This window comes from Streptomyces flavusporus (assembly GCF_046267975.1).
GTDB classification, from domain to species: domain Bacteria; phylum Actinomycetota; class Actinomycetes; order Streptomycetales; family Streptomycetaceae; genus Streptomyces; species Streptomyces flavusporus.
The window spans coordinates 2,380,675-2,438,345 of record NZ_CP176503.1 but is presented as its reverse complement, the minus strand read 5'-3'; the positions used below and the strand labels follow the sequence as shown (position 1 = coordinate 2,438,345).

Genomic DNA, 57,671 nt, shown 5'->3' with positions numbered 1-57,671 from the left:
ATGTCGGACTGCTGGCTGACCGCAAGGCCCCGTGTGTCGTAGAGCGTCAGCGAGATGAGCCGGCCGCCCTGCGGGGTGGGTGACTGTGTCTGCCTGGTGCGCAGCAGTGAGTCGTAGAAGGTGTAGCTGGTGTTGTAGCCCGAGCCGTCGCCCTTGATGGTGGCGGTGGACACCCAGGACATGGCGGCGCTGGTGACGTTGTAGTTGTAGACGTAGTTCGGTGTCTTGTTCAGGACTTTGAGTCGGTCGGGCAGCCACACCTTGGTGACGCGGCCGAGGCTGTCGTACTCCGACTCGGTGACCTTGCTGTTCGGGTCGGTGACCTTGCGGGTGGCGCCGGTGGCGAAGTCGATTGCGGTGGTCGTCTTGTGCAGCTTGGCGTTCTCGACGACGGTCGACGTCAGCGGGCCGGTCGCTGCGGGTGTGTAGGTCGTCTGCGCGATCTGCAGGTCGTCGGTGTTCTTGACGAGGAGGGGACGGCCGAGCGTGTCGTACGTCGTCGTCGCCACCTTCTGCCAGAGGGGGGCATCGTCGCCGCCGTAGCCCTTGGCGCGTGCGGTCCATACCGGCTCGCCCGTGGTCGGTTTCTGGCTGGCCGACCAGGCTGTGGCGGTCGTGTCGTCGTACACGGTCGCCGTGTCGGAGACGACGTCGCCGGGACGCGTCGAGTCTGCGGGCAGGTCCAGGGACGAGTCGGCGGTGGTGCAGGGCTTGGCCACCGTACGGCTCCGGGAGACCAGGGAGTTGATGCCCTTGTCGTCGTTGCGGGCGTACCAGGTGCGGGTGCACTTCTCGTCGCCGGTGACTTCGGCGTCGCCCTGGTCCTCGACGGTGGCGGCCATGCCGTAGTCGTCGTAGGTGGCTTTCACCGTGTGCACGCGGTCGCGCGGCGTGATACCGCTGGTGATGTTGGTGCGGGTGTGGGTGGCGCCGGTGCGGACGTAGTACGCCTCGGTGTCCGCGTACGACTTGTGCTGGGTGGCGGTCCGCTTGGACCACGGATCGTTGATCGTGCCGCCGACCTCGGCCGTGCCGTTGTAGGTGACGCTCTCGCGGGTGAAGCCGGCGTACTGGTCGGCGTCGGTGACCGCACCGGCCTTGATGCCGGAGACCTCCACCGTCTTGCGGGCATCCGGGTCCGGCGTCTTGCCGTCCGGGCCGAGGACCCGGTCGCCGTGCATGCCGCGCAGGTAGACGCTGACCGTCTTGCTCTGGGTACCGGTCGAGATGCCGACCAGGTGGGTGACCCTCTGGAAGCCGCGCCAGACGGACCAGGTGCGCTCCTTGGCGGGCGTCAGCGGGTCCTCGTTGTAGTGCCAGGCACCGCCGGCGGAGGAGTACTGGTAGGCGTGCTGCACCGCCTCCGAGCCGCCGCGCGGGTCGGTCGTCGACACCGAGCTGACCGGGTACTTCTGGAACCAGTCCAGGATGGGGACAGTCTCCCCGTTGGGTGACCAGTACACCGGGTAGCAGCGCTTGGTGTTCTCGTCGACCTTGGGCATGGTCTGGCCGGCGACGCAGTCGGCGTCCAGGTAGGTCACGATCGTCTGCGCGCCGGTCTCCGAAGTGACCTTCTTCAGGCGCGGCTTGTAGAACGGCAAAACGTTGTCGGTGCCGTCCACGCGGTTGGCCCGCATCTCGTGCGTGAATGTGACCGGGTCCAGCGAGAGATCTGTCCCGCGTTTGCCCGTGTGCCGGATCTCGTCGAGCCAGAGCGACTCGTCGGTCGAGTCGCCGGTGTCGCCCGGGTCAAGGTAGTGCTGCTTGAGTGCCCAGGTGTCCACCGGCTCGAAGGCTGGGGTGGAGGCTGCTGCGTTCCACGCGAAAGTGGTGATGTCCGTCAGCCGCTTGCGTGTGAAGAAGGTCGGGCCAATGTTGCCGGTGCACGTGTCGCCGTCCTTGCAGATCGCGTCGAACGGTACGTCCGGCCAGCTGTCGCGGGTGTCTTCGGTCAACGAGTCGCAGTTGCTGATCGAGGGGTCGCAACGCTCGGCGTGGGAGAAGACGACCTTGTTGGATGCGGCAGGCGACGCGGAGAACAACGCGCCTGCGCGCTGGCCGTAGCGGATCTCCTTGAGGTAACCGCCTCGGGTGTATGCGGTGCCGGTGTTGCCGTCGCCGAGCTTGTCGTAGTTGTTCTGTTCGGCCGTGTACCAGTACGACATGGCATTGCCGTGGGTGTCTGCCACGTAGTCGAGGTTCCAGCGCCATGCCTGGGTCTTGGCCCGGCCGGAGAACGACGACCCGCTGCTGTAGCCGGGCTCGGTGTCGTCGTCACCGAAGACGGGGACGGTCCAGACCGAGTTGGTACGGTCGTCGGCCCCGGCGCCGTCGAGCTTGTTCAGGCCGAAGACGTACTGGGTGCCGTGACCCGTGGTGACGGTCCAGTATTCGCCCTTGCCGTCGCCCTTGCCATCGACGATCGGATCACCGTCGTCACCGTTGTCGGCGCCCGTGGAGTGCGTCACGGTGGAGGCATCGTCGTTCTTCAGACGCCACTTGCCACTTGTGTCGTCCTTGACCAGCTCGGTGGCCTTGCCGTTGAGGACCAGCGAGGCATTGTCGTACTTCCAGCACAGGTCGTATTTGTCTGTCTGGCCGTCGTCGTCACAGGAACCGTACTTTCGCTCGATGTACGACGAGGTCAGGTCGAAGCCCTCACCGATCTGGCTTCCCTGGTTGTTGGTGTTGCCTGTGCGGCCATCGACGCTGCCGGAGTCGTACGAGATCGACAGTCCGGGCTGCGGACCGGCCGCGGCCGGCGGCATGCGCAGTGGATAGGACCAGGTGAAGGAGCCTGATGAGCCGCCGGCCTCCCAGGTGGACGAAGCGGAGAGCGGGGTGGCTTTGTAGTCACCGGCCTGCGAACTGGTGCCTGCCGCCAGTGCCAGCATGGTCGGCTGACTGCTGTCCGACAGGGTCAGCGACGCCGAAATGCTGTTTTGCGCACGCTGGTTGTCGGAGTCGATCTCGGTGCGCTTCCGGCATGTGGCCTGGGCGGGGTGATCCACGGCGCAGCCGGGCAGGCGGAACAGCCGCAAACGTCCCGCCCAGTCGCCGCCATACGCGGAGGCGAAGGCGGAGTAGTCGATGCCCAGGCGGGTCGTGCCGCCGTCCCGAGAACCGGTGACCTTCAGGACCACGCCTTTGACGCCCAGCTTTGCGGCGGTCTTCTGGTCCAGAACCTGAACGGTGACGGACCTTGCCGCCTCGCCCTTGCCGGGTGCGGTCAGCGTAATCGGCAAAGACCCTGGATCTGCCTTGGCTGTGCCCGTCGCCGGGACCGTCAGCGAGGCTGTGCCGGCTGTCGGCCACGTTGCCTTCTGCTGCTGGTCATGACGAGCCCGGGCGATCGCTGCCTGCTCCGCCTCGTCCAACTTCTTCGCCACTGCTGCAGCCTTCTTGTTCACCTTGGCCGTGAACGGGGTGACCTTCGCCGAGCGGGCGGCTGCTAGCTCAGGCTTGCCCAGCGGGTCGACGTCCGCTGCGAACGCGACGGGCGTGAGCAGGCCAGGAACCAGGGCCAGACCAGTCGCCGCGGCGAGACGCCGGACCCACCGTTGTCTGATTCCGCCCCTGCGGCCGGGTTCGGGCCAGGGTATGCCGAAAGGATTCATGTGGCTTCTTCCTGCCGACGCCCGGCCGCGTCGCGGCCGGGCACGTGCCGTTGATACGGGTGAAAGGAAGGAAAGGAAGGGTGCGGTGCCCCCGTTGCCGCCGGGCCGGTGTGCTCATTGCACATCCCGCCCCGCGGCTACGGGCTCAGACGCTGTCCGGGGTGTTCAGGACCTGGGAGCGGACTTGGTCGGCGGTCATGGCCCCAGTCCAGATCCGCAGATCCTGCAGGCCACCGGGCAGGTAATTGCCTGTGCTGCCAGATGTGGTGCCGCGCCCCAGGCTCAGCTCGCCGCTGCCCTGCTGCGGGCTGGAAAACCCTGCCGTCTCGCCGGCCTGCTGGTCGTATTCACCGACGAACAGGTGCAGCTTGCCGTAGCGGGTTTCGGTCTTGGTGCCGTCAGCGGGGTCGATCCACTCCCAGGTCTCCTGGGCGTTGAATGCGCCAGTGATCTGCACCCATGTATTGACTTCGGCCAAATCACCGGCGGAGACTTCGGCGCTCTGCGTGACCTTGCCGTCGGTCCCCACCGCAGTGCGGGTGAACTTCCACTGGTAGACGTCGTCCGCAGGCTTGACCACCCACAGGGCCCACGAGGACTCCCCCGCCATGCGCTGAGCAGCCACCTGCGCCTGAGAAGCCGTCTCTCAACCGATCTTGGAACGTGCAGATCGAACGGAGTTCCTGGTCGGGTGATCTTCCGGCCGTACGCGCATGAAGGCAGGGCCTCCTGGTAGCTCGGGGGTGCGACCCCAATCCGAGCGGTTCCCGGAGGCCCTGTTGTCGTTGTTGTACGCGCCCGAGCCCGCCCACTTCAACTCGCCCGCCGTGTCGTGCGATTGCCTCGCGCACGTGTACGGCAACGCGGCCGATCATCCCGATCGGGTGCGCCGGTATCCGTCGGACATGACGGACGCGGAGTGGGCAGAGGTCCGGCCGTTGCTGCCGGTGCCGGCCTGGCTCCAGGGCAGAGGCGGGCAGCCCGAGGGGTATTGCCACCGCCAGATGCTGGACGCGATCCGCTATTTGGTCGCGGGCGGGATCTCCTGGCGGGCGATGCCCGCGGACTTCCCCGCATGGGGCCGGGTTTACGCCTTCTTCCGCCGCTGGCGCGAGCACGGGCTGATCGCCGAGTTCCACGACCGGCTGCGCGGGAGGGTCCGTGAACGCGAGGGCCGCCAGGCCGAGCCCACGGCGGGGATCATCGACGCGCAGTCGGTGCGGGCCGCCGCGACGGTGCCGGCCTCCTCACGCGGCTACGACGGCGGGAAGAAGGTGCCGGGCCGCAAACGGCACATCGTGACCGACTGCCTCGGCCTGCTCCTGGTCGTTTGCGTCACCGCCGCGAACATCGGCGACCGCGACGCCGCGGCCGGCCTGCTGCAGCGGCTGCGCCGCCTGCACCGCGACATCACCCTGGTCTGGGCCGACGGAGGCTACACCGGCGGCCTCGTCGACTGGTGCCGGGACAAACTCGCCCTGACCTTGGAGATCGTCAAGCGCACCGACGACATGACAGGGTTCGTGGTGCTCCCCAGACGCTGGGTGGCGGAGCGCACGTTCGCCTGGCTGATGAACTCCCGCCGTCTGGCGAGAGATTACGAGACGCTGCCCGCTTCCAGCGAGGCGATGATCCGGTGGTCGATGGTCACGCGGATGAGCCGGCGCCTGGCGCGGCCACGGGCCGCCGGCCGGCGCTGAACATCCCCGACGCCTCCTGCAGCAGCCACCCGCGCTCCGCCAGGCGCCTGGCCTTCGAGCGCACCCCCTCGACCTTCGCCGGTGTCGTCCCCAGGCCCAGCTGAACCGCGACCTCCTTGGCCTTCGCCGGTCCCTCGCCCGCTGAGCGCCGCTCCTCCAGCACGCCCAGAATCCGCTGGTAGTCCGGCGCCAGCACCGTCACCGGCAGCCCGTCCCGCCACGGCGGCACCGTCGAGCCCGGCACCGGCACGGTCGATGGCGCCCTTTCCTGCTCCGCCCCGCTCTCCGTCACCGCAGTGGACTCGGCCGCAGACACAGCCAGGGCCTCGAGCAGCTCCTCCCGCGCGATCACCCGCCGGTCCAGCTCGATCTCCGCGGCCTCCAACACCTCAGCCAGCCGAGCGGCTTCCTCCCGCAGACCCTCCACCCGCACCCGGGCAGCCGCCTCCCGCTCCTCCAGCATTCCCAGCACCGACGCCACCGCGCACCCCTCGGTCATGAAGCGGACACAAGACGCCGCATCCCTCCCTCACCCCGAGCGAAACCATTCCTGACCAGCAAGGATCAACCGATCACGTTCGGTTGAGAGACGGCTTCTCAGAGTGCAAGGGAATGTCCTCCTCTGGCTGCCCTCAGGCCACCGCACACACGCACATCCCACCCAACTGACCGGCCTTCCGCTCTCGTGTCGTAGCACGGGCCACAGGTCCTCGGAGGCTGGGGGCAGCTCGAACTTCGAGTCGCCCTCAGCCCACCATGGCTCCCGGTACTCGTCGACGAACGTAACCGTGTGGATCCGAGACGGACCGTAGGCCGCTTGGGGCGCGGCGCGGCTGACCCGCGTCGGTCAGCGTGCGTGTGTCACAGAATTTGAGCCCGAGAAGCTGACGCAGGCAGTCCGTAGAGCAGAACAACTGACGCCTCGTCAGCTGGCCGGATCACGGGATCTGCCTTTTCCGCTCCATCGACTTTGAGCCGTACTCGCAAATGATCGGGTGGACTTGAACATCGGCGCAGGCGGTCACGTGAACATGGGCATGGAACCCTCTACCCCCGCCCTTCCTCGAGCCGAGCGATCACCCTCCGTGACGGCGCAATTACCTGTACCCGCCGCGGCAGCTCATGCATCGCGGTTGGCCTGGCTGGACGCGCTGCGCGGCATCGCGGCACTCGTTGTGGTGTTCGATCACTCGTCGTACTCGTTCATGGCAGAGTTCCGGCGGGAACTGATGCCGGATTTCAACACCAGCCGGTACGGCATCATGGTGTTCTTCCTGGTCAGCGGCTACATCATCCCAGCATCGCTGGAGCGCCGGGGATGCGTCCGCACTTTCTGGGTTGGACGGTTGTTCCGCATCTACCCGCTGTGGGCCGCGGTCGTCACCGCGGTCCTCGCTGCCAACCTGGTGGGTATCGCGCAGGTCCGCGACTTCGGCGGCCAGAGTGCCGCGTCCGTGGCAGTCGCCCATGTCACCTTGCTCCAAGAGCTGCTGGCGACACCCAACCTGCTTCTTGTCCTGTGGACGCTGTCGTATGAGATGGCGTTCTATCTGCTGGTCGTTGCTCTTTTCACGGTCCGCCTGCACCGGCGATCGGCGGAAGTATCCGTCACCCTGGCCGTACTCGCCGCCGTCAGCGTGCTGGCGGGTGTCACGCTGCCGGCCTCCGCCCTGTCGGGTGCCCTGGGCGCCGGCCCGCTCATCGCGCTCGCCTCGATCGCCATGGTGGTCGCCATCTGCTGTGCCAGCGCCAAGGCGCCTGTCCTTCGCGTGTTCGGGGGCGTGCTGGGCGGCGTGCTGGCGCTCGTCCTGGTCCCCTTCAACGGCGGGGTCCCCATGTGGGAAGGGCTGGTGATTCTCGCGGTGATGTTCCTCGGCACCGCCATCTACCGGGCCCAGCACGGTGAGAGCACGTGGCGGTATGCGGCCTGCGCCGCCATCGTTGTGGTCGCCTGTGCTGTGGGGAGCGCGTACAGGTACGGCGACGGGAGCAATTTCACCCGCCGTGGTTGGACAGTGGCATTCCTGCTGGCCGTGCTGACCTTCGGCGCCGGGCTGGCGTTGAGGCGCCGGCGGCTACCGCGCTGGCTGATCGGGCTAGGGACGATCAGCTATTCGGTCTACCTGGTGCATCCGGTGCTCCTGGCGGTGAACGACGGCACCATCGGCAGGTGGCAGCGGGACAACCCCCTGCTGGAAGTCGCGTTCTATGCCGTGCTCCTGCCCCTGTGTGTGCTGACCTACCGCTATATCGAAGCGCCGGGCCAGTCATGCGGCCGGAAACTGGCAGGTCGCATGCAACGGCCGTGATGACGGACCGTGCCGCGAGCGCGCCGCATGCTTGCCTGGAGCACGCGGCGCCCCGTGACCGACAAGGTCCGGGGCGCCGTGACGGCAGATCCTGCCAGGGGAACTGCTCAGTTTCGCCCAGAGCCCCGACCGCACGCGAGAACGGGTGCGCGATGGAGCCCTCGAAGGTGGGGGGGGGCGGTCAGTGCGACAGTATCCAGCCCTGGTTCGCCGATCCATCGCAGCGGAACTGGGCGGCCTGTGCTGAAGTTCCCCCCGCTGCCCGGACAGCCTGATACTGGGACGGACGGTCCCGGAGGAAGCAGTTCCAGGTAGTGAGCAAGAAGAGCAATACGAGCAAGCGGTACACGGCCGAGTTCAAGCGCGACGCGGTGGCCCTGGTGTACTCGTCGGGCAAGACGGTCACCGAGGTCGCCCGGGACATCGGCGTCAGCGCCGAGGGACTGCGGAACTGGGTCAACCAGGACAAGACCGACCGTGGGCAGGGGCCGGCGGGAGCGTTGACCACGGCGGAGCGCGAGGAACTGGTGCGACTGCGCCGCAAGGTCCGCGAGATGGAACAGACCATCGAGGTGCTGGGAAAAGCGACCGCCTTCTTCGCGAACCACAAGACGAAGTAGACGTAGCCGCGCGCTACGCGTTCGTCGACGTGGAGAAGGCCGGCCCCGACCGTCCGGACGGCTACAGCGTCTCGTTGCTGTGCCGGGCTCTGAAGATCTCACGCTCCGGCTACTACGCCTACCTCGCCGCCCGTCCGGCCGCTGCCGCCACAGCGCGCGAGGAGGACGAACTGGTGGCCGAGATCCGGCAGATCCACGAGGAGTCCCGCCGCGCCTACGGCTCCCCGAGGATCACCGCGGCCCTGCGCCGCCGGGGACGCCGGATCAACCGGAAGAGGGTCGAGCGGCTGATGCGCGAGCACGACATCCGCGGGATCACCCGCCGCAAGCGGCGCAGCCTCACCAAGGCAGACCGTAAGGCGGCACCCTCCCCGGACCTGGTCGGACGCGACTTCACCGCTGTCGAGCCGGGCACGAAGCTGGTCTCCGACATCACCTATCTGCCGACGTTGGCCGGCTGGTGGTATCTGGCGACGGTCATCGACCTGGCTACTCGCGAGGTGGTCGGGTACGCGATGGCCGACCACCACCGCGCCGAGCTGGTCGTCGACGCCCTGAAGATGGCCGCCGGCCGTGGCGCCCTCAAGCCGGGCTGCATCGCGCACTCGGACCGGGGCTCGGAGTACACGTCGCGCGAATACCGCATGCTGATACGGGAGTTGAACCTGAGGCAGAGTATGGGAAGAACGGGCTCGTGTTACGATAACGCCGCGGCCGAAAGCTTTTTCGGACTGCTGAAAGCGGAGATCGGAACCACCGTCTGGGAGTCCCACGAAGCGGCCCGCGCTGACGTCTTCCGCTTCATAGAGGTCGAGTACAACCGCACCCGGCTGCGCAAGCACCCCGTGTACGGCTACGTCACGCCGCTCGAGACTAGAACCCTGACGGCCCACGACCTCACCCCCGCAGCGTAACCATCCGCTGTCCAGGTCCAGGGGGGAACTTCAGTGCACCGTTGGCTGTACTTGCACCTGAAATACCCAGGCACAAGCCGCTCTTGCGATTCTTCAGTGCGAAGTATTCCCCGCTGTAAGCGTCGTCGTCCTTCACCCAGTCCTGGTTGGTGTCGCTGGATCCCCTCGCCGTGATGGCCGCCGCGCCTACAGCGGTGCTGGCACCGTCGCTACCGAGATTCAGCCCCGACTCGAAGTTCTCGAAGCTGCGGTAGGGCTCGTCCAGGACAAGGAACCAGTCCTGCAGGTTGACGCCAACCTCTCTTGGCTGCTGGACAACCCTGGCGCCGTTAGCAGAGCTCACGGCCTGCAGGACCTTTCCGGACTTGAGGTTCTTGATCGTATTGGCTTCCTGGCGGGGCTGCCTCAAGTCTGAAGTTCCACCTCGGACACGGTCCCCTCGCCGTCCAGGACCAGACGGTACTTCTCGTACGGACCCGGTGACCCCACGGAGAACGCGCGGGTCTGTCTGTCCCAGGTGAAGGACTCCCCGGATCGCTTGTCCAGAGTCCGCCATGTGGTCCCGTCGGACGAGCCCTGGAGGGTCCAGCCGGTCGGGGCCTTCGTGTGGTCGGCCGACGACGTCAGCGTGTACTGCACGGCCCACTCGCACCCGGGCATCGGCAGCTCCACGGACGTCACGCTCGCGTCCGTCGCGGACGTGTTGTCGAACAGGGGACCCGCGCCCCGGAGCACGTCCGTGCGGGGCGTCGGCACCTTGTCGCCCTGGGTGATCGACACGGGCGCGGCGTCCCTGCCCGTGCCCCACTTCGAGGGCTTCGGGCCCATGTCGAAGTCCAGGACTGCGCCTTTCGCGAGCCGTGAGTGGGGGAGTGAAGTCGACGACCAGGTACGGCCGTTGACCTTCAGGCCCTGGACGTAGACGTTCTTCGCGCTGTTCTTCGGGGCCCGGACCACCAGGTCACGGCCGTTCTCCAGATGGACGGTGGCCTTGGTGAACAGCGGGGAGCCGACCGCGTACTCGCCGCTGCCCATCACCAGGGGGTAGAAGCCGAGGGCGGAGAAGAGGTACCAGGCCGACTGTTCGCCGTTGTCCTCGTCGCCGTGGTAGCCCTGGCCGATCTCGCTGCCGGTGTAGAGCCGGGACAGCACCTCACGGACGTATCTCTGCGCCTTCCAGGGCTGTCCGGCCGCGTCGTACATGTAGATGGCGTGGTGGGCGACCTGGTTGGAGTGCCCGTACATGCCCATCCGGACGTCCCGCGCCTCCGTCATCTCATGGATCACGCCGTTGTACGAGCCGACGAACTCCGGCGACGCCGTCTCGGGCGTGCTGAAGTACTCGTCCAGCTTCTCCGCGAGCCCGGACCGGCCGCCGTACAGGTTGGCCAGGCCCCGGCTGTCCTGCGGGGCGGTGAAGGCGTAGCCCCAGCCGTTGGTCTCGGTGTAGTCGTAGCCCCACACGCGCGGGTCGTACCTCGAGGACTCCACACGCCAGTTGCCCTGGGCGTCCCTGCCCTGGAAGAAACCGGCCTCGGAGTCGAAGAGGTTCACGTACTTCTGGGCGCGGTCGAGGAAGTAGGCGGATTCTTCCTTGTAGCGCTTGTCGCCCGTCTTCCGGTACAGGGCCCGCCCCATCTGTGCGATGCCGTAGTCGTTGAGGTAGCCCTCCAGCGCCCACGACAGGCCCTCGTGCGTGTCGGTGCTGGTGTAGCCGAGGAAGGGTGAGGTCACCATGCCCTTGCGGCCCACGCCCGACGACGGCGGCACCACCGTCGCGTTCTTCACCGCCGCGTCGTACGCCGCCTTCGCGTCGAAGTCGACACCCTTGACGTACGCGTCCGCGAAGGCGACGTCCGAGGACGTGCCGGTCATCAAGTCGGCGTACCCCGGCGAGGACCAGCGGGAGGTCCAGCCGCCGTCCTTGTACTGCTGCACGAACCCGTCGACCATCTCGCCCGCCTGAGAGGGTGTCAGCAGCGAGTACGCCGGCCAGGTCGTCCGGTACGTGTCCCAGAAACCGTTGTTGACGTACACCTTGCCGTCCACGATCTTCGCGCCGGTGTGCGTCGGCGTGTCCGGGCCGGGCATGGGCGAGAACGGGGAGGCGTACTGGTACTTCGAACCGACCTTCTCGAAGCCGGAGTTGGGGTAGAGGTACAGCCGGTACAGGCTGGAGTACAGCGTCGTCAGCTGGTCCGGCGTCGCGCCCTCGACCTCGACCTTGCCGAGCAGCCGGTCCCACTGCCGCTGGGCGCGGTCCTTGACCTCCTCGAAGGACATGCCGTCCGGGATCTCCTGGCGCAGGTTGTCCCTGGCCTGGTCGACGCTGATGAGGGAGGTCGCGAGCCGCAGCGTGACGGTTCGGTCGTCGGCCTTGAACCGCAGGTACCCCTTGACCCCGCTCGACGCCCCGTCCGTCACCTGCTTGTCGAACACGCCGTAGACGAAGAGGCGGGTCGCTCCCGTCGACAGCCCGGACTTCACGTCGGAGTAGCCGGTGACGATCCCCTTCTCCTTGTCGAGCGTGAGGCCCGCCTGGTCCGTCACGTTGTCGAAGAGGACGCTCGCGTCGTCGCCGGGGTAGGTGAAGCGGAGGACCGCCGCGTGGTCGGTCGGCGCCATCTCGGTCTTCAGCCCGTTCTCGAACCGTACGCCGTAGTAGTACGGCCGCGCGGTCTCGTTCTCGTGCCGGAAGGCCAGCTCCCGTGCCTCACGGCCGTTGTCCGGGGTTCCGGCGGCGGCGGACGGCATCACCTGGAAGGTCTGCCGGTCACCCATCCAGGGGCTGGGCTCATGGCTGGCGCTGAACGCCTGGATCGTCGGCAGGTTGTCCGCGTTGTTCGCACGTGCATAGTCGTACAGCCAGCTCAGCGAGCCCGCGTTGGTCACCGGCGTCCAGAAGTTGAAGCCGTGCGGCACGGCGGTCGCCGGGAAGTTGTTGCCGCGCGAGAAACCGTTGCTGGAGTGGGTGCCGCGGGTGGTGACGGCGTAGTCCGACAGGTGCGCCTTCGGCTTCTCAGGGGCCCTGACCTTCAGGGACACGTCGTCCACCCAGCCACGGAACTTCGCCGGGCCCGCGGGGGAGTCGTACGCCACCAGGATCCGGTCGACGGTCTTGCCCGCCGCGACCGAACCGATCCGCGAGACGACGTTGTTCCACTGGTTGACGTACAGCACCTTGGCGGCGCCCTGCCCTCGCGGCGACAGTGCGAAGCCGTGCTGGTCGGTGGCGCCCAGGTCGCTCAGGTGAGTGCCGTCGGTGAACGCCAGGTCCACCGAGACGTTGGTGGCGTCGTAGTCGCGGTCGCCGTCCGTCATCGACGGGAAGATGCGGTACGAGAGTTCGGTGTCGCGGCCGACGGCCACGTCGACGTCGAAGACCTTGTTGTACGAGTACGCCCGCCCGTCCGCGGTGTGCCGGCCGGCGTAGCGCAGCGCCCGCTTGCCGGTGAAGCCCGCGCCCGCCTTCGCGGTGGGCGAGCCGCTCGGGCCGCGGTCGACCAGCGAGAGCATGTCCTGCGGTACGGGGCCGTCATCGCCGCCTGTGGAGAACTGCACGTCCGCGAGCTGGAGGATGTCGCCGCCGTGGTTCCTGGTGACGTCGAGCCGGTAGTGCCGGTACTCGGCGGCGGCGGTCTCGGCGATGTCGTACGTCTTGGTCTGGAAGCGTTCCGGGAAGGACTCGCCGGTGCGGGTGTCGAGGGTCTTCCAGTCCTTGCCGTCGGTGGAGCCCTGCAGGGTCCAGTCCGCGGGGTCGCGTTCGTCGTGGTCGTTGGCCGAAGTGAGGGCGTACCTGGTGATTTTGGCCGGCTTGTCCAGGTCGAACTCGACCCAGCCGGTGGGCTCGAACGTCAGCCACTTGGTGCTCGGCTCCGTGTCGACGAGGTTCTCCTTCACCTCGCCGGCGCCGGTGTTCTCGCCGCTCGCCCGTACGTCGGTGACATGGTCGGTCACATTGCCCGGAATGCCGCTGCTGTACCCGCCGTCGACGCCCGCGGCGCGCTTGCTGCCGTCCGGTGCGGTGTCGACGGTGTTGAGCCAGTCCGGGGCCGGCTCCCCGGCCTCGAACGAGGACGCGAACTCCCGGTCGGCGGTGGGTGCTTCCGGCACCGCGACTGCCACCCCCTGTGAGCCCACGGCCAAAGCAAAGGCGGTCGCCGTCACGACCGCCGGACCCCATCTGTGCCGAACTCTGTGCTGCATGAGCGAGCACCCTCCCTGCACCACGCTGGACAACGTTGTCAACTTTCGTGCGCAAGATCCAGTAGTGGCTCAAGTAGTCAGTGCTGTCAAGGTGGCTGCGGCGTTCGGGCTCAATCTCGCGGATTTTTCCGGCAAGGCGCCCACAGGCAGCTCATATTTCCGCGAGGTCTCAACTCGGAAAAGCCGACGGCCAACCTTGCATTCGATCTTGCTCTGTTGGCGGGAAGTGGACTATACCTGTCGGCGTCCGTAGCCGTTCGACGGTGGCCGGGCACAGGTGGTTGCCGTGCCTGAACGCACTAACCACCGAGTACCCCCAGCCCTGGCCCATCAAGTACGAAGCACTTCCCGCACGACTTGTACGTCCTAGCTTGGCCCGACTGCGGTGCCGGGGAGGTTCCGGTTCACCGCCTGAGTCCTGAAGGCGAGGACTTGAGCGTGACTCCGCCCACCGCTGAAGCAGCGAGCTTCCTGCGTCGCCGACTAATCGGCGCAGAGGGCCAGCCCGGCCCTGTTGAGGATGCTCAATGCGCCGACGTGGTCCGCGTTGGCGGCGAATCCGCACGCTGCGCACTCGAACTTCGCTTGGCTGGTGCGGTTCTCCTTGGCAACGTGCCCACACTCCGGGCAGGTGCGGGAGGTGTTGTGGGCGTCCACGGGGATCACGCGGCGACCAGCGCTCTCAGCCTTGTTCGCCAGGATTCCGAGGAACAATCCCCAACCCGCATCGAGGATGCTGCGGTTCAGCCCGGCTTTGGCGGCGGCCTTGTTCGGAAGGAACACACCGTCGCGCCTGGGGTCGGGCTTGGGCGCGGGCCTCTTGGTCATGCCCGCCGTGTTCAGTCTCTCGTGGGCAATCACGTCATGCTTTCGCACGAGTGCGCTCGCTGTCTTGTGGTGATGGTCGAGCCGCTGACGTCGCACCTTCCTATGCAGCTTGGCGACCTTCCGAGCCGCGGCGCGGTGCTTCTTGGTCCGGCGCTTCGTGCGCTTGGGGAAGGTGTCCAGAAGCCGCTGTGCCTCCGCCAGCTCCTTGGCGGACTTCTCCATAAGGCGTGGGTTGGTGACGTGATTGCCGCTCGAGTCGGTGAAGAAATACACCGTGCGCATGTCGATGCCGACGATCGATCCTGTGGCCGGAAGCGGCTTGGCAGGTACGTCGTCACAGGCGAGAATCACGTACCAACGGCGGCCTTCCCGCTTGACACTCACCGTTTTCACCCGACCGGGTACGGGTCGGTGCTGGTGGACCCGGACATGTCCGACGCCTTGCAGGCGTACTCGGGTCTGCGTGTCGTGCGGGGTGGAATCCCAGCGGCAGCCGTCGCCGTTCTTCGGGAACTCAACGGTATCGAAGTGTCCTACGCCTTTGAACCTGGGGTATCCGGCCTTCTCGCCTTTCTTGATACGACTGAAGAAGGCGGCGAACGCTTTGTTCAGCCGACGAAGGGTTGCCTGCTGGGAGGAGAACGACCAGCGTGCCTGGCCCGGGCCGAAGTTGCGGATCTCCGAAAGCTGGGCGGATTGCTGTCCGTAGCTGATGTTCGTCTTCGACGCGTGCTGATAAGCGTCGCGCCGCTCCTGAAGCGCGGCGTTGTAGAGGGCGCAGTGATCCCGGAGCATGTCCCGGAGCGCCTGCTCCTGGCGCACGGTGGGTCGAAGAAGGAATTTGCAGGCGCGTCTCAAGCGATCGTCTCCTGGCTTTCCTTCAGGGGACGTTCCCACTGCGTCTCGATGTACTGCTGCACTGTCTTCACAGAGACGGCGCCGACCGAGGCGGCGAAGTACGACGACGACCACAGTGTGGGCAGGCGGCTCTTCAGGTGCGGGAATTCTTCCCGTAGTACGCGGGAGGTGAGGCCCTTGAACTGGTTGGCCACATGTGAGGCCGACGCCTTCGGATCGTGCTTGAGGAACAGACGGACATGGTCGGGCAACACATCGAGTGCCACGATATGCCACCCCCGTTCGTCAGCCTTCTGCTCGATCAGTTCACGAAGACGTTCCGCGACCTGGCCGTCGAGGACTGGTCTGCGGTACTTCGAGCACCACACCACATGCAGCCCGAGGTCGTATACGCCACCAGAGAACCGGCGAGCCTTATTGGTCGCAGACACGTGATCAATATACACATGCCGCAGGTCTATTGCGGGTGCCCTCCGGGAACATGGCCGGAGTGATATTGCGGCGCTTCGCACCGCACGGACAAGGATTCGATTAACCGTTGGCCAAAGCCGGCGGTCTCCTTGAAGGTAGGTCTGATGGGATCCACTTCCGATGTCAGCAGCGCAGAGGGTGTAAAGCGCCGCGATGTGATCAAGCGTTCTGCCGCGCTCGGTCTGATCTCCGTACCGACGATGAGCTTCCTGTCCGCGTGTGCCAGCAGCGGGGGAGATGACGAGGACAAGGCCGAAGCGGGCAAGAAGACCGAGAAGAACCCGCTCGGCGTCAACGACAGCGCGCAGATGGAATTCGTACTGTTCGACGGTGGCTTCGGCAAGGAATATGCTGAGGACGCCGTGAAGATCTACGAGCAGAACTTCCCCAAGGTGGACGTGAAGTTCTCCGCCACCCAGAAGATCCAGTCCACGCTCCAGCCCCGCTTCAACCAGGGCACCCCGCCGGACCTCATCGACAACTCCGGTGCCGAGCAGATGGACATGGGCGTCCTCTCCAGCAAGAACCAGCTCGCTGACCTCACGCCGCTGCTGGACGCCCCGTCGTACGACGACCCGAACAAGAAGGTCCGTGACACGCTGCGCCCGGGCATCGTGGAGATGGGCCAGTTGGACGGCGATCCGGTCTGGATCATGTACTACGCCTACACGGTGTACGGCGTCTGGTACTCGCAGAAGGCCCTGGACTCGCTCGACGAGCAGTACCCGGAGACCTGGGACCAGATGCTCGCGGTCTGCGAGAAGGCCAAGAAGAAGGGCATGGCGGGCTGGACGTACGCGGGCAAGTACCCGTATTACATTCCCTTCTCGCTCTACCCGATGATCGGCAAGGTGGGCGGGGTGGAGGTGCTCGACGCCATCGACAACCTGGAGCCGAACGCCTGGAAGCACCCGGCGGTCAAGGCGTGCTTCGACGCCTACTATGAGCTCTACCAGAAGGGCTACATCCTCAAGGGCACCCCCGGCCTGGACCACATCCAGTCGCAGACCGCCTGGGCCCAGGGCAAGGCCCTGTTCATCCCGAACGGCTCCTGGGTGGAGAACGAGTCGGCGAACGTCATCCCCAAGGACTTCGACCTCGCCGTCTCCGCGCCCACCGGCATCGACTCCTCCGACAAGCTGCCCTTCGGCACCATCTGGGCCTCCGGCGGTGAGCCGTTCATCGTCCCGGCCAAGGCGAAGAACACCGCGGGCGGCATGGAGCAACTGCGCGTCATGCTGAGCGAGGCGAGCTCCAAGAACTTCACCAGCAAGGTCAAGTCGCTGACCGCGTACAACGGCGGTACCGACGGCATCACCCTCACCCCGGGTCTCACGTCCGGCGTCGCGGCGCTGGACAAGGCCGGCGAGAACGTGGTGAATCCGCGGATGCAGGACTGGTACGTGCAGCTGCAGAAGGAGAAGATCGGTGTGGCCGGTCTCGGCGAGATGATGGCCGGTCGCCTCACCCCGGCCGAGGCCATCAAGAAGATCCAGGGCTTCGCCGACGAGACCGCGAAGGACACGTCGATCAAGCACTACAAGCACCAGTAGGTCCCGTGAGGATCAGTCACCAGCGGCTGCACCCGCGCGCAGATCGGGGTCGATAGCAATGCGGCACGGCAAGTACCGGTTCATCGTGGGGTTCCTCGCGGTGCCCCTGGGGCTGTACGGGCTCTTCGTCGTCTGGCCGTTCATCCAGTCCATTTACTACTCGTTCACGGACTGGACCGGTCTGAGCCCTGAGTTCAAGATGGTCGGCTTCGACAACTACGAAAGGATGCTCGACGACGACATCTTCTGGAAGTCGTTGCAGCACAGCCTGTTGTTCGCGTTGTTGTTGCCGCTGGTGACGATCGGTTTCGCGCTGTTCCTCGCCTTCATGATCAATGTGGGCGGACGGCGCAGAAAAGGTGGCCCGGCGATCACCGGTGTCCGCGGTTCCTCGTTCTACAAGATCGTCTACTTCTTCCCGCAGGTGCTGTCGATCGCCATCGTCGCGCTGCTGTTCGCCTTCGCGTACAACCCGGACAGCGGAGCGATCAATTCGATCCTGCGCGGGATCGGGCTCGACAGCGTCCAGCCGCTCTGGCTGGGCGACCCGAACCTCGCCCTGTGGGCCGTGATGGCGGTGATCGTCTGGTCCACGGTCGGCTTCTTCGTGGTCCTGTTCTCCGCGGGCATGGCCTCCATTCCGGCCGATCTGTACGAGGCCGCGCTGCTCGACGGCGCCGGCCGCGCCAACACGTTCTTCCGGATCACCCTGCCGCTGCTGTGGGACACCGTGCAGTCCGGCTGGGTCTACATGGGCATCCTCGCCCTCGGCGCCGAGTCCTTCGCGGTCGTACACATCATGACGACCGGGCCCGGCGGCCCCGACTATTCGACCACGGTCATGGTTCTGTACGTGTACCAGAAAGCGTTCCGTGACGGGCAGGCCGCCTACGCCACCACCATCGGCGTCGCCCTGCTCATCGTCACGCTGGCCTTCGCCGCGGTCGTGATGCGGCTGGGGCGGCGCGAGCGGCTGGAGTTCTGACAGATGAAGACAACCGAGACCTCCGCCCCCGTACCGGCCGAGTCCGGTGTGCCTGTGAGTAAGACCCGTGTACCGGCCGAAGTGCCGTCCAGGGAGAAGAAAGAGGGCACCGTCCTCAACGCCTTCTCGCACGGCATTCTCATCATTTGGGCGTTCATGGTCGTCATGCCGCTGCTGTGGGCGGTGATGACGTCCTTCAAGGACGACAGCTCCATCTTCGGCTCGCCGTGGTCACTGCCGGACAAACTGCACTTCTCGAACTGGTCGCGGGCGTGGACCGAGGCCAACATGAGCGACTACTTCCTCAACACGATCCTGGTGGTGGGAGGTTCGCTCGTTGGCACGCTGGTGCTCGGCTCGATGGCGGCATACGTTCTCGCCCGCTTCGACTTCCCGGGCAACCGCTTCATCTACTACCTGTTCATCGGCGGCATGAGCTTCCCGATCATGCTCGCGCTGGTCCCGCTGTTCTACGTCGTCAACAACATGGGCCTGCTGAACACGATCCACGGCCTGATCCTGGTCTACATCGCGTATTCGCTGCCGTTCACGGTGTTCTTCCTGACGGCGTTCTTCCGCACGCTGCCGACATCGGTGGCCGAGGCGGCCTTCGTCGACGGCGCTTCCCATACCCGCACGTTCTTCCAGATCATGCTCCCGATGGCCAAGCCCGGCTTGGTCAGCGTCGGCATCTTCAACTTCCTGGGCCAGTGGAACCAGTACATGCTGCCCACGGTTCTCAACACCGACCCCGACAAGCGGGTCCTCACCCAGGGCCTGGTGCAGCTGGCCGTCAGCCAGGGTTACAAGGGCGACTGGTCCGGCCTCTTCGCCGGTCTGGTCATGGCGATGCTGCCGGTGCTCGCGGCCTACATCGTTTTCCAGCGCCAGGTGGTACAGGGGCTTACGGCGGGGGCGTTGAAGTGACGCGTGGTGGGGTTGTGACCGCGAATTCGGCGCCACGCCCTCGGTCCTATCTGCCGTGCTGTTCGCAGGCGTGACGATTGCGATGATCCCGATGCTGGTGGTCTGTCTGTCCTTCCAGCGCCAGGTGCAGGCGGGTCTGACCTCGGCAACCCTGAAGTAGCGTTCCGTAGCCGATTGCACGCACACCGCTTCCGTGCCGGGGGGTGGTGTGCGTGCTGTGTGCACGATCCCGGAAACTGTTCAACCTCTTGACGGGAGGCACCCCGTGCGGCTCAGCTTAGAGTTCACTAGTTGGACATAGACGGGGCCTCATCGAGGCGGTCCCGTGCGCAGGAGGTCGTCGTGGAGACTCCGGGGTCGCAGTCGTCGCTGCACCGAGCCAACCTGGAGCGGGTCGTACGAGCCGTGCGGCTGGCGGGATCCCTCACCCAGGCGGAGATCGCAAGGACGACCGGACTGTCCGCGGCGACGGTCTCCAACATCGTCCGGGAGCTCAAGGACGGCGGAACGGTCGAGGTCACGCCCACCTCGGCGGGTGGCCGGCGGGCCCGCAGCGTCTCGCTCAGCGGTGACGCCGGGATTGTCATCGGGGTGGACTTCGGGCACACGCATTTGCGCGTCGCGGTCGGGAACCTCGCCCACCAGGTGCTGGCCGAGGAGTCCGAGCCGCTGGACGTGGACGCCTCCGCGGCGCAGGGCTTCGACCGGGCGGAAATGCTGGTCAACCGGCTGATCGCGGCGACCGGAGTGGACCGCGGCAAGATCGCCGGGGTGGGCCTGGGCGTCCCCGGCCCGATCGACGTGGAGTCCGGGACGCTGGGCTCCACCGCCATCCTGCCCGGCTGGACCGGCGCCAAGCCCGCCGAGGAGCTGCGGGGGCGGCTCGGCGTACCGGTGCACGTGGACAACGACGCCAACCTGGGCGCCCTGGGCGAGCTGGTCTGGGGCAGCGGCAAGGGCGTGCGGGACCTGGCGTACATCAAGGTCGCCAGCGGTGTCGGCGCCGGCCTGGTGATCGACGGGAGGATCTACCGGGGTCCCGGCGGCACAGCAGGTGAAATCGGGCATATCACACTCGATGAATCCGGGCCCGTCTGCCGCTGCGGAAACCGCGGCTGCCTGGAGACCTTCACGGCCGCGCGCTATGTGCTCCCACTTCTCCAGCCCAGTCACGGCACCGACCTGACCATGGAAGGGGTCGTACGGCTGGCGCGGGACGGCGACCCGGGCTGCCGTCGGGTGATCGCCGACGTCGGCCGTCACATCGGCAGCGGAGTCGCCAATCTCTGCAACCTCCTGAACCCGAGCCGCGTGGTGCTGGGCGGCGATCTCGCCGAGGCCGGTGAGCTGGTGCTGGGGCCGATCAGGGAGTCCGTCGGCCGCTACGCCATCCCGAGCGCGGCGCGTCAACTCTCCGTTCTTCCGGGGGCGCTTGGGGGCCGTGCGGAGGTGCTCGGGGCGCTCGCCCTCGCACTCAGCGAGATGGGCGATTCAACCCTTTTGGACGGCACGCCGACTGCCGCGGTACCCGCCTTCACTTAGAGAACGGATGGCACCGTTGCCAACCCGTTAAGGATTTACTTCTTGACGTCGCACGTGTGGCCGAGTTGACTTCCAGCCACCTCGGCCGCAACGACGCGGCCTCGTCAGGGAGGTTATGAAGTGAACACGCGTATGCGTCGTGCCGCAGTCGCCATTGCCGCGGGTGCGATGGCCGTTTCTCTCGCCGCCTGTGGCAGCGCTGAGGAAGCGGGCGGCGGCGACAACGACTCCACCGGCTCCGCCGCCAAGGGCGACGACATCAAGGTCGGCCTCCTCCTTCCGGAGAACCAGACCGCGCGCTACGAGAAGTTCGACCGGCCTCTGATCGAGCAGAAGATCAAGGAGCTGACGAACAACAAGGCGGAGATCCAGTACAACAACGCCAAGCAGGACGCCAACCTGCAGGCGCAGCAGGTCGACACCATGATCACCAACAAGGTGGACGTGCTGATCCTGGACGCGGTGGACGCCAAGGCCATCAAGAACTCCGTGCAGAAGGCCGTCGACGCCGGCATCGAGGTCGTCGCCTACGACCGCCTGGCCGAGGGCCCGATCAGCGCCTACACCTCGTTCGACAACGTCCAGGTCGGCAAGACCCAGGGCGAGGCCCTCCTGGAGGCGCTCGGCGACAAGGCCAAGGACGGCCAGATCGTCATGATGAACGGCTCCGTCACCGACCCGAACGCCGCCCAGTTCAAGGAGGGCGCGCACTCCGTCCTCGACGGCAAGGTGAAGATCGGCAAGGAGTACGACACCAAGGAGTGGAAGCCGGAGAACGCCAACTCCAACATGGAGTCCGCGATCTCGGCACTCGGCAAGAAGAAGATCGTCGGCGTCTACTCCGCCAACGACGGCATGGCGGGCGGCATCATCACCGCCCTGAAGTCGGCCGGCATCGACGTCCCGGTCACCGGCCAGGACGCCGAACTCGCCGCCGTGCAGCGCATCGTCACCGGTGAGCAGTACATGAGCGTCTACAAGCCGTACGCCCCCGAGGCCGAGGCCGCCGCCGAGATGGCCGTCGCGCTCGCCAAGGGCGAGTCCCTGGACTCCATCGCCAAGGACAAGGTCTCCAGCGACAGCGCCAAGGATGTTCCGTCGGTTCTGGTCCCGGTCACCTCGCTGACCAAGGACAACATCAACGACACCGTCATCAAGGACGGCGTCTACACGGTCGACGAGATCTGCACCGGCAAGTACAAGTCGGCCTGCGCCAAGATCGGCCTGAAGTAAGCAACCGCAAGTCCCTTTGAAAGTACGGGAATCACCCAGGAACTCGTCCTTGGATTCCCGTACGGGACTGCAGTTCTCCAGGCTCCTCCGGCGCCCCGCGTACACACAGCCCCGCAAGCTCGTGCGGGGCGCCGGACGGAACATCCCCCCAGTCTTCTGCACAACCTCCCGCCGGGTCAGGCGGCGAAGGAGATGGTTCACGTGTCCGCTACGCCCGTGCTGGCGTTGCGCGGGGTCTCCAAGCGGTTCGGTGCCGTTCAGGCGCTCACCGACGTAGAGCTTGAGGTCCACGCCGGTGAAGTGGTCGCCCTGGTCGGCGACAACGGCGCCGGAAAGTCCACGCTGGTCAAGACGATCGCCGGCGTGCACCCCATCGATGAGGGCGTCATCGAATGGGAAGGCAAGCCCGTTTCGATCAACAGGCCGCACGACGCCCAGGCCCTGGGCATCGCGACGGTCTACCAGGACCTCGCGCTGTGCGACAACATCGACGTCGTCGGCAACCTGTTCCTCGGCCGTGAGCTGCGGAAGTGGGGCGTCCTCGACGAGGTCGAGATGGAGCGCCGCTCCCAGGAGCTGCTCAAGACGCTGTCGATCCGCATCCCCAGCGTGCGCATCCCGATCGCCTCGCTCTCCGGCGGTCAGCGCCAGACCGTGGCCATCGCCCGCTCCATGCTCGGCGAGCCCAAGCTGGTCATCCTCGACGAGCCCACCGCGGCCCTCGGCGTCGAGCAGACCGCCCAGGTCCTCGACTTGGTCGAGCGGCTGCGCGAGCGCGGCCACGCCGTGATCCTGATCAGCCACAACATGGCCGATGTGAAGGCCGTCGCCGACAAGGTGGCGGTGCTGCGCCTGGGCCGCAACAACGGCGTCTTCGAGGTCAAGACAACCTCGCAGGAGGAGATCATCTCCGCCATCACCGGCGCCACCGACAACGCCGTGACCCGCCGTGCGGCGCGCACGACCGGGGAGGTTTCCCAGTGAGCATCGACAAGACCTCCACGTCCCCGCAGGACGAGACCGTCGTCGAGAACCCCGAGGCCGCCGCCGCCGCGGTGACCGCGGTCGACCCGCGGCTCCTGGTGCGCGAGCAGGGCCTCGCCGGCTACCTCGGTGAGTTCAAGCGCAAGATGAAGGCGGGCGAGCTGGGCTCCCTGCCCGTCATCGTCGGCCTGGTCGTCATCTGCGTCGTCTTCCAGTCCCTCAACTCGGCGTTCCTGTCCGCGCAGAACATCAGCGACATCACCGTCACGATGGTCGGCACGGGCATGATCTCCGTCGGCATCGTCTTCGTGCTGCTGCTCGGCGAGATCGACCTGTCCGTCGGCTCGGTCAGCGGCGCGTCCAGCGCCATCGCGGCAGTGATGGCGGTCAACCAGGGCTGGCCCGAGTGGCTGGCGGTGCTGTTCGCCGTCGGCGCGGGCGTCGTCATCGGCGCGGCGCACGGCTTCTTCTTCGCGGTCCTCGGCGCTCCGGCGTTCGCGGTCACCCTGGCCGGTCTGCTCTTCTGGCTGGGCTTCATGCTCCAGACACTGGGCGAGAACGGCACGATCAACCTCGACAGCGACGGCTTCATCGGCCAGCTGACGACGTACTTCTTCACGGACATCGCCGCCGCGTACGGCCTGGCGGCCGTGGTGACCGCGGTCTTCTTCACCACCTCGTTCCTCGGCAACCGGCGCCGTGAGGCGGCGGGTGTCCCGTCGCGGCCGCTGAGCGACACGCTGCTGCGAACAGGGCTGCTGACGGTGGTCTCCTTCGCCGCGGCGTTCATGTACAACCAGTACAAGGGCCTGCCGCTGGCCACGGTGATCTTCCTGGTGTTCCTCGTCGGCACGGACTTCGTGCTGCGGCGGACGTCGTACGGGCGCAAGGTGTTCGCGCTCGGTGGCAGCGTCGAGGCGTCGCGTCGTGCGGGTATCAACGTCACCGCGGTGCGGATCTCCGTCTTCGCGATCTCCGGTGGGTTCGCGGCGATCGGTGGTCTGTTCCTGGCGTCGAAGATCGCGTCTGCCAACCAGAGTGCGGGTACGGGTGACCTGCTGATGAACGCGATCGCTGCGGCCGTGATCGGTGGCACCAGCCTCTTCGGTGGGCGGGGCCGCACCTGGAACGCTCTTCTCGGTGTGCTGGTGATTGTTTCGATCCAGTACGGGCTTCAGCTGGAGTCCATCGCCGAGCCGGTGAAGTACATGATCACGGCGGGCGTGCTGCTGACGACGGTGGTTATTGACTCCATCACTCGTCGTACGCAGAAGACTGCCGGTCGAGCGTAGGAGTAGGCGGCGTGACTGTGCCCGGTACCAATGGGGGTACCGGGCACAGTCACGCCGTAAGAAAGCCCTGAGCTGGGTAGAGCCGAACGCGTGATGTATGACGCACCGCCCCGGCGTCGGTCGCCTGGGCGGAACATTAGACTCGTCAGGCCCGGCAACAGCTCGAACAGCTCTACTGCAAGGAGGCACGGGTGCCGCTGCTGACCCGCATCAGGGGACCGCGCGATCTGGACCGGCTCAGCCTGGAGCAGCTGGACCAGCTGGCAGAGGAGATCCGGACCTTCCTCGTCGAGGCGGTTTCCAAGACCGGCGGCCACCTCGGCCCCAACCTCGGTGTGGTCGAGCTGACCATCGCCCTGCACCGGGTCTTCGACTCGCCGAAGGACAAGGTGCTCTGGGACACCGGCCACCAGTCCTACGTCCACAAGCTGCTCACCGGCCGTCAGGACTTCAGCAGGCTGAAGATGAAGGGCGGCCTGTCCGGCTACCCCTCGCAGGCCGAGTCCGAGCACGACGTCATCGAGAACTCGCACGCCTCGACCGTCCTCGGCTGGGCCGACGGCCTCGCGAAAGCCAACCAGCTGCGCAAACGCGACGACCATGTCGTGGCCGTCATCGGTGACGGCGCGCTCACCGGCGGTATGGCCTGGGAGGCGCTGAACAACATCGCCGAGGCCAAGGACCGCCCCCTCGTCATCGTCGTCAACGACAACGAGCGGTCGTACGCGCCCACCATCGGCGGCCTCGCGAACCACCTGGCGACGCTGCGCACGACCGACGGGTACGAGCGCTTCCTCACCCGCACCAAGGAGATCCTCGACCGCACCCCGGTCGTCGGCAAGCCCCTCTACGAGACCCTGCACGGGGCCAAGAAGGGCCTCAAGGACTTCATCGCCCCGCAGGGCATGTTCGAGGACCTCGGGCTGAAGTACGTCGGCCCGATCGACGGCCACGACATCGAGGCCCTGGAGTCGGCGCTCGCCCGCGCCAAGCGCTTCGGCGGGCCGGTCATCGTGCACTGCCTCACCGAGAAGGGCCGCGGCTACCAGCCCGCCCTCCAGGACGAGGCCGACCGCTTCCACGCCGTCGGCAAGATCCACCCCGACACCGGCCTGCCGATCGCCACGAGCGGTGCCGACTGGACCTCCGTCTTCGGCGACGAGATGGTCAAGCTGGGCGAGGAGCGTGAGGACATCGTCGCCATCACCGCCGCCATGCTCCAGCCGGTGGGCCTCGACAAGTTCGCCAAGCGCTTCCCCGAGCGGGTCTACGACGTCGGCATCGCCGAGCAGCACGGCGCCGTGTCGGCCGCGGGCCTCGCCCACGGCGGGGTGCACCCCGTCTTCGCCGTCTACGCCACCTTCCTCAACCGCGCCTTCGACCAGGTCCTCATGGACGTGGCCCTGCACAAGTGCGGCGTCACCTTCGTGCTCGACCGCGCCGGCGTCACCGGCACCGACGGCGCCTCCCACAACGGCATGTGGGACATGTCGATCCTCCAGGTCGTCCCCGGGCTGCGGCTGGCCGCACCGCGGGACGCCGAGCAGGTCCGCGCCCAGCTCCGCGAGGCCGTCGAGGTCAAGGACGCCCCGACCGTCGTCCGTTTCTCCAAGGGCGCCGTCGGCCCCGCCGTACCCGCCGTCGGCCGCGTCGGCGGCATGGACGTGCTGCGCGAGCCCGGCACCACCACCCCCGACGTGCTGCTGGTCTCCGTCGGCGCCCTCGCGCCGATGTGCCTGGAGATCGCCACGCTCCTCGACAAGCAGGGCATCTCCACCACCGTCGTCGACCCGCGCTGGGTCAAGCCGGTGGACGAGGCCATGGTCCCGCTCGCCGAGCGGCACCGCGTGGTCGTCACCGTGGAGGACAACTCCCGGGTCGGCGGCGTCGGATCGGCCGTCGCGCAGACCCTGCGGGACGCGGGCGTCGACGTCCCGCTGCGGGACTTCGGCATCCCGCCGCGCTTCCTCGACCACGCCTCCCGCGCCGAGGTCATGGCGGAGATCGGGCTCACCGCCCCGGACATCGCCCGCCAGGTCACCGGGCTGGTCGCCAGGCTCGACGGACGCTACGAGCGGTCCGCGGCCGACGAGATCGAGGCCGCACGCGACTGAAACCGTTCCTACGGGCTGAGCGGGAGTGGGTCCTGTTGCCAGAACCCGTGCTCAGCCGTGTGCCCCGAACGGTGTTGGGCACACTGGTCGGCCGCTTTCGCTCCGCGTCCGGGCGGCACGGATCGTGTCCGTGGTCCGGGGATGCGGGGGCGGCTTTCCTCACGCCCTGGGGTGCCTGGTCCGGCCTGGGCGGTCCGATGCCCGCGACGATCGCTCTGGTCGTCGCGGGGCGGTGCCGTCCTCCCCCAGTGCCTTAAGGGCCTGGGAGGTACCCCCAGCCGGATCGGGTGCCCGAGGGCGCGTCGTCCGATCGCCACGCCTGCGGCGTGGTGACGGGTGGTCTTCCTGGTCTTGCTGGCGAGGGGGCGTTGCCAGTGCTGGGCGCCCCACTTGGAGGTGTAGGCGGGGTCGACGGCGATGAGCGGGATGCCGAGTTCGGCGGCCATCGACGCCAGCCGGGAGCGTAGTTTCGCCACGGGCATGCCGGAGATGAGCTTGCGGAACTGCTTGCGTCTGCCGTGCTTCTCCCGGGTCTTGTCCGCCGCGAAGTCGAGGTCCTCGACCGCGAGGGCCAGACCGTACCGCTTGGCCCAGTGCAGCAGCCGGATGAGGGCGTGGCGGACCTGGGCGTCACGGTGGTCGGCGGTGCCGGCCAGGTCGTAGGCGAAGGTGCGCGGGGCACCGACGGGGTTGCCGTGCTCGTCGAGACGCCAGGCGGCCAGATGGTCGGCGTTGGTGTCGACACCGACCAGGCCCCTCGCGCGGGCGGTGGCCAGAGGCACGGTGGTGACCGGGGGAACGGTCCATGAGGCGGTGAGGTACCAGCGGCCCCGGGTCACGTCTTCGTGGATGCGGTAGGCGACGGCCCGGTTCGCGGCCACGCGGTCGCGCCACTGCTCGCCCCGGTGCGCGAACGCCACCCGCGCGGCGAGGACGTACCGGCCGTGCGGGGCGTTCGCCAGGTGCGCCAGCGGCGCCGGGAGTTTGATCGAGACCTCGCCGTGGGGGGTGACGCGGAGGGTCTCGTTGCCGTACCGCTTGCCGGATTCGCCGTCCGCGGCGAGGAACCGGCGCCCGGCCTGCCACCGTCGGCGCCACTCGGCTTCGGTGAGCCGGGCGGCCTGCAGGTGGTGGCGGGTGTTCAGCAGCTGCTTCCCGCCGCGCACCACGCGCACGAGCCCGGCCTGCCAGTCGGCCCGCGCCGCGCCCAGCCGGTCTTGGAGGACGTGCAGGCGGCGGGATTTGGCGAACCACTCCTGCCTGCTGTGGTAGCCGCCCGGAGCGTGCTTGGTGCCCTTCTCGCCCACGGGCAGGGACAGCCGGTGCGCGATCGGCCGTACCCCGGCTTCAAGGTTCTGGATGTGCGCGAGCTGAGCCCGGCGGGCCAGCGCCCACTGGTCGTGGGTGGCCTTCGTGAGGCTCCCGGCCCAGCGGGACGACGACTGCGTCGTGAGGATCCGCTTGCGCTCGGCCCAGGCGTCGGTGTCGTGGTCCGGCCCGGCCGCGCACCGGGCCTTCAGGTCACGGGAGGCCAGCGCGTCCAGATGGTCGCCGACCAGGCGCAGCACCTCCTCGTCCACGGCGGTCAGGTGCTTGAGCCGGTCACGGACCGCCACCCCCGAGGGGCCGGGCACGACGAACGGCGCCGCCACCTCCCGCAGCCCGCCCACCCCGCTCCCCCCTCAACCGGCACCGAAGAACCCGTCACCGCACCCAACGACCACCACCCGAAAAGGTCACCCACTCGATGTGAGAACTCACGTTCCCCTCCCCGGGGAGCACACCTGCCGCAGCCCGGACACTCACTCATACGCCCCAGAACATGCTCGTACGCTGCCATGTGAAGTTCCCCCCGCTGCCCGGACAGCCTGATACTGGGACGGACGGTCCCGGAGGAAGCAGTTCCAGGTAGTGAGCAAGAAGAGCAATACGAGCAAGCGGTACACGGCCGAGTTCAAGCGCGACGCGGTGGCCCTGGTGTACTCGTCGGGCAAGACGGTCACCGAGGTCGCCCGGGACATCGGCGTCAGCGCCGAGGGACTGCGGAACTGGGTCAACCAGGACAAGACCGACCGTGGGCAGGGGCCGGCGGGAGCGTTGACCACGGCGGAGCGCGAGGAACTGGTGCGACTGCGCCGCAAGGTCCGCGAGATGGAACAGACCATCGAGGTGCTGGGAAAAGCGACCGCCTTCTTCGCGAACCACAAGACGAAGTAGACGTAGCCGCGCGCTACGCGTTCGTCGACGTGGAGAAGGCCGGCCCCGACCGTCCGGACGGCTACAGCGTCTCGTTGCTGTGCCGGGCTCTGAAGATCTCACGCTCCGGCTACTACGCCTACCTCGCCGCCCGTCCGGCCGCTGCCGCCACAGCGCGCGAGGAGGACGAACTGGTGGCCGAGATCCGGCAGATCCACGAGGAGTCCCGCCGCGCCTACGGCTCCCCGAGGATCACCGCGGCCCTGCGCCGCCGGGGACGCCGGATCAACCGGAAGAGGGTCGAGCGGCTGATGCGCGAGCACGACATCCGCGGGATCACCCGCCGCAAGCGGCGCAGCCTCACCAAGGCAGACCGTAAGGCGGCACCCTCCCCGGACCTGGTCGGACGCGACTTCACCGCTGTCGAGCCGGGCACGAAGCTGGTCTCCGACATCACCTATCTGCCGACGTTGGCCGGCTGGTGGTATCTGGCGACGGTCATCGACCTGGCTACTCGCGAGGTGGTCGGGTACGCGATGGCCGACCACCACCGCGCCGAGCTGGTCGTCGACGCCCTGAAGATGGCCGCCGGCCGTGGCGCCCTCAAGCCGGGCTGCATCGCGCACTCGGACCGGGGCTCGGAGTACACGTCGCGCGAATACCGCATGCTGATACGGGAGTTGAACCTGAGGCAGAGTATGGGAAGAACGGGCTCGTGTTACGATAACGCCGCGGCCGAAAGCTTTTTCGGACTGCTGAAAGCGGAGATCGGAACCACCGTCTGGGAGTCCCACGAAGCGGCCCGCGCTGACGTCTTCCGCTTCATAGAGGTCGAGTACAACCGCACCCGGCTGCGCAAGCACCCCGTGTACGGCTACGTCACGCCGCTCGAGACTAGAACCCTGACGGCCCACGACCTCACCCCCGCAGCGTAACCATCCGCTGTCCAGGTCCAGGGGGGAACTTCACATGCGACAGCGGTTCACGGGTGTGAGTAGTTGAGGTATAGGAAATCCCGGTGAGATTGATCTTGGTCGGCTAGCACACCTGCCGGGGGCCTCGCTGAGGTTCCCGGAAAGATCGTCGGGCGGGTGGTGACGCTGGCTACGGTCCGGCCGTGCCGGTGGAGTTTCTGACTGATGAGCAGGCCGAGGCGTACGGGACGTTCACCGAGGTGCCCGCGCCCCCGGAGCTGGAGCGGTTCTTCTTCCTCGACGATGACGACCGTGATCTGATCGCGCTGCGTCGTACGGACGCGCACCGACTGGGCATGGCGGTGCAGATCTGCACGGTCCGCTACGTCGGCCGGTTCCTGGGCGAGGACCCGCTCGCAGTGCCGTGGGAGGCCGTGGAATACCTGGCCGGGCAGCCCGGCATCGCCGACGCCTCGTGCGTGAAGCGGTACGCCGAGCGCCGGTCGACGGTGTACAAGCACGCGGCCGAGATCCAGAAGCGGTTCAAGTACCGGGACTTCACCGACGACGAGGACGTGGCCCGTCTCTCCCCGCTCAAGGACTGGCACATCAACTTCCTGGGCCGCTACCTGTTCAACATCAAGGCCAACGGCCCCGACCAGGGACTGCGCCCCTTCCGGGACCCGGACGCCTCTGAGGACGGCGAGAACGAGGACTGACCGCGCTGCGAGTGGCCGGGTTCGAGTGATGCCCCTAGAAGCCGAAGGAGTTGTGCGGTTCGGTGTCGATGCGGAACATCCGGGCCAGCTGCCCGATCACGCCGTCGGAGTGCGGAGTGATGTGGCCCGCATACGCCAGGTCATGTGCCGACCTGCCCCCGAAGTAGAGCGAACTAAGCGCCGGCACTGTGATGGTCAGGTCCGCCTCCCGGTCAGTGGCAACGCATGTCACCGAGGCACCGCACGCGCGGAGGAGCCATGTCCGGTTGTTTGCCGAGCACATTCGGTCGTCATCGATGGTGAACGTCAACTCGCCGGCCGTGTCGTACGAACGCTGTGTCAGGGCGAGGGGAACGTTGAGAAGGCGCGCCCACAGGTTGTCCGACTGACGGGTGATGCGCATCGCCCGTGGGTTCGCGAGCATCCACCGCAGTGGTTCGTCGCGCGGACGACCTGGCGCCACGATGGTCCTGGTGAGATCGAAGTCGACCAGCAGGCTCCACAGGGCGCGATAGGCCACCGGGTTCGTCGCCTCCAACGCCTCGACGACGAGCGTTCCTGCATTCGCGACTGTCGAGGACCACGGCAACCGAAAGTTGGCAACGCCGTCCACATCGCCATGCTGGTCACGGTGGACGAGATATCGCAGCGGTCCATTCGTGCCGTCTGCGCTGTCGGACAACCCATCCCAGCGTCCGGGCAAGGGGGTGAGCTCACCGACACGGTTTACACGCACCTCCGCGTGCACCACAGGCCAGAACTGCTTCGCCTGCGCGGCGTCGACCAGCTCCAGCGAACCCGGATCGGGCGCTGCCGGAAGGAGGGCGGCTTCGTGACGGTCCAGCTCCCACCGCGCGCGATAGGTTGCCGGCGAAAACCCGAATCGGCCGTAGATGCTGCCCTCGCTCGCACTGAGCATTGCCAACGGCTCACCCCGGTCCAAAGCCGCATCGAACATGGCCTGCATCATCCGCCGCAGGTAACCGCGGCGGCGGTGTGTAGCGATAACCCCGGTGGCAGTGACGCCGGCCATCTTGACCGTGCTCCCGCCGGGTACCGTCACGTCGAAGGAGATGGTGGCCGATGCGCCGACGCACGCGCCGTCGGTGAACGTCGCAATCGGATGGAAAGATCCGTCCTCGGCGTCAGCTTCTGCCCACTCCTCAAGCTGTTCGGCGGTCGCCGGAGTGCGCTGTGGAGGCCACGGCTCCGGACCACCGTGCCATGCGGCATCAGCCGGCTCCCACTGCGGCAACCCGCTCGTATAGGGCAAGGCCCGGTAGTACGCGTACATCTCATCTCGCCGTGGCGGGCGCACCTGGGTAGCCATGGCCACCAATGGAGTCACAACCATCGCTTACAGACAACCGATTACTTGCTCGCAGAGCTACTAACCTTCAAGAAACCTTCGTTTGTTGAAGACCGCCGGGCAGGCAGCCGGACGGTCCTCAGATCCTTCAAAAACCCCCGTGCAACAACCTCGGATCACCGTTTTCTGACAGGATTTCGGGCGTGACCACGCCACGTGAACCCGCCGCGTTCGACCTCCTGGTCGCTGCCCGCCGTCCGGACCGAGATCCGCATCGGCTACGCCCGGGTGTCCACCGGCGGACAGAAGCTCGACTGCCAGATCGACGCCCTCACCGCGGCCGGCTGCCGCCGGATCTTCGCGGACAAGAGGGCTGGCAAGGACGACCTGCGGCCCGAGCTGAAGGCGTGCCACGCCTTCCTCCAGCCCGGCGACACCCTGGTGGTCCCCGCGCTCGACCGCTACGGCCGCTCGCTCTAGGACCTGGTGACCATGGTCGGCTAGCTGCGGAGCTGGGAGATCGGCTTCACCTCGCTGCATGAGCGCCTGGACACCACCACCACCGGTGGGCGCCTGATCTTCCACGTCTTCGCCGCGCTCGCCGAGTTCATCCGCGAGCTGATCGTCTCCGGCACCCGCGAGGGCCTGGCCTCCGCCCGCGCGCCCGTAGCAGGGTCGGCGGCCGGCCCACCGTGGTCAACGCGGACATCATCCGGGCCGCCCGCGACATGCTCCCCAACCCCGAGCACTCGATCACCTCGATTGCCAAGCTGCTCGGGGTCAGCCCCGGCACCCTCTACAACCACATCCCCGATCTGCAGGAGCTGCGGGCCGGCCGCGTCCCGGCCGCTCCATCACCTCGATCGCCGCGCTCCTTGGCGTCTCCCCGGGAACCCTCTACAACCACATCCCCGACCTGCGCGAACTGCGCGCGGGCGCCCTCCCCCGCCAGCTCGAAGCGCCCGCGAGGTAGGTGAACCCCAGCAAGATCAATCTCACCGGGATTTCCTGTACCGTAACTACTCACGCCCGGTTCACAACCCCTGAATGGGTCGGTTTCACCACGGTGAAGAGTGGTGAAACCGGCCCATCAGCGTGAAACCGCCCACGCCGGGGCATACGCACTACGCCCCCTCTCGATCATGTCGAGAACGGCAAGCGTGGGAGGTACGCCGTGAGCAGCACCCTCTTCCGGACGAAGAAGGTCGAGCAGTCGATCCTCGATACCGAGGAACCCGAGCACGCGCTCAAGAAATCCCTGTCCGCCCTGGACCTGACGGTCTTCGGCGTCGGCGTCATCATCGGCACCGGCATCTTCGTCCTCACCGGCACGGCCGCGAAGAACCACGCCGGACCGGCCGTGGCGCTGTCCTTCGTGGCGGCCGGCGTCGTCTGCGCCCTGGCCGCGCTCTGTTACGCGGAGTTCGCCTCCACCGTCCCGGTGGCCGGCTCCGCGTACACCTTCTCGTACGCCTCCCTGGGCGAACTGCCCGCCTGGATCATCGGCTGGGACCTCGTCCTGGAGTTCGCGCTGGGCACGGCGGTGGTGGCCGTCGGCTGGTCCGGCTACATCGCCTCGCTGATGGACAACGTGGGCTGGCACATGCCCGAGGCGCTCGGGACCCGGGAGGGCGCCGAAGGCTTCGGCTTCGACGTCCTCGCCGCCGCCCTGGTGCTCGTCCTCACCGTGATCCTGGTGCTCGGCATGAAGCTGTCCGCGCGCGTCACCTCGCTCGTCGTCGCCATCAAGGTGACCGTCGTCCTGGTCGTGATCATCGCGGGTGCCTTCTTCATCACGGCCGACAACTACAAACCGTTCATTCCCGAGGCGCAGCCCCAGGCGGCGGGGAAGAGCCTGGAGTCGCCGCTTATTCAGCTGATGTTCGGCTGGGCGCCGTCCGACTTCGGCGTGATGGGCATCTTCACCGCCGCCTCGGTCGTCTTCTTCGCGTTCATCGGCTTCGACGTCGTGGCCACCGCCGCCGAGGAGACCAGGAACCCGCAGCGCGACATGCCCCGCGGCATCCTCGGCTCCCTGTTCATCTGCACCGCGCTCTACGTCCTGGTGTCGATCGTCGTCACCGGTATGCAGCACTACAGCCGACTGTCGGTGGACGCCCCGCTCGCCGACGCGTTCAAGGCCACCGGGCACCCCTGGTACGCGGGCTTCATCAGCTTCGGCGCCGCAGTCGGCCTGACCACCGTCTGCATGATCCTGCTGCTCGGCCAGACCCGGGTGTTCTTCGCGATGAGCCGGGACGGCCTGCTGCCCCGCTTCTTCTCCCGCGTCCACCCGCGGTTCAAGACCCCGCACCGGCCGACCATCCTGCTCGGCGTCCTCATCGCGATCCTCGCCGGATTCACGCCCCTGCAGGAACTCGCCGCGCTGGTGAACATCGGCACCCTGTTCGCCTTCGTGGTCGTCGCGCTGGGCGTGAACATCCTCCGCAGGACCCGCCCCGACCTGCACCGCGCCTTCCGCACCCCCTGGGTGCCCGTGCTCCCGATCGTGTCCGTGCTGGCCTCCCTGTGGCTGATGCTGAACCTGTCCGCCGAGACCTGGGTGCGGTTCGCCATCTGGATGGCGATCGGCTTCGTCGTCTACTTCCTCTACGGCCGCTCCCACAGCCGTCTCGGACGCCACGAGGAGACCACCGTCGCCGAGGCGATGAAACCGGCCCGCGGCGACGAGCAGTGACCGTCGCAGTTTGAGGCTCCGGCCCCGTATGTCCTGTTTCAGTGGGGCATACGGGGCCGGATAGCGTACGGCGTATGCGCGCCGAGTCCCTCGCCCCGCCACGCTCCGTGTCCGCACCGGGGGAGAAGCACGGCTACTGGACCCGGCTGCTGCCTCTGCTGGCCGGGCTGGCCTGTCTCACCCGGGTCCCCTCCTTCATCCGGCCGCTGTGGAATCCCGACGAGGGCTATCTCGCCGTACAGGCGCGGATGCTGGCGCACGGGGGAGAGCTGTACGAGACGGTCGTGGACCGCAAGCCGCCGCTCGTGCCGTGGCTGTACGAGGGGATGTTCGCGGTCGCCGGATCCGAGTCGCTCACGCCGGTCAGGGTGCTGGCAGTGCTGGCCCACCTGCTCACCGCCGTCCTGCTCGCCTCGCACGCCCGGCGCCGCTGGGGCGACCGCGCCGGCCGCACCGCCGGCCTGCTGTACCTGCCGGCCTCCGTGGGGCTCAACCCCGAGGACGCGCAGGCCGCCGGCTTCGAGGTGTTCATACTGCCCTGCACGGCCGCCGCGATGTGGTGCGCGGACCGCCGCCACTGGGGAGCCGCGGGGGTGGCCGTCGCCTGTGCCTTCCTCACCAAGCAGACCGGGGCGGCCGTACTGCTGCCGGTGATGTGGCTGTGCATCCGTGCGGGCGGTGGCTCGCGGGGAGGGCTGTTGCGGCTGGGCGCGGGGGCCGTGCTGCCGGTGCTGGGCGCGACCCTGGTCACCGACCCGGCCGGCTTCCTCTTCTGGACGGTCACCGGATCGGGGGCGTACGCCTCCTTCAGGGGCTCCGAACTCCACGTACTGGGCCGGGCCCTGGCCAACACCGCGATCCTGGCCGTGGGGTGCGCGGGCCTGATCCCCCCGGTCGTGCGGGTGCTGCGCATCGCCCGCACCGGCGCTGCCGACCTGTGGCTGTGGTTCGCCGCGTCGGCTGGGGCGGTGCTGGCCGGCTTCCATTTCTTCGGCCACTACTACCTGCAACTCCTGCCGCCGCTGGTCCTGTTGGCGACGGCCGCACTGCACATCCTGCCCCGCGAGCGCCTGATCGCCGCCGTCCTCACCTCGGCCTGCTGCTGCACCCTCTTCCTGGCCTGGGGCCTGCTGGCCCCCCGCACCGAACTCGCCCACGCCCAGCGCCTCGCGGACGCCACCGCACGCCGCACCGACCCCGGCGACCGCGTCCTGATCTGGGGCATGCACCCGGAGACGTACTGGCTCGCCGACCGCACTCCCGCCAGCCGCTACCTCACCGCCGGCCTCCTCACCAACTACAGCGGCGGCCGCAACGGCCCCCAGGTCGGCGAGAAACACGCCGTAGAGGGAGCCTGGCCGATCTTCCGCGCCGAGTTGACCGCACATCCCCCCGCTCTGATCATCGACGACTCCCGAGGCAAGCCGTACGCACCGGAACGCCTGCCGAGCCTACGGCGGTTGCTGTCGGCGGGATATGAGGAGGTGGGGGAGGTGGACGGGGCGGTGCTGTACGCCCGAGTGGGTTAGCTGCGGGCAGTCGTGCCTCCCCCAGTGCCTTAAGGGCCTGGGGGGACCCCCAGGGCGGCACGGGTGGGCGCGGCGGCACCCCGCAACGCCGGGCAGCGCGACCCTTGCGCCCACACCAACGCCGGGTCACCCGCCAACCCTGCTCACCTCACGGCACGCGGCCCCACGACCTCCGCCCCCAACTCCCCGACCCGCCGCCGCAGCTCACGGTCCGCCGTGACGACCAGGCAAGAGCGTTCGCCGGCCTCCGCCACCAGCTCAACGATCCGATCGTCCCCACTCCCGCCCGCCGCCTCGACCCGTACCCCCGCTACGGACGCCACCCCGCGGGCGGCCCCCTCCACCACGAGAACGATGTCCACAGGCTCCGCCCGCCCCGGCACCCCATCCGCCGCCAGCCGATCCCGCAACCGCTCCGCCGCCCCGTGCCGGTCCCGCCACCAGCCATCAGGCACCGAACCGACCACGTTGGCAGCGTCGACGACGACCAGGAGTGGCGCACTCATGCCACCCAGGGTCGCACGAGCCGCCGAGAGGGAACCCGGCAGACCCGATTAAAGTGGGGGCGTGTCAATGGTCCGTGCAGTGAACGGCGACTGGCTCATACGCGGCCGTGACGGGCGGCTCAGCGCCTACGCCCCGAGTGACGAGGCCGCGTGGTGCTGGGCCGAGCGCCATCCGGGCGGCGCCTGGCTGCCCTCCCGAAAGGTGGGCGGAGACCAACGTCTGCACCCCGGGCTCGCCGTCGGCCAGGGCGCCGACGGATACGCGCACCTCGTCGCCTGGCGGCCCACCGCGGGCGGCGAGGCGGGCCTGGTTCACTCCACGCACTTCCGCCCCCACCTCGCCGCCCTCGACTGGATGCCGATCGGTCACCCCAACAAGAAGGGCGAGCGGACCGGGATGCCCGCCGTGGCCGTCGACGCCGAAGGACGCGCCTACGTCTTCGTCCGCAACCGCGGCAGGGGCGTCCACACCATCAACCAGAAGGAGCGCGGCGGCTGGAACGGCTGGCACGACCTCAAGGGCTCCAAGGTGGACGAGGAACTCGTCGCCGTCACGGGGGGGTTGGGACGGGTCGAGGTGTACGCCACCAGCCCCGCGGGCGTCCTGCGCTGGTTGCAGCAGGAGCCGGGCGCCCGTCCGGTCGCGGCCGACCCGCTGCCCGTACGGGTCGAGCCGGGCACGCTGAGCGCGCTGCCCACTTCGAAGGAGTACACGACGCTGTTCTACGCGGACCCCGAGGGCATGCTGTACGCCTGGCGTCCCGGCAGTGAGCCGATCGCGCTGGTCGCTGCCGCGGGGCCAGGGCCCGTGGCGGCCCTGCGCTGCGTCCTCGATGGCCATGACTGCACCCTGCTGGCCCAGCATTCGTCCTCCGGAAGGGTGGCCTTCGCGGCGTATCCCACCGAGCAGGAGACGGCGGGCCTGTGGTGGACCGAGTCCGGACCCCAGTTGCCGGCTGGCGCGCGGGTCGCGCTGGCGGAGGACACCGAGGGCCGTGTCGTCGCCGCGACGGCGACACCGGACGGCCGACTGCGGCTGACCCGGCAGAAGGACGAGCCGGGGTTGGCGTTGACCGCGTGGCAGGTTGTCTGAGCGGCGTGTGGTGCCGCGCGGCGGGCGCCCGAGGAGGAACGACCTGGAGCTGTACATGAAGGAGGGCCCCCGCACACCGCGGAGGCCCTCTTCACTTACGCCGTACGGCCGTTACACCGGAACCGATGCCACACCCGGGGCCAGGAACCGCTTCCCGTTCACCCGCTCGGAGACACCCTCACGGTCCAGGTACGGCGTGATGCCGCCCAGGTGGAAGGGCCAGCCGGCACCCGTGATCAGGCAGAGGTCGATGTCCTGGGCCTCGGCGACGACGCCCTCGTCGAGCATGAGCCCGATCTCCTGCGCCACCGCGTCCAGCACCCGGGTCCGCACCTGCTCCTCGGTGAGGACGGTGTCGCCCTGCTTCAGCAGCGCGGCGACCTCGGGATCCAGCTCGGGCTTACCGCTGTCGTAGACGTAGAAGCCGCGCTTGCCCGCCTCGACGACCGCCTTGAGGTTCGGGGAGACCGTGAAGCGGTCCGGGAACGCCTTGTTGAGCGTCTCGGAGACGTGCAGGCCGATCGCCGGACCGACCAGCTCGAGCAGGACCAGCGGCGACATCGGCAGGCCCAGCGGCTCGACCGCCTTCTCGGCGACCTCGACCGGCGTGCCCTCGTCGATGACGTTCTGGATCTCGCCCATGAAGCGGGTGAGGATGCGGTTCACGACGAACGCCGGGGCGTCCTTCACCAGAACCGCCGTCTTCTTCAGCTTCTTGGCGACACCGAAGGCGGTGGCCAGCGAGGCGTCGTCGGTCTGCTCGCCGCGGACGATCTCGAGCAGCGGCAGGACCGCGACCGGGTTGAAGAAGTGGAAGCCGACGACCCGCTCGGGGTGCTGCAGCTTCGACGCCATCTCCGACACCGACAGGGAGGAGGTGTTGGTGGCAAGGATCGCGTGCGCCGGGGCGACCGCCTCGACCTCCGCGAACACCTGCTGCTTGACGCCCATTTCCTCGAACACGGCCTCGATGATGAAGTCCGCGTCCGCGAAGCCCTCGGCCTTGTCCAGGACACCGGAGACCAGCGCCTTGAGGCGGTTGGCCTTGTCCTGGTTGATCCGGCCCTTGCCGAGCAGCTTGTCGATCTCGGCGTGGACATAACCCACACCCTTGTCGACGCGCTCCTGGTCGATGTCCGTCAGGACGACGGGCACCTCGAGGCGGCGTAGGAAGAGCAGGGCGAGCTGCGAGGCCATGAGGCCCGCGCCCACGACGCCGACCTTGGTGACCGGACGGGCCAGCGACTTGTCCGGAGCACCCGCCGGACGCTTGCCGCGTTTCTGCACCAGGTTGAACGCGTAGATACCGGCGCGCAGTTCACCGCCCATGATCAGGTCGGCGAGGGCCTTGTCCTCGGCGTCATAGCCCTGCTGGAGGTCGCCGTTCTTGGCGGCGGCGATGATGTCCAGGGCGCGGTAGGCGGCCGGGGCCGCGCCGTGCACCTTGGAGTCGGCGAAGGCACGGCCGCGCTCGACGGCCTGGTCCCAGGCCTCGGTGCGGTCGATGACCGGGCGCTCGACCTCGATGTCGCCCTTGAGGACGGAGGCCGTCCACAGCAGCGACTGCTCCAGGAAGTCGGCGCCCTCGAAGATCGCGTCGGCGATCCCGAGGTCGAAGACCTGCCGGCCCTTGAGCTGCTTGTTCTGGTTGAGCGAGTTCTCGATGACGACGCTGACCGCGCGGTCCGCGCCGATCAGGTTCGGCAGCAGCGTGCAGCCGCCCCAGCCCGGGACCAGGCCCAGGAACACCTCGGGGAGCGAGAACGCCGGGACGGCCTTCGAGACGGTCCGGTACGTGCAGTGCAGACCGACCTCGACGCCGCCGCCCATGGCCGCGCCGTTGTAGTACGCGAAGGTCGGCACGGCGAGGCCGGCGAGGCGCTTGAAGACCTCGTGGCCGCCCTTGCCGATGGCGAGCGCGTGGTCGTACTCCTTCAGCAGCTCGACGCCCTTGAGGTCGGCGCCGACCGCGAAGATGAACGGCTTGCCGGTGATGCCGACGCCGACGATGTCGCCGTCCGCGGCCTCCTTCTCGACCTGGTCGATGGCGGTGTTGAGGTTCGCCAGCGAGGCCGGGCCGAAGGTGGTCGGCTTGGTGTGGTCGTGCCCGTTGTCCAGGGTGATCAGGGCGAACCGCCCGGCCTGGAAGGGCAGATCGAAGTGGCGTACGTGCGCACTTGTGACGACCTCGTCCGGGAACAGCTCGGCCGCACCCTTCAACAGCTCAGCGGTGGTGCTCACTTGTCCCCCTCGAAGTGCGGGTTCTCCCAGATGACCGTCGCGCCCATGCCGAAGCCGACGCACATGGTGGTCAGGCCGTAGCGGACGTGCGGCTGCTCCTCGAACTGGCGGGCCAGCTGCGTCATCAGGCGGACGCCGGAGGAGGCCAGCGGGTGGCCGAAGGCGATGGCGCCGCCGTACTGGTTGACGCGCTCGTCGTCGTCGGCGATGCCGTAGTGGTCCAGGAAGGCCAGGACCTGGACGGCGAAGGCCTCGTTGATCTCGAAGAGGTTGATGTCCTCGATCGACAGACCGGCCTTGGCGAGGGCCTTCTCCGTGGCCGGGATCGGGCCGTAGCCCATGACCTCCGGCTCGACGCCCGCGAAGGCGTAGGAGACCAGGCGCATCTTGACCGGCAGGTTGTTCTCGCGGGCGAAGTCCTCGCTCGCGATGATCGACGCGGTGGCGCCGTCGTTCAGACCGGCCGCGTTGCCGGCGGTGACCCGGCCGTGGACGCGGAACGGGGTCTTGAGGCCCGCCAGGTTCTCCAGGGTGGTGCCCGGGCGCATCGGCTCGTCGGCGGTGACCAGGCCCCAGCCCGTCTCGCCGCCCTCGGGGTTGGTGCGACGCACGGAGATCGGCACCAGGTCCTGCTGGATCTTGCCGTTGGCGTACGCCTTGGCGGCCTTCTCCTGCGAGCGCACCGCGTACTCGTCGGCGCGCTGCTTGGTGATGTGCGGGTAGCGGTCGTGCAGGTTCTCCGCGGTCATGCCCATGAACAGGGCCGACTCGTCGACCAGCTTCTCGCTGACGAACCGCGGGTTCGGGTCCACGCCCTCGCCCATGGGGTGGCGGCCCATGTGCTCGACACCACCGGCGATGACGGCGTCGTAGGCGCCGAAGGCGATGGAACCGGCGGTGGTCGTCACCGCGGTCAGGGCGCCGGCACACATGCGGTCGATGGAGTAGCCGGGGACGGACTGCGGGAGGCCCGCGAGGATGCCGGCGGTGCGGCCGAGGGTCAGGCCCTGGTCGCCGATCTGGGTGGTCGCAGCGATGGCGACCTCGTCGATCTTCTTCGGGTCGAGACCCGGGTTGCGGCGCAGCAGCTCCCGGATCGCCTTCACGACGAGGTCGTCGGCGCGGGTCTCGTGGTAGATGCCCTTCGGGCCCGCCTTGCCGAACGGGGTGCGGACGCCGTCGACGAAGACGACGTCCCTGACGGTACGAGGCACGATGGCTCTCCTCCAGGGTGCGGGACTGCACTGCTGCGGCACGCTGAGCGCGCGCTCAGGACCCATGCTACTTATGAGTAACGTAACTGCCCAGTCCTGTCGGCGTGAGCGGCGAAGGTCACACGTACGGCGGTCCGGGCGCCGGCCTCGTCCGAGCCGGTGAGCCCCCTGTCCCGGACAGCCGGAGAGGCCGCAGGGATGGCGGAATCCCGCCGTTGTCCTCATGTCATGGGCACCGCAGGATGAGGCCCATGGGGTATGAGGGACCGACGTCCTGCGCCGGTCCGGACTGCCCCGCCCCGAGACGCTGGCTGCCTTCGTCCGCACCGGCGCCTACCCGAACGCGGTTGCGGTTCAACTCCCGTGCGCCCGGGCCACCGTGCCGCGCACCTGTCTCGAACCGCTCGGCGAGGGCCTGTACCGCATCCAGTGGCACCATCCCGACGAGGGCATGGGCTGCCTGACGGTCATGACCACCGGCCCGGTCAAGGGCATGCTCGAACCCCGCGACGACTGTGCCCACGCCACTCGGTTCCACCTGGCGACCGCCGGCCCGGAAGACAGCGGGACGTACCTGCTGCGTCCGGCCCACGGCACCCGCTGCGTCGGCATCGTGGACGACGACGCCGCCGAAGGGGCGGAAGCCGTCGAGGAACGATGCACGGGCAGCGCCGATCAGCGGTTCGTCGTAGCGGCGGACTGACGGCGCGGTTGTCCGGGCCGGAGCACGGACAGGCGGCTGACCAGGCCGGACAGCCGTGTGCTGTCCGGGACAGCCGCGAGCTCTTGTCCCGCCCCGGGCCATTGCAGCAGCGTCGGTGCTTGCCCGATCGGGCACAACCACCACCTCTGCGAGGAGACACTCATGCGTCCATGGACCCGCGGTGCGCTCACGGCCGCCGTCGCGGCCGTGAGCACCGTCGGCCTGTTCGCCGGGCAGGCGGCGGCCGTCACGCCTGTCGGCGCGTGGAAGGGCAACACCTACAGCGCTTCCGACATCGCTGGCTCGCACACCTGGGGCGACTCGTACGTGAGCGGCAGTCGCGTGTACGTCTCCGGATACGTCCGGGACACCCTGTCGGACGGCCACGGCGCGTGCCTGAACATCCGCACCTGGTACAGCGACAGCCCCTTCCCGCGGGACGAGTTCGTGGCCGACACCGACGGCAACAACTCCAGCTACAAGCCGTTCAGCTTCAACTACGACGCCGGCACCGTCGAGTACGTCGACATCCAGGAATGCCTCACCGAATCGGGCAGCGTCCACGACGAGGCACCGGGCTGGCAGGCAATCGTCTCGCCCTGACCGCACACCGACAACACCACTCTTCGGATGGGAAAGGAACGATCATGCGTCTACGCCATGCCCTCGCCAGTGCCGGACTCGGGGCCGCGCTCCTGGCGGGTGTCGTCACCGCGCCGGCGAACGCCGAGACCGCCCGTGCCGCGGCGAGTGACTGCAACTGGGTCCCCAACGAATGGGACCAGGGAAGCCCCGGCGCCCGCACCACGGCCGACGCCGTCGCGCACGACGGCCCGTACGGCAAGTGCCCCGGCTACAGCATCGGCGCCCGCTGGGTCACGCCGAACTGCGTCTACTACAACGAGCCCTACCACAACAAGTGGTACTACACCGACTGGGGCTGGATCTACAGCAAGTACCTGAGCTTCCCGTACGGCGCCCCGACCCGCACCTGCACCCCCTGACCCGCTCGACAGCACCCCGGCCGGGGTCCCGCGCGGGCCCCGGCCACCGGGCGTCAACTCCGGGGCGGCGCCGTCGATCCCCTCGGGGGCAGCACCGGTGTCGGCACGGGATGCGACCCCTCCCCGTCCCCCGTGATCACCCCGAACAACGTACGGCACCGCCCACGACGACCAGAGCGATCGTCATGGGCATCGGACCGCCCAGGCCGGACCGGGCGCCTGGAGGCGTGCAACAGGACTCACTCCCGCTCAGCCCGTAGGAACGGTACGGGATGTCGCGGTCCGGCGCGGGAAAGTGCAGGGCCCGCACCCTTCCCCCACTCTCGGCTTCGCTCGAGCGGGGGGACCCCACCGTGGGCGCGACCAGCCACAACGGGCTCGCAGCCGCCCCACGACAGAATCCCCTACGGCGCCTTGGCGGACAACGCAGCCACCAGAACCGGCGTGACCAGCGCCACCTGCCATGCCCGAGCCCCATGTCCGACCAGCGCGGCAGCAACGGCCTCCCCGTCGGCAGGCTTCGGCGGCTCCCAGCACAGGCGCCGCACGGTGTCCGGCGTGATCAGGTTCTCCTGAGGCAGGTTGAGCTGCTCGGCCAGCGCCGACACCCCGGTGCGCGCCGCAGACAGCCGAGCCGCGGCCGCCGGATCCTTGTCCGCCCACGCCCGTGGCGGCGGCGGCCCGGCCACCGGCTGCCCCGGCTGCGGCAGCCGGTCCTCCGGCAACGCCTTCGCACGATCCACCGCGGCCTGCCACTGCTCCAGCTGCCGCCGCCCCACCCGGTGCCCGAACCCGTTCAGGGCCGACAGAGCGTGCACATTCGACGGCATGGAAAGCGCGGCCTCGACGATGGCCGCGTCGCTGAGAACCTTGCCCGGCGATACGTCTCTGCGCTGGGCGATCCGGTCCCGCATCTGCCACAGCTCCCGCACGACGGCCAGCTGCCGACGACGCCGTACCTTGTGCATTCCCGACGTACGACGCCACGGATCCTTACGGGGCTCGGGCGGCGGAGCCGACGCGATCGCGGTGAACTCCTGCCGGGCCCACTCCAGCTTGTCCTGCCGGTCCAGCTCCTTCTCCAGGGCGTCGCGCAGATCGATGAGCAGCTCGACGTCGAGGGCCGCGTACCGAAGCCAGGGCTCGGGGAGCGGGCGGGTGGACCAGTCGACCGCGGAGTGCCCCTTCTCCAGGACGAAGCCGAGTACGTTCTCGACCATGGCCCCCAGGCCGACCCGCGGAAACCCGCAGAGCCGCCCGGCCAGCTCGGTGTCGAACAGCCGCGTGGGGATCATGCCTATCTCCCGCAGGCACGGCAGGTCCTGGGTGGCCGCGTGCAGCACCCACTCCACGCCGGACAGCGCCTCGCCGAGCCCCGACAGGTCGGGGCAGGCGGCGGGGTCGATCAGCGCGCTGCCCGCGCCCTCCCGGCGCAGCTGCACGAGGTAGGCGCGCTGTCCGTACCGGTAACCGGAGGCGCGCTCGGCGTCCACGGCTACCGGGCCGGAGCCCGCGGCGAAGGCGGCGATGACCTCCGCGAGGGCGGCCTCGTCCGCGATCACGGGCGGAATGCCCTCGCGCGGCTCCAGCAAAGGGATCGGTGACAGGTCGGGCGCCCCTGCTGCAGAAGTTCCGCCGTCGTCCGGAGGGGCGCCCCCGGTGGTTCGCAGTGAAGTGTCTGCTGCGGTGTCTTGGGCGTCGGTCACCTGTCAAGGGTATCCGTGGATGGACAGCGCCCGCCGACGGAACGTTCCGTCGACGGGCGCGCGAGGGTCGTAAACCAGTCAGGTCGGTGCGGGACGGGGTGCACGACGGGCGGGGGATGTAGGGCGGATCAGCGGCAGATCCGGTTCACGTCCGGGTGGGTGGCGGGGGTGGCGGGGGTGGCGGGGAGGGGCGGCTCGAAGGATCGGGGTGCGGTGGGGTCAGTGGATGATGCCGGTGCGCAGCGCCACCGCCACCATCCCGGCGCGGTCGCCCGTGCCGAGCTTGCGGGCGATGCGGGCGAGGTGGCTTTTGACGGTCAGGGCGGACAGGCCCATCGAGACGCCGATCGCCTTGTTCGACTGGCCTTCGGCGACCAGCCGCAGCACCTCCACCTCGCGGCCGGACAGCTCGCGGTAGCCACCCGGGTGACTCGGGGCACCCGGGGGGCGGCGGTGCAGACGGGCGGCGGCCGCGCCGATGGGAGCGGCACCCGGTCGGGTGGGGAGCCCGACGTTGGTGCGGGTGCCGGTGACGACGTAGCCCTTCACACCGCCCGCGAGGGCGTTGCGTACCGCGCCGATGTCGTCGGCGGCGGACAGGGCGAGACCGTTGGGCCAGCCGGCGGCACGGGTCTCCGACAGGAGCGTGAGGCCGGAGCCGTCGGGCAGATGGACGTCGGCGACGCAGATGTCGCGGGGGTTGCCGATGCGGGGACGAGCCTCTGCGATGGACGAGGCCTCGATCACATCGCGCACACCGAGCGCCCACAGATGGCGGGTGACGGTGGAGCGGACGCGCGGGTCGGCCACGACCACCATGGCGGTCGGCTTGTTCGGGCGGTAGGCGACCAGGCTTGCGGGCTGCTCGAGGAGAACGGACACCAGGCCTCCTGGGGTGCGGGACGGGGTCGGCTCGTAGGGGGTGAAGCCGGGACGAACCGTGCTTTCAAGGTCACAGACGTCTTCGGCACCAAACCCGTCTGCCTTTAGAAAATGATCGCGATCCGGTGAGTAACAATTCGTGCAATTCGGACGCGCGGTCGATCATTCGAAGATCGAACGGCTTCAGTTCGCATCGCGGTACGGCCGAAAGTGGTCGTATCGCCAAAGGGATCGGCCTGAACGGCCCAGCCGGGTGACGCTCAGCGCGACTGCGGGCCGCGCCGCTGGGGCAGCGTCACCACCGACGCGTCGCCCGGACCGGCCGGCGGCAGGCCGGCCACCTGCGCGAGCAGATCGCACCAGCTCGCCAGATGCGCCGCCGTGTCCGGCGCCCCGCCCAGGCCCTCCCGCGGCGTCCACGAGGCACGGATCTCGATCTGCGAGGCGGACGGGCGCGCGGACAGCCCGCCGAAGTAGTGGGAGCTCGCGCGCGTGACCGTACCGCTCGCCTCCCCGTACGTCAGACCGCGCGCCTGCAACGCCCCCGTCAGCCAGGTCCAGCACACCTCTGGCAGCAGCGGGTCGGCGGCCATCTCCGGCTCCAGCTCCGCGCGCACCAGTGTCACCAACCGGAAGGTGCCCTGCCAGGCGTCGTGCCCGGCGGGGTCGTGCAGCAGGACCAGCCGGCCGTCGGCCAGGTCCTGGTCGCCGTCGACGACGGTGGCCTCCAGCGCGTACGAGTGAGGGGCCAGCCGCTGCGGCGCGCGGGTCGGCTCGACCTCGATCTGCGGCCGCAGCCGCGCGGACCGCAGTGCGTCCACGGCGGCCCGGAAGGGCAGCGGAGTCGTCTCGCCCGAATGCAGGTCCTCCTCCTTCGGGTCGTCCGTTCCGCCAGCGTCGTCCGACAGTCGTCCCTGAGCCGCAGCCATGCGGTGCAGATTAAGCGGAACGGGGGCTCAGCGCAGGGTAGACACCCCGCCTCGCCTGTTGGTGCTGGCCACGCCGGGGGCTGCCGCCCCCGGACCCCCGCTTTTCGGCCTGAACGGCTTCGTCCTCAAACTCCCCCACTCTCGGCTTCGCTCGAGCGGGGGGATCCCCACGACGGGCTGGGTGGTGCCGGCCGGCGCCGCCAAGCCCGTCGTCCGACCTGCTCCGCCGCCGTGCGAAACTTGCTCCGTGAGTGCGAACGGAAGCCCCATGGGCAAGCAGCCGACAGCGACGTACGACTCCGCCTTTCTGAAGGCGTGCAGGCGCGAGCCCGTGCCGCACACACCTGTGTGGTTCATGCGGCAGGCCGGGCGCTCTCTGCCGGAGTACCGCAAGGTCCGCGAGGGCATCCCGATGCTCGAGTCCTGCATGCGGCCCGAGCTGGTCACCGAGATCACCCTGCAGCCGGTGCGGCGGCACAACGTGGACGCGGCGATCTACTTCAGCGACATCGTCGTCCCGCTCAAGGCCATCGGCGTCGACCTCGACATCAAGCCCGGCGTCGGCCCGGTCGTCGAGCGCCCGATCCGTTCCCGCGCCGACCTGGCCCAGCTGCGCGATCTGACCCCCGAGGACGTGTCCTACGTCACGGAGGCGATCGGCATGCTGACCGCCGAGCTCGGTCAGACGCCCCTCATCGGCTTCGCGGGTGCCCCGTTCACCCTGGCGAGCTACCTCGTGGAGGGCGGCCCGTCCCGCACGTACGAGAACGCCAAGGCGATGATGTACGGCGACCCCGAGCTCTGGGCCGACCTGCTCGACCGCCTCGCGGACATCACCGCCGCGTTCCTCAAGGTGCAGATCGAGGCGGGCGCGAGCGCGGTCCAGCTCTTCGACTCCTGGGCCGGCGCTCTCGCCCCCGCCGACTACCGGCGCTCCGTCCTGCCCGCCTCGGCGAAGGTCTTCCGCGCGGTCGAGGCGTACGGCGTCCCGCGCATCCACTTCGGCGTCGGCACCGGCGAGCTGCTGGGCCTGATGGGCGAGGCCGGTGCGGATGTCGTCGGCGTCGACTGGCGGGTCCCGCTGGACGAGGCCGCCCGCCGGGTCGGTCCCGGCAAGGCGCTCCAGGGCAACCTCGACCCGACGGTCCTGTTCGCTCCGCAGGAGGCCGTCGAGGCCAAGACCCGCGAGGTCCTGGATGCGGCGGCGCAGCTGGAGGGCCATGTCTTCAACCTCGGCCACGGTGTCATGCCGTCCACGAACCCGGACGCCCTGACCCGCCTCGTGGAGTACGTCCACACGCGGACGGCCCGCTGACTCACCACGCCTGCCGGGGCCGTGCCCGCCTGCCGAACAGCAGGCCGCGCGGTTCCGGCGGCGGTGGCGTGCCCCGCTTCAGCGGCCAGGCGAGCAGCATGCCGGCGAGGAAGCCGACGATGTGGGCGGCGTAGGCCACGGTGCCCGCGTTGGACACGCCCTCGCCGGAGGAGTACACCGCCTGGAGTGCGAACCAGAAGCCCAGCACCAGCCAGGCCGGCAGGCGCAGCGGCAGGAAGATCAGGAACGGCACCAGGACCCACACCCGGGCCTTCGGGTACAGCACCAGATAGGCGCCGAGGATCCCCGCGATCGCCCCGGACGCGCCGATCAGCGGTTCGGACGAGTCGTCGTTGAGGAACGCGAAGCCGTACGAGGCCGCGTAGCCGCACGCGGCGTAGAAGAGCGTGAACCGCACATGGCCCATGCGATCCTCGATGTTGTTGCCGAAGATCAGCAGGAAGAGCATGTTGCCCAGCAGGTGCAGCCAGCTGCCGTGCAGGAACATCGCCGTGAGGACGCTGAGTTCCGGCGACTTGTCGTAGCCCGGCGGGCCGACCACGCAGCCCGGGCCCTGCGGGCCCAACGCGATGTCGCCGGTCGGCACCAGCCGCGGCATCTGATGGTGAATCAGCTCACGTGGCACCACGGCGTATTGATCCAGGTAGACCTGGAGATGACACAGCTGCGCCAGGCCGCTGTCGCCCGCCACGGAACCCGCCATGCCGGGCATGGACAGGAACACGACGACGTTCGCCACGATCAGCGCGTATGTCACCCAGGGCGTGCGGCGCGCCGGGTTCACGTCATGGACGGGGATGACCACAAGGAAGTAGTGCCCCCGATACGACCGCCGAACCGGTGAACACGGCCGTCCGGGCGTGCGTATGTCTTCTCGACCGGCCGCGGCACGGCGAGGCGCGTCGCGGGACGACGTGAGGAACAGGCGATGAACGACCGAGTTACTCCTGCGATGCAGGCCACGCCCGACGGCGAGGCACAGATGGCGCTGGTGGTCCACCTCCCCTGGGAGGACGTCGCCCGGCTCGGCCAGGAGGCCGGCCGGCTGGCGCAGCAACTGCAGCGCCCGGTGACGCTGGACGAGGCGGTGAGCCACCGGTTGCGCTCCGTCTCGCCGGGGGCGCATGCGAAGCCGGCGGGGGCACAGCCGACTGCCATGCCGTCCGCCGCATCCGTGTCGTCGCTACCGTCACGCCCGCCGGCGGAGCAGGCACGGCAGGCGATCGACAGGATCAACGGCACGGCGTAGCGCGGGGTGGGGCAACGTCCCTCTCAGGGGCGCGGGGCTGCGTCAATGTGCGGCTCCGCCGCGTGGGCGCGACCAGCCCCCACTACCCGCACCCGGCGAAGAACCCGCACCCCTACGGCGCCCCCCGAGAGACTTTCCCCGCAGCCTTCCGCGCAGCGACCAACACCGGATCCCACACCGGCGAAAACGGCGGCGCATACCCCAGATCCAGCGCCGTCATCTGCTCCACCGTCATTCCAGCGGTCAGCGCCACCGCCGCGATGTCCACCCGCTTGCCCGCCCCCTCCCGGCCGACGATCTGCACGCCGAGGAGCCGCCCGGTGCGGCGCTCGGCGAGCATCTTGACGGTCATGGGGGAGGCGCTCGGGTAGTACCTGGCGCGGCTGGTGGACTCGATGGTCACCGTCTCGAACTGCAGCCCCGCCCGCCGGGCGTCCTTCTCGCGCAGCCCGGTACGGGCGATCTCCAGATCGCACACCTTGCTCACCGCCGTGCCCACCACGCCGGGAAACGTGGCGTAGCCGCCGCCGACGTTCGCACCGATGATCTGGCCGTGCTTGTTGGCGTGGGTGCCGAGCGCGATGTGCCGTTCGCGGCCGGAGACGAGGTCGAGGACTTCCACGCAGTCGCCGCCCGCCCAGATGTTCTCGTGCCCGCGTACCCGCATCGCCAGGTCCGTGAGCAGCCCTCCGTGCTCGCCGAGGGGCAGTCCCGCCGCCTTCGCCAGCGCGGTTTCCGGGCGTACGCCGATGCCGAGCACGACGACGTCCGCCGGGTACTCGGCGTCCGCCGTGGCCACCGCCCGCACCCGGCCGTCCTCACCCATGTGCAGCTTGGTGACCTCGGCGTCGTTGACCATGGTGATGCCCATGCCCTCCATGGCCCGATGCACCAGGCGGCCCATGTCCGGGTCGAGGGTGGACATCGGTTCCCTGCCGCGGTTGACGACCGTCACCTGGAAGCCGCGGTTGATGAGCGCCTCGGCCATCTCGACGCCGATGTAGCCCGCGCCGACGACGACCGCACGCCGGCCACGCGTGCCTGTGAGGGTGTCCAGGAGGTCCTGGCCGTCGTCCAGGGTCTGCACCCCGTGGACGCCGAGGGCGTCGATGCCCGGCAGGTCGGGGCGGATCGGGCGGGCGCCGGTGGCGATCACGAGTTTGTCGTACGCCGTCCAGGACTCCGCCCCGGAATCGACGTCACGCGCGCGTACCCGCCCTCCCTCGACGTCGATCTCCGTGACCTCCGTGCGCAGACGCAGGTCGATGCCGCGCGAGCGGTGCTCCTGCGGAGTGCGCGCGATCAGCTCGTCCCGGTCGGAGACCTCGTCGCCCACCCAGTACGGGATGCCGCATGCGGAGTAGGAGGTGAAGTGGCCGCGCTCGAAGGCCACGATCTCCAGCTCGCCCGGGCCCTTCAGCCGACGGGCCTGTGACGCCGCGGACATCCCCGCGGCGTCACCGCCGATCACGACCAGGCGCTCTGCCCCGTTGCTGCCACGGCTCATGCTCATGCGGACACGCTACGGGGACCGGGCTTTTCAGTCCTGCTCGCCCCGCTGCTCCTCCCGGGCGCTCTCCGGAGCAGGCCGGGCGGTGGGCAGCGGACCCAGCGCCGTCATCGCGGTCTCCGCGGCCGGGCGGCCCGACAGCCGGGGCCGTACGAGGCGCAGCCAGAGCAGGACGAGCAGCGCGGCCAGGGCGGCGAACGGCAGCACCGCGGCGACGGCCACCACGATCCAGCGCAGCATCGCCACGAACGCGTCCCAGCCGCCCGTCAGCGCGTCCACGAACCCGGGATCGTCGTCGCCCTCGGCGGCCTTCTTCACCGGCGTCTCGGACAGGGAGAGCGTGATGGTGGCCAGGCTCGTACGGTCCTTCAGGGACGCCTGCTGGGCGAGCAGCGCCTCCAGGTCGGCCTGGCGGCCGCTCAGTTCGCTCTCCAGCTCCACCACGTCGCTGAGTTTGGTCGCCCGGTCCATCAGCTCGCGGATCCGGGCGACGCTGGCGCGCTGCGTCTTGATCCGGCTCTCCACGTCGACGACCTGGTCGGTGACGTCCTGTGCCTTCGCGGTGCGGTCGAGGAGCTTGCCGGCGCCCTCCAGATCGGTGAGGACGTCCTCGTAGCGGTCGGCGGGCACGCGCAGGACCACGCGGGTGCGCTCGTTGCCCTTCTCGTCCCGCGTGGTGGTCTCGCTGCCGACGTAGCCGCCGGCGTTCTCGGCGGTGGCGCGGGCGTCGTCCAGAGCCTTGGGCACGTCCTTGACCTGCACGGTCAGGGACGCGGTGTGGATGATGTCGCTCGTGCCGAGCCGGGGCGGCGCGGTGGCGCGGCCGGAGTCGGCACGGCCGCCGCTGTCGGGGACGCCGGCCTTGGAATCGGCCTGGGCCGCGGCCTCGCCGGCACTGCTGTCGCTTCCGCTGTCGTCCGCGCCGGTGCAGCCCGTGAGGGCGAGGGCGGCGGCGATCAGGATCCCGGCCAGGGCCTGGACCGGCCGTCGTACGGAACGTCGTGCGCGCATGTGGGTGCATCCCCCCGAGGGTCGTGACGACTGACGCTTCTTCGACGCCGGGACAGGGCGGGACGTTTGACCGGGCCGGTCCCGATGCGGTCACGGTCGGGACTCGGTGGGGCCACGGGGCCGCGGCGGGACTGTCAGTGGGGTCTGAGAAGGTGGAGCCATGAACGGAGCACGCACGGACGCCGGGCATGTCGTCGTCATCGGAGCCGGAATCGCCGGGCTGGCCGCGGCGCACCGGCTGCTGGCGCGGGGGGCGCGAGTGACCGTGCTGGAGGCGTCGGACCGGGTCGGCGGGAAGCTGCTGCCCGGCGAGATCGCGGGCGTGCGGGTCGACCTGGGCGCCGAGTCGATGCTGGCGCGCCGGCCCGAGGCGGTGACCCTCGCCCACGAGGCGGGGCTGACCGACCGGCTCCAGCCGCCGGCGACCGCGTCCGCCTCGCTCTGGACCCGCGGCGCCCTGCGCCCCATGCCCAAGGGCCACGTCATGGGCGTGCCCGGCACCGCGTCCGCCCTCTCCGGAGTCCTGTCCGACGAGGGCCTGCACCGCATCGAGCGCGACGCCGACCTGCCCCGCACCGAGGTCGGTGACGACGTGGCGGTGGGGGAGTACGTGGCGGCGCGGCTCGGCCGCGAGGTAGTCGACCGCCTGGTGGAGCCACTGCTGGGCGGGGTGTACGCGGGCGACGCGTATCGCATCTCGATGCGGTCGGCCGTCCCCCAGCTCTTCCAGGCCGCCCGCACCCACACCTCGCTCACCGAGGGGGTGCGGGAGATCCAGGCCGGGGCGGCCGCGGCCCAGCAGAGCGGGCCGGTGTTCATGGGCATCCGGGGCGGCGTGGGCAGTCTGCCCCTCGCCGTCGCGGAGTCGGTGCGCGCCCGCGGGGGCGAGATCGTCACCGGGACACCCGTGACGGAGCTGCGCCGGGAGCCGGCCGCCGGGTGGCGGATCGTTGCCGGCGACCGGGTGCTGCACGCCGACGCCGTGATCGTCGCCGCGCCCGCGCCTGCCGCAGCAGGGCTGCTGCGCGCAGAGGCCCCCGCCGCCGCCGCTGAGCTCGCCGCCGTCGAGTACGCGTCCATGGCCCTGGTCACCCTCGCCTACCGCAGGACCGAGGCGCACCTTCCCGAGGGCAGCGGTTTCCTGGTGCCGCCGGTCGACGGGCGGACCATCAAGGCGTCGACGTTCGCCTCGCAGAAGTGGGGCTGGATCGCCGACGAGAACCCGGACCTGGTCGTGCTGCGCACCTCCGTCGGGCGGTACGGCGAGACGGAGATCCTCCAGCGCGACGACGCCGGGCTCGTGGAGGTCTCGCGCACCGACCTGCGCGCGGCGACCGGCCTGGCGGCGACCCCCGTCGAGACCCGCGTCACCCGGTGGTCCGACGGCCTGCCCCAGTACCCCGTCGGCCACCACGCGCGCGTGGCCCGCATCCGCGAGCACATCGGCAAGCTGCCCGGACTGGCCGTGTGCGGCGCGGTGTACGACGGCGTGGGCATCCCGGCGTGCATCGCGAGCGCGTACGCCGCGGTGGACCAGGTTCACGGCGACCTGGGCGCTGTGCAGGAGCTCACCGCGAACCCGGTGCAGAGCCTGCACGGCGGAGCGGGAGAATAAGGGACATGAGTGACGACGCCCCCACCACCGGCCCTGCTCGGATCCCGAACAAGGGCAAGCTGGCCAAGGACCTCAACGAGGTCATCCGCTACACCCTGTGGTCCGTGTTCAAGCTGAAGGACGTGCTGCCCGAGGACCGCGCGGGCTACGCCGACGAGGTCCAGGAGCTGTTCGACCAGCTCGCCGCCAAGGACATCACCGTCCGCGGCACCTACGACGTCTCCGGGCTGCGCGCCGACGCCGACCTGATGATCTGGTGGCACGCCGAGACCAGCGACCAGCTGCAGGAGGCGTACAACCTCTTCCGCCGCACGAAGCTGGGCCGCGCCCTGGAGCCGGTCTGGTCGAACATGGCGCTGCACCGCCCCGCCGAGTTCAACCGCTCGCACATCCCGGCGTTCCTCGCCGACGAGACACCCCGCGACTACGTCAGCGTCTACCCGTTCGTGCGCTCCTACGACTGGTACCTCCTGCCCGAGGAGGACCGCCGCCGGATGCTCGCCGACCACGGCAAGATGGCTCGCGGCTACCCGGACGTGCGCGCCAACACGGTCGCCTCGTTCTCCCTCGGCGACTACGAGTGGATCCTCGCCTTCGAGGCCGACGAGCTGTACCGCATCGTCGACCTCATGCGCCACCTGCGCGGCTCGGAAGCCCGGCGGCACGTCCGCGAGGAGGTGCCCTTCTTCACCGGGCGCCGGAAGTCCGTGACGGAGCTGGTCGCAGGCCTCGCCTGATCAGTGTGTGGGCCGGGTGGCCGTTGCCTTCGGGGTGCGGCCGCCCGGTGTCGTCGGCTTCGGTTCCGGGTGCGGTGCGCAGGCCGCCCGGCCCGACGGGAGACGGCCCTGCAGCAGGTACGCCTCCATGTGGCCGTTGACGCAGGGGCTCGCGCCGCCCGCGATGCCGTGCGTGCCGGCGTCCCGTTCGGTCACCAGGACGGAGCCCGACAGCCGGCGGTGCAGTTCGAGGGCGCCCTTGTAGGGGGCGGCCGCGTCCCGTTCGGCGGCGAGGATCAGCGTCGGCGGCAGCTCACCCGGCGCGGTCCGCACGTCGAGGGGCTGCTGACGCGGCGCCGGCCAGTAGGCGCACGGCAGGTTCATCCACGCGTTGTCCCAGGTCTCGAACGGTGCCACGCGCGCGAGCCGGGTGTTGTCCCGGTCCCAGACCTTCCAGTCCGTCGGCCAGGGCGCGTCGTTGCACTCGACGGCCGTGTAGACCGCCCTGGAGTTCTCCGCCTCCACCGCCTTCTCCTCATGGGGCGCGGCCAGGTCGACCAACGGCCGCGGATCGCTCTTCAGATAGGCCGACAGCGCCTCGGCGCGGCGCGGCCAGAAGTGGTCGTAGTACCCGGCCTCCAGAAACATGTTCTGCAACTGCCCCGGCCCGACCTTGCCGCCGGCCGGCTCGGCGGCGAGCCGCGCCCGTGCGGTGTCGTAGCTGCGCTGCACCTTCCCCGCAGTGGCGCCCAGCCCGTACACGGTGTCGTGCCCCGCGATCCACGCCTTCAGGTCCGCCCAGCGCCCCTCGAACGCGGCCGACTGGTCGAGGTTGTTGCGGTACCAGATCTGCGCCGGGTGGGGGTTCACCGCGGCGTCGAACACCATGCGCCGTACGTGGGAGGGGAACAGCGTCGCGTACAGCGCCCCGAAGTAGGTGCCGTACGACGCGCCCACGAAGGTCAGCTTCTTCTCGCCGAGCGCCGCGCGCAGGACGTCCAGGTCGCGGGCGTTGTTGAGGGAGTGGTAGTGCCTGAGCGCGCTTCCGGACCGCTGGGCGCAGCCGCGGGCGTAGGCCTTCGCCCCCGCGATGCGCTCCTGCTTGTACGACTCCGAGGGGTGCGTCGGTGCCTGCGAGGGCGCCTTGAAGTAGTGCTTGGGGTCCTGGCAGGACAGAGGTGCGGAACGGCCTACGCCGCGCGGGGCGTAGCCGACCAGGTCGTACGCGGCCGCGAGGCGCTTCCACTCGGGGAGTCGACCGAACAGCGGGAAGAGGAAGCCGGAGGCGCCCGGACCGCCGGGGTTGTAGACCAGGGCGCCCTGGCGCGGCACCTTGCGCTTGCTGTTGTGCGGGTCGCGGTGGGTGGCCCGCACTCTGCTGACGGCGAGTTCGATCTGCCTGCCGTGGGGGTGTGCGTAGTCGAGCGGCACGGTGACCTTGCCGCACTCCATGGTCTCCGGCAGGTCCTGTGCGTCGGGGCACTTGCCGAAGTCGATGCCCTCGGCCTGTGCGCGGACGGCAGCCACGGCGGTGCCGCGCATCTCGGCCGCCATGTCCGGGGCGCCGGGTGCGCCGCCGGCCGGGGCGGCGACGAGCGTGGTGAGGAGCAAGGAACCGGCGGCCGTGTAGAGGACGGCAGCTCTCATCGCGTATCCCTTCGGAGCGCGGCAGCGACAAAAGGGATGTTTCGGTCGGTTGCGGGTGAAGGCAAGCACCGACCGGCCGGTGTCGGCGCCAATGCGCCCGTACGCCCCCAGGCGCTGTCCGGCCGGGGAGAACCACGGTGAGTACGGGTGGGCCTCGATCCGGGCGGGAGAGGCGGGGCCCCGGCTGAGGCCCGGTCAGCGGCGGAGCAGTACCCGACGGGCGCGGGCCATGCGGGAGCGTGGACGTGGTGTCGCGCCCGCCCGGTCCAGCCACCACTGGCGCAACTCCCGCCGCGCGCGGGCGTCTTCGGGCCGCTCGCCGAGCAGCAGCTGCTCGGCGAAGTGCAGTGCGTCGCGCCGGTAGCCGCTGGTCATCGGGTGCCGGTGGGCGTACGCGAGGAAGGCGGGCCGGTAGGCGTCACCGAGGATCTCCGGCAGCTCCGGCGCGACCTTCGCCACCACGTCCGCCCGCTTCCCGGCCAGCGTTCGCGCCTGCACCCCGACTCGCACCCGGTCGAACCCCTCCGGCACGGGCGTACCGGCGACGAGCGCGGACAGCAGCGCGGCCTGCGCGAGGCCGAGCCGCTGGCGAGCGGGGTCGGAGGCCTGCGTCGAGGCCGCCGGCCTCGCTGTCGGGAGAGCGGCTCGGTCCGGCTCACCGCCCCTTGCCCGCCCCTCCTCCAGGGCATCCCGAATCGCCACCAACTCCCGTTCCAGCTCCACCGGTTCGGGGAAGTTCTCGTCCCGCTCCAGCAGCACTCCCGGCGGTGAGACACGGGACGCGAGGTCGGTCAGGATGTCGAGGACCGGCTGCGGGACCGGGTGGGCGTGGCTGTCGTGCCAGACGCCGTCGCGCTCGAAGCCGCCCGCCACATGGACGTAGGCGAGGGCCTCCAGCGGGATCTCGACGAGCGCCTTGGCCGGGTCCTCGCCGCGGTTGACGTGGTTGGTGTGCAGGTTCGCCACGTCGATCAGGAGCCGTACGCCGGTGCGGTCGGCCAGCTCGTACAGGAACTGACCCTCGGTCATCTCCTCGCCCGGCCAGGAGATCAGCGCCGCGATGTTCTCCACGGCGAGCGGCACGGGCAGCGCGTCCTGTGCGATGCGCACGTTCTCGCACAGCACGTCGAGGGCGTCCCGGGTGCGCGGCACCGGCAGCAGATGCCCGGCCTCCAGCTGCGGGGACGCGGTCAGCGGGCCGCCGGCCCGGACGAACGCGATGTGCTCGGTCACCAGTGGCGAGCCCAGCGCCTCCGCCCGCTCGGCGAGGGCCGTCAGCCGTGCGGGGTCGGGCCGCTCGGCGGCGCCGAGGCCCAGGGAGACGCCGTGCGGGACGACCGTCACCCCGCGCTCACGCAGCCGCAGCAGCGCGTCGGGGAGATGGCCGGGGCAGACGTTCTCGGCGACGATCTCGACCCAGTCGACGCCCGGCATGGCTTCCACGGCGTCCGCGATCTCCGGCCGCCACCCGATTCCGGTCCCCAGTCGCTCCATGGCCCCCTCCTTCACGTCCGATCTGCCACCTGGATCCGCTGTGTCGTCTCCTTCGACGGCCCGCTGTTCCGGCGTGAGGGGGGTATGGCCCCGGCCCCGGGGCACGAACCCTTCGGCGCGCACGTTCAGAGCAACATTTGAGGTTGGCGTGGCCGGCGCCAGGAGGTACGGACGGGAGACCCCGGACGTTCACGACCGGCCACGGAACGCTCAGCGCAGCGCCGGATGGTCCGCGACCACCGTGCAGGAACCGGGAGCGATCTCAATGAGGTGCAGGGTGTTGCACTCTGCTGTCATCTGCTAATAGTGCTATTGGTCCTGGCTGCTACTGGCCCCACGGGCGCATGCTGCTCCGTGTCTTTGCCGCGGGCGCGGCACGATCGCGCGGTGTGAGCGGAAGGGGCCCCGGTCAGGGGACGACGGACAGACTCCGCTTCGCAGAGGCCGCCACGTGTCGGCCCTCGCCATCGAAGGTGGTGAGGGTGAGCCCGAACAGGAGCCGTTTCATCTCCTCACTGGTGAGCCCGAGCTCGGCCGCGACGGACGAAGGGCGAACACGCTTCAACCCATCCCAGGTCCTTGAACAGGATGAACTGCGGGATCATCGTGATCTGCGCCGGAATCATCCTCGTCGCGATGACGACGAGGAACAGCGCGTTCTTCCCAGGGGCCCTCAGGCGCGCGAACGCGTAGCCGACCAGGCCGCTCGAGACCATCTGGCCGATGACGGAGCCGACCGAGATGATCACGGAGTTGATCAGGAACCGGCCCATCGGCAGATCACTGCCGAAGATCCGGGTGAAGTTCGCCCAGTGGAACTCGTGCGGGAAAATCGGCAAGTTGTGCCCGGGGGCGGCGCAACTAATCATGAAGCGGACCGACTACGAAACAGCCGCATCTATCTCGGCGTAGCGCAGAGACTTGCAGCGCTCCATCACAGATCGCAAGGACGCAGGGTCTTGGCCAGTGATGTGCTTCACGTGGTGCGACAGGATGGCTTGGTATCCCTCAGCAACTGCCACTTCAGCTGACACCAATTCATCGCTGGCCCACATGTGCCCGTCCGCGCTCGGCGGCATATGCGGGTCATAGGTGCGAGGAATGCCCACGGAGTCAAAGAAGGAAAGGCGCTCTTCGGCCGACACCGGGACATACCGAATGGAGACGCCGTGCACCTCCGAGCCGATCCTCGCGACGTCATGGAAGGTCAACAGCTCGGTGCCGGTGATCTCGTAGACGGCGCCGGCGTGTCGCTCGTTCTGCAGCAGGCAGGTTGCAGCACTGCGAGCGACATCGC

At 69.0% G+C, this 57,671-nt stretch carries 46 protein-coding genes and 3 pseudogenes (2 of these 49 only partly in view); 27 read left to right on the top strand and 22 right to left on the bottom strand.

What is annotated here, in order from left to right; translation table 11 throughout:
* Both ACKTSN_RS11425 and ACKTSN_RS11420 read right to left on the bottom strand, forming a co-directional pair.
* Window positions 1-3,617 carry the 5' portion of a polymorphic toxin-type HINT domain-containing protein gene (locus ACKTSN_RS11425; RefSeq protein WP_409469000.1) on the bottom strand. Its footprint begins 3,385 nt before the window's first position, so 3,617 of the gene's 7,002 nt are visible here — the first part of the coding sequence; its start codon is at window positions 3,615-3,617; its stop codon lies beyond the left edge, outside the window.
* Between the two features lie 145 nt (window positions 3,618-3,762).
* A complete protein-coding gene (locus ACKTSN_RS11420) occupies window positions 3,763-4,227 on the bottom strand; it encodes a hypothetical protein (RefSeq protein ID WP_409468999.1) in 465 nt (154 codons plus the stop codon).
* 133 nt (window positions 4,228-4,360) lie between these two features.
* Between ACKTSN_RS11420 and ACKTSN_RS11415 the strand changes: the two genes are divergently transcribed.
* Window positions 4,361-5,317, top strand: coding sequence for an IS5 family transposase (locus ACKTSN_RS11415; RefSeq protein WP_409468998.1), 957 nt, complete (start codon window positions 4,361-4,363; stop codon window positions 5,315-5,317).
* Here ACKTSN_RS11415 and ACKTSN_RS11410 read toward each other — a convergent pair.
* A complete protein-coding gene (locus ACKTSN_RS11410) occupies window positions 5,265-5,816 on the bottom strand; it encodes a hypothetical protein (RefSeq protein WP_409468997.1) in 552 nt (183 codons plus the stop codon). The two genes, ACKTSN_RS11415 and ACKTSN_RS11410, sit on opposite strands and share 53 nt — an antisense overlap.
* A 634-nt stretch (window positions 5,817-6,450) precedes the next feature.
* Between ACKTSN_RS11410 and ACKTSN_RS11405 the strand changes: the two genes are divergently transcribed.
* The 3 genes from ACKTSN_RS11405 (at window position 6,451) to ACKTSN_RS11395 (ending at window position 9,160) form a co-directional block, all read left to right on the top strand.
* Window positions 6,451-7,626 (top strand): acyltransferase family protein, encoded by a 1,176-nt coding sequence (locus tag ACKTSN_RS11405; protein WP_409468996.1) that lies wholly within the window; start codon window positions 6,451-6,453, stop codon window positions 7,624-7,626.
* 314 nt (window positions 7,627-7,940) lie between these two features.
* Window positions 7,941-8,246: a transposase gene (locus ACKTSN_RS11400; RefSeq protein ID WP_409467273.1), complete on the top strand. Its 306-nt coding sequence runs from the start codon at window positions 7,941-7,943 to the stop codon at window positions 8,244-8,246.
* Window positions 8,247-8,275: 29 nt separating this feature from the next.
* Window positions 8,276-9,160 (top strand): IS3 family transposase, encoded by an 885-nt coding sequence (locus ACKTSN_RS11395; RefSeq protein ID WP_409467272.1) that lies wholly within the window; start codon window positions 8,276-8,278, stop codon window positions 9,158-9,160.
* Here ACKTSN_RS11395 and ACKTSN_RS11390 read toward each other — a convergent pair.
* From ACKTSN_RS11390 to tnpA, 4 genes are all read right to left on the bottom strand, one after another.
* Window positions 9,144-9,569, bottom strand: a complete 426-nt coding sequence (locus tag ACKTSN_RS11390) for an RICIN domain-containing protein (RefSeq protein ID WP_409468995.1) — start codon at window positions 9,567-9,569, stop codon at window positions 9,144-9,146. The genes ACKTSN_RS11395 and ACKTSN_RS11390 overlap by 17 nt on opposite strands.
* Window positions 9,566-13,366, bottom strand: coding sequence for a GH92 family glycosyl hydrolase (locus ACKTSN_RS11385; RefSeq protein ID WP_409468994.1), 3,801 nt, complete (start codon window positions 13,364-13,366; stop codon window positions 9,566-9,568). Before ACKTSN_RS11385 ends, ACKTSN_RS11390 begins: the two co-directional genes overlap by 4 nt.
* 483 nt (window positions 13,367-13,849) lie before the next feature.
* Window positions 13,850-15,052 carry an RNA-guided endonuclease InsQ/TnpB family protein gene (locus ACKTSN_RS11380; protein ID WP_409468993.1) on the bottom strand — a complete coding sequence of 401 codons (1,203 nt, stop codon included), beginning with the start codon at window positions 15,050-15,052 and terminating at the stop codon, window positions 13,850-13,852.
* The gene (gene tnpA, locus ACKTSN_RS11375) at window positions 15,049-15,483 is read right to left on the bottom strand and encodes an IS200/IS605 family transposase (protein WP_409468992.1); all 435 of its coding nucleotides are present in this window, start codon (window positions 15,481-15,483) and stop codon (window positions 15,049-15,051) included. The genes ACKTSN_RS11380 and tnpA overlap by 4 nt, the downstream gene beginning before the upstream one ends.
* Window positions 15,484-15,627: 144 nt before the next feature.
* Between tnpA and ngcE the strand changes: the two genes are divergently transcribed.
* The 9 genes and pseudogenes from ngcE to dxs all read left to right on the top strand — a co-directional run bounded on the left by ngcE (window position 15,628) and on the right by dxs (window position 26,153).
* Window positions 15,628-17,076, top strand: a complete 1,449-nt coding sequence (gene ngcE / locus ACKTSN_RS11370; protein ID WP_409468991.1) for an N-acetylglucosamine/diacetylchitobiose ABC transporter substrate-binding protein — start codon at window positions 15,628-15,630, stop codon at window positions 17,074-17,076.
* A 58-nt stretch (window positions 17,077-17,134) separates the two neighbouring features.
* Window positions 17,135-18,061 carry a carbohydrate ABC transporter permease gene (locus ACKTSN_RS11365; protein ID WP_409468990.1) on the top strand — a complete coding sequence of 309 codons (927 nt, stop codon included), beginning with the start codon at window positions 17,135-17,137 and terminating at the stop codon, window positions 18,059-18,061.
* Between the two features lie 3 nt (window positions 18,062-18,064).
* The gene (locus tag ACKTSN_RS11360) at window positions 18,065-18,988 is read left to right on the top strand and encodes a carbohydrate ABC transporter permease (RefSeq protein ID WP_409468989.1); all 924 of its coding nucleotides are present in this window, start codon (window positions 18,065-18,067) and stop codon (window positions 18,986-18,988) included.
* 55 nt (window positions 18,989-19,043) lie between these two features.
* Window positions 19,044-19,148: pseudogene (locus tag ACKTSN_RS11355) on the top strand (carbohydrate ABC transporter permease); the annotation flags it as partial.
* Between the two features lie 182 nt (window positions 19,149-19,330).
* The gene (locus ACKTSN_RS11350; protein WP_409468988.1) at window positions 19,331-20,530 is read left to right on the top strand and encodes an ROK family transcriptional regulator; all 1,200 of its coding nucleotides are present in this window, start codon (window positions 19,331-19,333) and stop codon (window positions 20,528-20,530) included.
* A gap of 132 nt (window positions 20,531-20,662) precedes the next feature.
* Window positions 20,663-21,763 (top strand): sugar ABC transporter substrate-binding protein, encoded by a 1,101-nt coding sequence (locus tag ACKTSN_RS11345; protein ID WP_409474805.1) that lies wholly within the window; start codon window positions 20,663-20,665, stop codon window positions 21,761-21,763.
* A 192-nt stretch (window positions 21,764-21,955) separates the two neighbouring features.
* Window positions 21,956-22,747: an ATP-binding cassette domain-containing protein gene (locus ACKTSN_RS11340; RefSeq protein ID WP_409468987.1), complete on the top strand. Its 792-nt coding sequence runs from the start codon at window positions 21,956-21,958 to the stop codon at window positions 22,745-22,747.
* The gene (locus ACKTSN_RS11335) at window positions 22,744-24,039 is read left to right on the top strand and encodes a sugar ABC transporter permease (RefSeq protein WP_409468986.1); all 1,296 of its coding nucleotides are present in this window, start codon (window positions 22,744-22,746) and stop codon (window positions 24,037-24,039) included. The genes ACKTSN_RS11340 and ACKTSN_RS11335 overlap by 4 nt, the downstream gene beginning before the upstream one ends.
* 191 nt (window positions 24,040-24,230) lie before the next feature.
* Window positions 24,231-26,153 carry a 1-deoxy-D-xylulose-5-phosphate synthase gene (gene dxs / locus ACKTSN_RS11330; protein ID WP_409468985.1) on the top strand — a complete coding sequence of 641 codons (1,923 nt, stop codon included), beginning with the start codon at window positions 24,231-24,233 and terminating at the stop codon, window positions 26,151-26,153.
* An 8-nt stretch (window positions 26,154-26,161) separates the two neighbouring features.
* On the opposite strand, the gene ACKTSN_RS11325 is transcribed toward dxs, so the two are convergent.
* Entirely contained in the window at window positions 26,162-27,823 is a 1,662-nt protein-coding gene (locus tag ACKTSN_RS11325) for an IS200/IS605 family accessory protein TnpB-related protein (RefSeq protein WP_409468984.1), read from the bottom strand.
* Between the two features lie 241 nt (window positions 27,824-28,064).
* On the opposite strand from ACKTSN_RS11325, the gene ACKTSN_RS11320 reads away from it, so the two are divergent.
* From ACKTSN_RS11320 to ACKTSN_RS11310, 3 genes and pseudogenes are all read left to right on the top strand, one after another.
* Complete coding sequence (locus tag ACKTSN_RS11320; protein ID WP_409467273.1) at window positions 28,065-28,370, top strand: transposase; 306 nt, start codon at window positions 28,065-28,067, stop codon at window positions 28,368-28,370.
* A 29-nt stretch (window positions 28,371-28,399) separates the two neighbouring features.
* On the top strand, window positions 28,400-29,284 hold the full coding sequence (locus ACKTSN_RS11315; RefSeq protein WP_409467272.1) for an IS3 family transposase: 885 nt from the start codon (window positions 28,400-28,402) through the stop codon (window positions 29,282-29,284).
* Window positions 29,285-29,466: 182 nt separating this feature from the next.
* Window positions 29,467-29,835 (top strand): annotated as a pseudogene (locus tag ACKTSN_RS11310) (DUF4158 domain-containing protein); the annotation flags it as partial.
* Window positions 29,836-30,016: 181 nt separating this feature from the next.
* Here ACKTSN_RS11310 and ACKTSN_RS11305 read toward each other — a convergent pair.
* Window positions 30,017-31,312: a GNAT family N-acetyltransferase gene (locus ACKTSN_RS11305; RefSeq protein ID WP_409468983.1), complete on the bottom strand. Its 1,296-nt coding sequence runs from the start codon at window positions 31,310-31,312 to the stop codon at window positions 30,017-30,019.
* Window positions 31,313-31,507: 195 nt separating this feature from the next.
* Between ACKTSN_RS11305 and ACKTSN_RS11300 the strand changes: the two are divergent.
* From ACKTSN_RS11300 to ACKTSN_RS11290, 3 genes and pseudogenes are all read left to right on the top strand, one after another.
* A pseudogene (locus tag ACKTSN_RS11300) lies at window positions 31,508-32,338 on the top strand (recombinase family protein).
* Between the two features lie 127 nt (window positions 32,339-32,465).
* The gene (locus tag ACKTSN_RS11295) at window positions 32,466-33,989 is read left to right on the top strand and encodes an amino acid permease (RefSeq protein WP_409468982.1); all 1,524 of its coding nucleotides are present in this window, start codon (window positions 32,466-32,468) and stop codon (window positions 33,987-33,989) included.
* A gap of 74 nt (window positions 33,990-34,063) precedes the next feature.
* On the top strand, window positions 34,064-35,518 hold the full coding sequence (locus ACKTSN_RS11290) for an ArnT family glycosyltransferase (protein WP_409468981.1): 1,455 nt from the start codon (window positions 34,064-34,066) through the stop codon (window positions 35,516-35,518).
* A 143-nt stretch (window positions 35,519-35,661) separates the two neighbouring features.
* On the opposite strand, the gene ACKTSN_RS11285 is transcribed toward ACKTSN_RS11290, so the two are convergent.
* Window positions 35,662-36,024 carry an NTP pyrophosphohydrolase gene (locus ACKTSN_RS11285; protein WP_409468980.1) on the bottom strand — a complete coding sequence of 121 codons (363 nt, stop codon included), beginning with the start codon at window positions 36,022-36,024 and terminating at the stop codon, window positions 35,662-35,664.
* A 67-nt stretch (window positions 36,025-36,091) separates the two neighbouring features.
* Here ACKTSN_RS11285 and ACKTSN_RS11280 point away from each other — a divergent pair, with 67 nt between their 5' ends.
* Window positions 36,092-37,117, top strand: coding sequence for a hypothetical protein (locus ACKTSN_RS11280; protein WP_409474804.1), 1,026 nt, complete (start codon window positions 36,092-36,094; stop codon window positions 37,115-37,117).
* 111 nt (window positions 37,118-37,228) lie between these two features.
* Here ACKTSN_RS11280 and ACKTSN_RS11275 read toward each other — a convergent pair whose 3' ends face one another.
* Window positions 37,229-39,358, bottom strand: coding sequence for a 3-hydroxyacyl-CoA dehydrogenase NAD-binding domain-containing protein (locus ACKTSN_RS11275; protein WP_409468979.1), 2,130 nt, complete (start codon window positions 39,356-39,358; stop codon window positions 37,229-37,231).
* The gene (locus tag ACKTSN_RS11270) at window positions 39,355-40,572 is read right to left on the bottom strand and encodes a thiolase family protein (RefSeq protein WP_409468978.1); all 1,218 of its coding nucleotides are present in this window, start codon (window positions 40,570-40,572) and stop codon (window positions 39,355-39,357) included. The genes ACKTSN_RS11275 and ACKTSN_RS11270 overlap by 4 nt, the downstream gene beginning before the upstream one ends.
* 379 nt (window positions 40,573-40,951) lie before the next feature.
* Here ACKTSN_RS11270 and ACKTSN_RS11265 point away from each other — a divergent pair, with 379 nt between their 5' ends.
* The 3 genes from ACKTSN_RS11265 (at window position 40,952) to ACKTSN_RS11255 (ending at window position 42,279) form a co-directional block, all read left to right on the top strand.
* Window positions 40,952-41,275: a hypothetical protein gene (locus tag ACKTSN_RS11265; RefSeq protein WP_409468977.1), complete on the top strand. Its 324-nt coding sequence runs from the start codon at window positions 40,952-40,954 to the stop codon at window positions 41,273-41,275.
* A gap of 162 nt (window positions 41,276-41,437) precedes the next feature.
* Window positions 41,438-41,878 (top strand): hypothetical protein, encoded by a 441-nt coding sequence (locus ACKTSN_RS11260; RefSeq protein ID WP_409468976.1) that lies wholly within the window; start codon window positions 41,438-41,440, stop codon window positions 41,876-41,878.
* A gap of 44 nt (window positions 41,879-41,922) precedes the next feature.
* Complete coding sequence (locus ACKTSN_RS11255) at window positions 41,923-42,279, top strand: hypothetical protein (RefSeq protein WP_409468975.1); 357 nt, start codon at window positions 41,923-41,925, stop codon at window positions 42,277-42,279.
* Between the two features lie 404 nt (window positions 42,280-42,683).
* On the opposite strand, the gene ACKTSN_RS11250 is transcribed toward ACKTSN_RS11255, so the two are convergent.
* The 3 genes from ACKTSN_RS11250 to ACKTSN_RS11240 form a co-directional block, all read right to left on the bottom strand.
* Entirely contained in the window at window positions 42,684-43,985 is a 1,302-nt protein-coding gene (locus ACKTSN_RS11250) for a ribonuclease D (protein WP_409468974.1), read from the bottom strand.
* Between the two features lie 219 nt (window positions 43,986-44,204).
* Window positions 44,205-44,867 (bottom strand): response regulator transcription factor, encoded by a 663-nt coding sequence (locus tag ACKTSN_RS11245; protein ID WP_003993737.1) that lies wholly within the window; start codon window positions 44,865-44,867, stop codon window positions 44,205-44,207.
* Between the two features lie 260 nt (window positions 44,868-45,127).
* A complete protein-coding gene (locus ACKTSN_RS11240; RefSeq protein ID WP_409468973.1) occupies window positions 45,128-45,796 on the bottom strand; it encodes a DUF3000 domain-containing protein in 669 nt (222 codons plus the stop codon).
* Between the two features lie 268 nt (window positions 45,797-46,064).
* On the opposite strand from ACKTSN_RS11240, the gene hemE reads away from it, so the two are divergent.
* Window positions 46,065-47,111, top strand: a complete 1,047-nt coding sequence (gene hemE, locus ACKTSN_RS11235) for a uroporphyrinogen decarboxylase (RefSeq protein ID WP_409474803.1) — start codon at window positions 46,065-46,067, stop codon at window positions 47,109-47,111.
* Between the two features lies 1 nt (window position 47,112).
* Here the strand turns inward: hemE and ACKTSN_RS11230 are convergent, their stop codons facing one another.
* Complete coding sequence (locus ACKTSN_RS11230; RefSeq protein ID WP_409468972.1) at window positions 47,113-47,937, bottom strand: rhomboid family intramembrane serine protease; 825 nt, start codon at window positions 47,935-47,937, stop codon at window positions 47,113-47,115.
* Between the two features lie 123 nt (window positions 47,938-48,060).
* Here ACKTSN_RS11230 and ACKTSN_RS11225 point away from each other — a divergent pair, with 123 nt between their 5' ends.
* Window positions 48,061-48,381, top strand: coding sequence for a hypothetical protein (locus ACKTSN_RS11225; RefSeq protein ID WP_129803300.1), 321 nt, complete (start codon window positions 48,061-48,063; stop codon window positions 48,379-48,381).
* A gap of 112 nt (window positions 48,382-48,493) precedes the next feature.
* Here the strand turns inward: ACKTSN_RS11225 and ACKTSN_RS11220 are convergent, their stop codons facing one another.
* The gene (locus ACKTSN_RS11220; protein ID WP_409468971.1) at window positions 48,494-49,894 is read right to left on the bottom strand and encodes an FAD-dependent oxidoreductase; all 1,401 of its coding nucleotides are present in this window, start codon (window positions 49,892-49,894) and stop codon (window positions 48,494-48,496) included.
* A 27-nt stretch (window positions 49,895-49,921) separates the two neighbouring features.
* Window positions 49,922-50,902 carry a DUF4349 domain-containing protein gene (locus ACKTSN_RS11215; RefSeq protein WP_409468970.1) on the bottom strand — a complete coding sequence of 327 codons (981 nt, stop codon included), beginning with the start codon at window positions 50,900-50,902 and terminating at the stop codon, window positions 49,922-49,924.
* Window positions 50,903-51,062: 160 nt separating this feature from the next.
* Between ACKTSN_RS11215 and hemG the strand changes: the two genes are divergently transcribed.
* Window positions 51,063-52,517, top strand: a complete 1,455-nt coding sequence (hemG, locus tag ACKTSN_RS11210; protein WP_409468969.1) for a protoporphyrinogen oxidase — start codon at window positions 51,063-51,065, stop codon at window positions 52,515-52,517.
* 5 nt (window positions 52,518-52,522) lie between these two features.
* On the top strand, window positions 52,523-53,254 hold the full coding sequence (hemQ, locus tag ACKTSN_RS11205; RefSeq protein ID WP_409468968.1) for a hydrogen peroxide-dependent heme synthase: 732 nt from the start codon (window positions 52,523-52,525) through the stop codon (window positions 53,252-53,254).
* Here hemQ and ACKTSN_RS11200 read toward each other — a convergent pair whose 3' ends face one another.
* From ACKTSN_RS11200 to ACKTSN_RS11185, 4 genes are all read right to left on the bottom strand, one after another.
* Window positions 53,255-54,880: an alpha/beta hydrolase gene (locus ACKTSN_RS11200; RefSeq protein ID WP_409468967.1), complete on the bottom strand. Its 1,626-nt coding sequence runs from the start codon at window positions 54,878-54,880 to the stop codon at window positions 53,255-53,257. It lies immediately after the preceding gene.
* 195 nt (window positions 54,881-55,075) lie between these two features.
* Window positions 55,076-56,374: a DUF692 domain-containing protein gene (locus tag ACKTSN_RS11195; RefSeq protein ID WP_409468966.1), complete on the bottom strand. Its 1,299-nt coding sequence runs from the start codon at window positions 56,372-56,374 to the stop codon at window positions 55,076-55,078.
* Between the two features lie 512 nt (window positions 56,375-56,886).
* The gene (locus ACKTSN_RS11190; RefSeq protein ID WP_409468965.1) at window positions 56,887-57,213 is read right to left on the bottom strand and encodes a hypothetical protein; all 327 of its coding nucleotides are present in this window, start codon (window positions 57,211-57,213) and stop codon (window positions 56,887-56,889) included.
* A gap of 42 nt (window positions 57,214-57,255) precedes the next feature.
* Window positions 57,256-57,671 carry the 3' portion of an SDR family oxidoreductase gene (locus ACKTSN_RS11185; RefSeq protein ID WP_409468964.1) on the bottom strand. It continues 526 nt past the right edge of the window, so the window shows 416 of its 942 coding nt (coding positions 527-942); its start codon lies off the right edge, out of view — the gene reads right to left on this strand; the stop codon is at window positions 57,256-57,258.

Excerpts from the sequence above, each read along its gene's own strand:
- ACKTSN_RS11305 (WP_409468983.1), bottom strand. The coding sequence starts at position 31,312 with ATGGCTACCCAGGTGCGCCCGCCACGGCGAGATGAGATGTACGCGTAC.
- ACKTSN_RS11385 (WP_409468994.1), bottom strand. The coding sequence starts at position 13,366 with ATGCAGCACAGAGTTCGGCACAGATGGGGTCCGGCGGTCGTGACGGCG.
- ACKTSN_RS11285 (WP_409468980.1), bottom strand. The coding sequence starts at position 36,024 with ATGAGTGCGCCACTCCTGGTCGTCGTCGACGCTGCCAACGTGGTCGGT.
- hemE (WP_409474803.1), top strand. The coding sequence starts at position 46,065 with ATGGGCAAGCAGCCGACAGCGACGTACGACTCCGCCTTTCTGAAGGCG.
- ACKTSN_RS11240 (WP_409468973.1), bottom strand. The coding sequence starts at position 45,796 with ATGGCTGCGGCTCAGGGACGACTGTCGGACGACGCTGGCGGAACGGAC.
- ACKTSN_RS11365 (WP_409468990.1), top strand. The coding sequence starts at position 17,135 with ATGCGGCACGGCAAGTACCGGTTCATCGTGGGGTTCCTCGCGGTGCCC.
- hemG (WP_409468969.1), top strand. The coding sequence starts at position 51,063 with ATGAACGGAGCACGCACGGACGCCGGGCATGTCGTCGTCATCGGAGCC.
- ACKTSN_RS11360 (WP_409468989.1), top strand. The coding sequence starts at position 18,065 with ATGAAGACAACCGAGACCTCCGCCCCCGTACCGGCCGAGTCCGGTGTG.
- ACKTSN_RS11220 (WP_409468971.1), bottom strand. The coding sequence starts at position 49,894 with ATGAGCATGAGCCGTGGCAGCAACGGGGCAGAGCGCCTGGTCGTGATC.
- ACKTSN_RS11195 (WP_409468966.1), bottom strand. The coding sequence starts at position 56,374 with ATGGAGCGACTGGGGACCGGAATCGGGTGGCGGCCGGAGATCGCGGAC.
- ACKTSN_RS11345 (WP_409474805.1), top strand. The coding sequence starts at position 20,663 with ATGCGTCGTGCCGCAGTCGCCATTGCCGCGGGTGCGATGGCCGTTTCT.
- ACKTSN_RS11260 (WP_409468976.1), top strand. The coding sequence starts at position 41,438 with ATGCGTCCATGGACCCGCGGTGCGCTCACGGCCGCCGTCGCGGCCGTG.
- ACKTSN_RS11290 (WP_409468981.1), top strand. The coding sequence starts at position 34,064 with ATGCGCGCCGAGTCCCTCGCCCCGCCACGCTCCGTGTCCGCACCGGGG.
- ACKTSN_RS11340 (WP_409468987.1), top strand. The coding sequence starts at position 21,956 with ATGGTTCACGTGTCCGCTACGCCCGTGCTGGCGTTGCGCGGGGTCTCC.
- ACKTSN_RS11410 (WP_409468997.1), bottom strand. The coding sequence starts at position 5,816 with ATGACCGAGGGGTGCGCGGTGGCGTCGGTGCTGGGAATGCTGGAGGAG.
- ACKTSN_RS11225 (WP_129803300.1), top strand. The coding sequence starts at position 48,061 with ATGAACGACCGAGTTACTCCTGCGATGCAGGCCACGCCCGACGGCGAG.
- ACKTSN_RS11420 (WP_409468999.1), bottom strand. The coding sequence starts at position 4,227 with ATGGCGGGGGAGTCCTCGTGGGCCCTGTGGGTGGTCAAGCCTGCGGAC.
- ACKTSN_RS11280 (WP_409474804.1), top strand. The coding sequence starts at position 36,092 with ATGGTCCGTGCAGTGAACGGCGACTGGCTCATACGCGGCCGTGACGGG.
- ngcE (WP_409468991.1), top strand. The coding sequence starts at position 15,628 with ATGGGATCCACTTCCGATGTCAGCAGCGCAGAGGGTGTAAAGCGCCGC.
- ACKTSN_RS11200 (WP_409468967.1), bottom strand. The coding sequence starts at position 54,880 with ATGAGAGCTGCCGTCCTCTACACGGCCGCCGGTTCCTTGCTCCTCACC.
- ACKTSN_RS11215 (WP_409468970.1), bottom strand. The coding sequence starts at position 50,902 with ATGCGCGCACGACGTTCCGTACGACGGCCGGTCCAGGCCCTGGCCGGG.
- hemQ (WP_409468968.1), top strand. The coding sequence starts at position 52,523 with ATGAGTGACGACGCCCCCACCACCGGCCCTGCTCGGATCCCGAACAAG.
- ACKTSN_RS11255 (WP_409468975.1), top strand. The coding sequence starts at position 41,923 with ATGCGTCTACGCCATGCCCTCGCCAGTGCCGGACTCGGGGCCGCGCTC.